Source organism: Paenibacillus sacheonensis (assembly GCF_009909195.1).
Taxonomy (GTDB): Bacteria; Bacillota; Bacilli; order Paenibacillales; family Paenibacillaceae; genus Paenibacillus_Z; species Paenibacillus_Z sacheonensis.
This window is the reverse complement of record NZ_JAAAMU010000008.1, coordinates 173,015-230,685: the sequence shown is the minus strand read 5'-3', so window position 1 is coordinate 230,685 and position 57,671 is coordinate 173,015. Positions and strand designations below refer to the sequence as shown.

At 51.3% G+C, this 57,671-nt stretch carries 51 protein-coding genes and 1 pseudogene (1 of these 52 cut by a window edge); 43 read left to right on the top strand and 9 right to left on the bottom strand.

Annotated elements, in window-relative coordinates; translation table 11 throughout:
• Positions 1 to 135: 135 nt before the first annotated feature.
• The 9 genes from GT003_RS17580 (at position 136) to GT003_RS17540 (ending at position 12,508) form a co-directional block, all read left to right on the top strand.
• Positions 136 to 1,797 (top strand): type I restriction-modification system subunit M, encoded by a 1,662-nt coding sequence (locus tag GT003_RS17580; protein ID WP_239566036.1) that lies wholly within the window; start codon positions 136 to 138, stop codon positions 1,795 to 1,797.
• Complete coding sequence (locus tag GT003_RS17575) at positions 1,794 to 3,290, top strand: type I restriction-modification system subunit M (RefSeq protein ID WP_161700124.1); 1,497 nt, start codon at positions 1,794 to 1,796, stop codon at positions 3,288 to 3,290. The genes GT003_RS17580 and GT003_RS17575 overlap by 4 nt, the downstream gene beginning before the upstream one ends.
• Positions 3,287 to 4,480, top strand: a complete 1,194-nt coding sequence (locus GT003_RS17570) for a restriction endonuclease subunit S (RefSeq protein ID WP_161700123.1) — start codon at positions 3,287 to 3,289, stop codon at positions 4,478 to 4,480. The genes GT003_RS17575 and GT003_RS17570 overlap by 4 nt, the downstream gene beginning before the upstream one ends.
• Positions 4,480 to 7,416 carry a type I restriction endonuclease subunit R gene (locus GT003_RS17565; protein ID WP_161700121.1) on the top strand — a complete coding sequence of 979 codons (2,937 nt, stop codon included), beginning with the start codon at positions 4,480 to 4,482 and terminating at the stop codon, positions 7,414 to 7,416. The genes GT003_RS17570 and GT003_RS17565 overlap by 1 nt, the downstream gene beginning before the upstream one ends.
• A gap of 198 nt (positions 7,417 to 7,614) precedes the next feature.
• A complete protein-coding gene (locus GT003_RS17560) occupies positions 7,615 to 7,833 on the top strand; it encodes a hypothetical protein (RefSeq protein WP_161700119.1) in 219 nt (72 codons plus the stop codon).
• A 171-nt stretch (positions 7,834 to 8,004) separates the two neighbouring features.
• Entirely contained in the window at positions 8,005 to 9,072 is a 1,068-nt protein-coding gene (locus tag GT003_RS17555) for a tyrosine-type recombinase/integrase (RefSeq protein ID WP_338046003.1), read from the top strand.
• The gene (locus GT003_RS17550; RefSeq protein WP_161700115.1) at positions 9,069 to 10,478 is read left to right on the top strand and encodes a tyrosine-type recombinase/integrase; all 1,410 of its coding nucleotides are present in this window, start codon (positions 9,069 to 9,071) and stop codon (positions 10,476 to 10,478) included. Before GT003_RS17555 ends, GT003_RS17550 begins: the two co-directional genes overlap by 4 nt.
• 109 nt (positions 10,479 to 10,587) lie before the next feature.
• A complete protein-coding gene (locus GT003_RS33035; RefSeq protein WP_161700113.1) occupies positions 10,588 to 12,030 on the top strand; it encodes a tyrosine-type recombinase/integrase in 1,443 nt (480 codons plus the stop codon).
• A gap of 19 nt (positions 12,031 to 12,049) precedes the next feature.
• Positions 12,050 to 12,508: an HTH domain-containing protein gene (locus GT003_RS17540; protein ID WP_161700111.1), complete on the top strand. Its 459-nt coding sequence runs from the start codon at positions 12,050 to 12,052 to the stop codon at positions 12,506 to 12,508.
• A gap of 23 nt (positions 12,509 to 12,531) precedes the next feature.
• Here the strand turns inward: GT003_RS17540 and GT003_RS17535 are convergent, their stop codons facing one another.
• Complete coding sequence (locus tag GT003_RS17535) at positions 12,532 to 12,873, bottom strand: helix-turn-helix domain-containing protein (RefSeq protein ID WP_161700109.1); 342 nt, start codon at positions 12,871 to 12,873, stop codon at positions 12,532 to 12,534.
• Between the two features lie 132 nt (positions 12,874 to 13,005).
• On the opposite strand from GT003_RS17535, the gene GT003_RS17530 reads away from it, so the two are divergent.
• The gene (locus GT003_RS17530) at positions 13,006 to 13,995 is read left to right on the top strand and encodes a DGQHR domain-containing protein (RefSeq protein WP_239566035.1); all 990 of its coding nucleotides are present in this window, start codon (positions 13,006 to 13,008) and stop codon (positions 13,993 to 13,995) included.
• 149 nt (positions 13,996 to 14,144) lie between these two features.
• Positions 14,145 to 14,423 (top strand): 30S ribosomal protein S18, encoded by a 279-nt coding sequence (gene rpsR, locus GT003_RS17525; RefSeq protein WP_090574546.1) that lies wholly within the window; start codon positions 14,145 to 14,147, stop codon positions 14,421 to 14,423.
• A gap of 117 nt (positions 14,424 to 14,540) precedes the next feature.
• Here the strand turns inward: rpsR and GT003_RS17520 are convergent, their stop codons facing one another.
• On the bottom strand, positions 14,541 to 14,894 hold the full coding sequence (locus GT003_RS17520) for a DUF4870 domain-containing protein (protein WP_161700107.1): 354 nt from the start codon (positions 14,892 to 14,894) through the stop codon (positions 14,541 to 14,543).
• A 205-nt stretch (positions 14,895 to 15,099) separates the two neighbouring features.
• Between GT003_RS17520 and GT003_RS17515 the strand changes: the two genes are divergently transcribed.
• The 14 genes from GT003_RS17515 to GT003_RS17450 all read left to right on the top strand — a co-directional run bounded on the left by GT003_RS17515 (position 15,100) and on the right by GT003_RS17450 (position 31,863).
• Positions 15,100 to 16,191 carry an LCP family protein gene (locus GT003_RS17515; protein ID WP_161700106.1) on the top strand — a complete coding sequence of 364 codons (1,092 nt, stop codon included), beginning with the start codon at positions 15,100 to 15,102 and terminating at the stop codon, positions 16,189 to 16,191.
• A 66-nt stretch (positions 16,192 to 16,257) separates the two neighbouring features.
• Positions 16,258 to 16,695 carry a CBS domain-containing protein gene (locus tag GT003_RS17510; RefSeq protein ID WP_161700104.1) on the top strand — a complete coding sequence of 146 codons (438 nt, stop codon included), beginning with the start codon at positions 16,258 to 16,260 and terminating at the stop codon, positions 16,693 to 16,695.
• A 292-nt stretch (positions 16,696 to 16,987) separates the two neighbouring features.
• Positions 16,988 to 17,890, top strand: a complete 903-nt coding sequence (locus GT003_RS17505; RefSeq protein WP_170312253.1) for a DUF2232 domain-containing protein — start codon at positions 16,988 to 16,990, stop codon at positions 17,888 to 17,890.
• A 19-nt stretch (positions 17,891 to 17,909) separates the two neighbouring features.
• Positions 17,910 to 19,871: a DHH family phosphoesterase gene (locus tag GT003_RS17500; protein ID WP_161700100.1), complete on the top strand. Its 1,962-nt coding sequence runs from the start codon at positions 17,910 to 17,912 to the stop codon at positions 19,869 to 19,871.
• Entirely contained in the window at positions 19,868 to 20,311 is a 444-nt protein-coding gene (rplI, locus tag GT003_RS17495; protein ID WP_161700098.1) for a 50S ribosomal protein L9, read from the top strand. The genes GT003_RS17500 and rplI overlap by 4 nt, the downstream gene beginning before the upstream one ends.
• A 28-nt stretch (positions 20,312 to 20,339) precedes the next feature.
• Complete coding sequence (gene dnaB, locus GT003_RS17490) at positions 20,340 to 21,704, top strand: replicative DNA helicase (RefSeq protein ID WP_161700096.1); 1,365 nt, start codon at positions 20,340 to 20,342, stop codon at positions 21,702 to 21,704.
• Positions 21,705 to 21,876: 172 nt separating this feature from the next.
• Positions 21,877 to 23,163, top strand: a complete 1,287-nt coding sequence (locus GT003_RS17485) for an adenylosuccinate synthase (protein ID WP_161700094.1) — start codon at positions 21,877 to 21,879, stop codon at positions 23,161 to 23,163.
• A gap of 218 nt (positions 23,164 to 23,381) precedes the next feature.
• The gene (locus GT003_RS17480) at positions 23,382 to 24,185 is read left to right on the top strand and encodes a hypothetical protein (RefSeq protein WP_161700092.1); all 804 of its coding nucleotides are present in this window, start codon (positions 23,382 to 23,384) and stop codon (positions 24,183 to 24,185) included.
• A 311-nt stretch (positions 24,186 to 24,496) separates the two neighbouring features.
• Positions 24,497 to 25,849 carry a peptidoglycan DD-metalloendopeptidase family protein gene (locus tag GT003_RS17475; protein ID WP_338046001.1) on the top strand — a complete coding sequence of 451 codons (1,353 nt, stop codon included), beginning with the start codon at positions 24,497 to 24,499 and terminating at the stop codon, positions 25,847 to 25,849.
• Between the two features lie 204 nt (positions 25,850 to 26,053).
• Entirely contained in the window at positions 26,054 to 26,809 is a 756-nt protein-coding gene (yycF, locus tag GT003_RS17470; protein ID WP_161700088.1) for a response regulator YycF, read from the top strand.
• Positions 26,806 to 28,749 (top strand): ATP-binding protein, encoded by a 1,944-nt coding sequence (locus GT003_RS17465; protein WP_161700086.1) that lies wholly within the window; start codon positions 26,806 to 26,808, stop codon positions 28,747 to 28,749. Before yycF ends, GT003_RS17465 begins: the two co-directional genes overlap by 4 nt.
• Positions 28,746 to 30,188 (top strand): YycH family regulatory protein, encoded by a 1,443-nt coding sequence (locus GT003_RS17460; protein WP_161700084.1) that lies wholly within the window; start codon positions 28,746 to 28,748, stop codon positions 30,186 to 30,188. Before GT003_RS17465 ends, GT003_RS17460 begins: the two co-directional genes overlap by 4 nt.
• Before the next feature lie 71 nt (positions 30,189 to 30,259).
• Positions 30,260 to 30,985, top strand: a complete 726-nt coding sequence (yycI, locus tag GT003_RS17455; protein ID WP_161700082.1) for a two-component system regulatory protein YycI — start codon at positions 30,260 to 30,262, stop codon at positions 30,983 to 30,985.
• Between the two features lie 71 nt (positions 30,986 to 31,056).
• A complete protein-coding gene (locus tag GT003_RS17450; protein WP_161700080.1) occupies positions 31,057 to 31,863 on the top strand; it encodes an MBL fold metallo-hydrolase in 807 nt (268 codons plus the stop codon).
• On the opposite strand, the gene GT003_RS17445 is transcribed toward GT003_RS17450, so the two are convergent.
• Entirely contained in the window at positions 31,832 to 32,053 is a 222-nt protein-coding gene (locus GT003_RS17445) for a hypothetical protein (protein WP_161700078.1), read from the bottom strand. The genes GT003_RS17450 and GT003_RS17445 overlap by 32 nt on opposite strands.
• Before the next feature lie 204 nt (positions 32,054 to 32,257).
• Here GT003_RS17445 and GT003_RS17440 point away from each other — a divergent pair, with 204 nt between their 5' ends.
• From GT003_RS17440 to GT003_RS17425, 4 genes are all read left to right on the top strand, one after another.
• On the top strand, positions 32,258 to 33,697 hold the full coding sequence (locus GT003_RS17440; protein ID WP_161700075.1) for a S1C family serine protease: 1,440 nt from the start codon (positions 32,258 to 32,260) through the stop codon (positions 33,695 to 33,697).
• Positions 33,698 to 33,852: 155 nt separating this feature from the next.
• Positions 33,853 to 34,026, top strand: a complete 174-nt coding sequence (locus GT003_RS17435; RefSeq protein ID WP_161700073.1) for a CxxH/CxxC protein — start codon at positions 33,853 to 33,855, stop codon at positions 34,024 to 34,026.
• A gap of 3 nt (positions 34,027 to 34,029) precedes the next feature.
• The gene (gene rlmH, locus GT003_RS17430) at positions 34,030 to 34,509 is read left to right on the top strand and encodes a 23S rRNA (pseudouridine(1915)-N(3))-methyltransferase RlmH (protein WP_161700071.1); all 480 of its coding nucleotides are present in this window, start codon (positions 34,030 to 34,032) and stop codon (positions 34,507 to 34,509) included.
• Between the two features lie 432 nt (positions 34,510 to 34,941).
• Positions 34,942 to 35,106 carry an AraC family transcriptional regulator gene (locus GT003_RS17425; protein ID WP_161700069.1) on the top strand — a complete coding sequence of 55 codons (165 nt, stop codon included), beginning with the start codon at positions 34,942 to 34,944 and terminating at the stop codon, positions 35,104 to 35,106.
• 106 nt (positions 35,107 to 35,212) lie between these two features.
• Here the strand turns inward: GT003_RS17425 and GT003_RS17420 are convergent, their stop codons facing one another.
• A complete protein-coding gene (locus GT003_RS17420) occupies positions 35,213 to 36,199 on the bottom strand; it encodes an aldo/keto reductase (RefSeq protein ID WP_161700067.1) in 987 nt (328 codons plus the stop codon).
• Positions 36,200 to 36,378: 179 nt separating this feature from the next.
• On the opposite strand from GT003_RS17420, the gene GT003_RS17415 reads away from it, so the two are divergent.
• Positions 36,379 to 37,350 carry an AraC family transcriptional regulator gene (locus tag GT003_RS17415; protein WP_161700065.1) on the top strand — a complete coding sequence of 324 codons (972 nt, stop codon included), beginning with the start codon at positions 36,379 to 36,381 and terminating at the stop codon, positions 37,348 to 37,350.
• 155 nt (positions 37,351 to 37,505) lie between these two features.
• Here GT003_RS17415 and GT003_RS17410 read toward each other — a convergent pair whose 3' ends face one another.
• Entirely contained in the window at positions 37,506 to 38,144 is a 639-nt protein-coding gene (locus tag GT003_RS17410; RefSeq protein ID WP_161700063.1) for a restriction endonuclease subunit S, read from the bottom strand.
• Between the two features lie 105 nt (positions 38,145 to 38,249).
• Between GT003_RS17410 and GT003_RS17405 the strand changes: the two genes are divergently transcribed.
• The 5 genes and pseudogenes from GT003_RS17405 (at position 38,250) to GT003_RS17385 (ending at position 41,903) form a co-directional block, all read left to right on the top strand.
• Positions 38,250 to 39,551, top strand: a complete 1,302-nt coding sequence (locus GT003_RS17405; RefSeq protein ID WP_161700061.1) for an NAD(P)/FAD-dependent oxidoreductase — start codon at positions 38,250 to 38,252, stop codon at positions 39,549 to 39,551.
• Positions 39,529 to 40,392 (top strand): RNA polymerase sigma factor SigJ, encoded by an 864-nt coding sequence (sigJ, locus tag GT003_RS17400; RefSeq protein ID WP_161700215.1) that lies wholly within the window; start codon positions 39,529 to 39,531, stop codon positions 40,390 to 40,392. The genes GT003_RS17405 and sigJ overlap by 23 nt, the downstream gene beginning before the upstream one ends.
• 240 nt (positions 40,393 to 40,632) lie before the next feature.
• Positions 40,633 to 40,911: pseudogene (locus tag GT003_RS17395) on the top strand (helix-turn-helix transcriptional regulator); the annotation flags it as partial.
• Positions 40,912 to 41,123: 212 nt separating this feature from the next.
• Positions 41,124 to 41,426 (top strand): putative quinol monooxygenase, encoded by a 303-nt coding sequence (locus GT003_RS17390; protein WP_161700059.1) that lies wholly within the window; start codon positions 41,124 to 41,126, stop codon positions 41,424 to 41,426.
• A gap of 51 nt (positions 41,427 to 41,477) precedes the next feature.
• Positions 41,478 to 41,903 carry a DUF6157 family protein gene (locus GT003_RS17385; RefSeq protein WP_161700057.1) on the top strand — a complete coding sequence of 142 codons (426 nt, stop codon included), beginning with the start codon at positions 41,478 to 41,480 and terminating at the stop codon, positions 41,901 to 41,903.
• Between the two features lie 207 nt (positions 41,904 to 42,110).
• Here GT003_RS17385 and GT003_RS17380 read toward each other — a convergent pair whose 3' ends face one another.
• Complete coding sequence (locus GT003_RS17380; protein WP_161700055.1) at positions 42,111 to 43,040, bottom strand: ketopantoate reductase family protein; 930 nt, start codon at positions 43,038 to 43,040, stop codon at positions 42,111 to 42,113.
• Between the two features lie 148 nt (positions 43,041 to 43,188).
• On the opposite strand from GT003_RS17380, the gene GT003_RS17375 reads away from it, so the two are divergent.
• Entirely contained in the window at positions 43,189 to 43,779 is a 591-nt protein-coding gene (locus GT003_RS17375) for a TetR/AcrR family transcriptional regulator (RefSeq protein WP_161700052.1), read from the top strand.
• A 331-nt stretch (positions 43,780 to 44,110) separates the two neighbouring features.
• Here the strand turns inward: GT003_RS17375 and GT003_RS17370 are convergent, their stop codons facing one another.
• Positions 44,111 to 44,815, bottom strand: a complete 705-nt coding sequence (locus tag GT003_RS17370) for a DUF421 domain-containing protein (protein WP_170312252.1) — start codon at positions 44,813 to 44,815, stop codon at positions 44,111 to 44,113.
• A gap of 294 nt (positions 44,816 to 45,109) precedes the next feature.
• Here GT003_RS17370 and GT003_RS17365 point away from each other — a divergent pair, with 294 nt between their 5' ends.
• The 4 genes from GT003_RS17365 (at position 45,110) to GT003_RS17350 (ending at position 49,514) form a co-directional block, all read left to right on the top strand.
• A complete protein-coding gene (locus GT003_RS17365; RefSeq protein WP_161700050.1) occupies positions 45,110 to 45,676 on the top strand; it encodes a TetR/AcrR family transcriptional regulator in 567 nt (188 codons plus the stop codon).
• 127 nt (positions 45,677 to 45,803) lie between these two features.
• The gene (locus GT003_RS17360) at positions 45,804 to 46,925 is read left to right on the top strand and encodes an ABC transporter permease (protein ID WP_161700048.1); all 1,122 of its coding nucleotides are present in this window, start codon (positions 45,804 to 45,806) and stop codon (positions 46,923 to 46,925) included.
• Positions 46,925 to 47,635: an ABC transporter ATP-binding protein gene (locus GT003_RS17355; protein ID WP_161700046.1), complete on the top strand. Its 711-nt coding sequence runs from the start codon at positions 46,925 to 46,927 to the stop codon at positions 47,633 to 47,635. Before GT003_RS17360 ends, GT003_RS17355 begins: the two co-directional genes overlap by 1 nt.
• 283 nt (positions 47,636 to 47,918) lie before the next feature.
• Positions 47,919 to 49,514 carry an ATP-binding protein gene (locus GT003_RS17350; RefSeq protein ID WP_338046000.1) on the top strand — a complete coding sequence of 532 codons (1,596 nt, stop codon included), beginning with the start codon at positions 47,919 to 47,921 and terminating at the stop codon, positions 49,512 to 49,514.
• A 108-nt stretch (positions 49,515 to 49,622) separates the two neighbouring features.
• Here the strand turns inward: GT003_RS17350 and GT003_RS17345 are convergent, their stop codons facing one another.
• Together GT003_RS17345 and GT003_RS17340 are read right to left on the bottom strand one after the other, a co-directional pair.
• Entirely contained in the window at positions 49,623 to 50,054 is a 432-nt protein-coding gene (locus tag GT003_RS17345; protein ID WP_161700044.1) for a hypothetical protein, read from the bottom strand.
• Positions 50,051 to 50,257 carry a helix-turn-helix transcriptional regulator gene (locus GT003_RS17340; RefSeq protein ID WP_161700042.1) on the bottom strand — a complete coding sequence of 69 codons (207 nt, stop codon included), beginning with the start codon at positions 50,255 to 50,257 and terminating at the stop codon, positions 50,051 to 50,053. The genes GT003_RS17345 and GT003_RS17340 overlap by 4 nt, the downstream gene beginning before the upstream one ends.
• 281 nt (positions 50,258 to 50,538) lie before the next feature.
• Between GT003_RS17340 and GT003_RS17335 the strand changes: the two genes are divergently transcribed.
• The 3 genes from GT003_RS17335 to GT003_RS17325 all read left to right on the top strand — a co-directional run.
• Positions 50,539 to 53,595 carry an AfsR/SARP family transcriptional regulator gene (locus tag GT003_RS17335; protein ID WP_161700040.1) on the top strand — a complete coding sequence of 1,019 codons (3,057 nt, stop codon included), beginning with the start codon at positions 50,539 to 50,541 and terminating at the stop codon, positions 53,593 to 53,595.
• Between the two features lie 69 nt (positions 53,596 to 53,664).
• Positions 53,665 to 56,010 (top strand): chitobiase/beta-hexosaminidase C-terminal domain-containing protein, encoded by a 2,346-nt coding sequence (locus GT003_RS17330; protein WP_161700038.1) that lies wholly within the window; start codon positions 53,665 to 53,667, stop codon positions 56,008 to 56,010.
• 332 nt (positions 56,011 to 56,342) lie between these two features.
• Positions 56,343 to 57,671 carry the 5' portion of an ABC-F family ATP-binding cassette domain-containing protein gene (locus tag GT003_RS17325; protein ID WP_161700211.1) on the top strand. 411 nt of this gene lie beyond the right edge of the window, so 1,329 of the gene's 1,740 nt are visible here — the first part of the coding sequence; its start codon is at positions 56,343 to 56,345; its stop codon lies beyond the right edge, outside the window.

Genomic DNA, 57,671 nt, shown 5'->3' with positions numbered 1-57,671 from the left:
GGCTGACAGGTTCTTTGTGTTGGCCTTAACGTATTAGGGCAGCAGAAGTGCAATGGCGGCAGGTTAGGCGCCGCGCTTCATTTTGTTCTAGCCCATTAACAAGATTTCTGAAGAAGGGTGTTGAGGGGCGTGCTGATGAATCAGAGCATGCAAAATCAACTTTCAATGACGAAAATGAATAGACAAGTGGATGGTAATGCAGTGGTGACGGACACGCTGATAAGCCGCAGGACTGGGCCCTACCCTCCTGGAGACTCGGAGGGAGAGAGCCAAGTGACCACCGATCGCATGACACTGCCCGAGTTGGAGCAATATCTATCCAAGGCCGCAGACCTTCTCCGCGGTAGCATCGACCAGGCCGACTTCAAGGCATATATATTCCCGCTGATGTTCTTCAAGCGCATCAGCGACGTTTACCTAGAAGAGTTCGCCGCAGCGCTAAAGGAGTCCGGCGGTGACCACGAGTTCGCAGCCTTCGCTGAGAATCACCGATTTACGATCCCCGACGGCCATCTGTGGCCGGACGTGCGCAACCACACCGAAAACATCGGGACGGCTCTGCAGACCGCGTTCCGCGTGATTGAGAAGGCCAACCCTGAGACGCTCTATGGTATCTTCGGGAACGCCAACTGGACGAACAAGGACAAGCTACCAGACCGCAGACTCGCTGACCTGATTGAGCATTTTTCCACGAGAACGCTCTCCAACGCAGCCGTCCCACCAGACGTCTTCGGTAATGCCTACGAGTACCTAATCAAGCGCTTCGCCGACCAGTCTAACAAAAAGGCGGGGGAGTATTACACACCACGTTCGGTGGTCGGCCTCCTGATCAACATTCTTAATCCGGTTGAGGGCGAGACTGTCTATGATCCCGCCTGTGGTACTGGAGGCATGCTGATAGAGGTTATCGAACATGTGAAGTCGGCTGGTGGAAGTGCCAAGACCCTGTGGGGCAAGCTCTATGGCCAGGAGAAGGTGTTGGCCACATCGGCCATCGCCCGCATGAACCTACTACTTCACGGCGTCGAGGATTTCAGTATCGTACGCGAGGACACACTGCGTCACCCAGCTTTCTACTCCGGCAACCGCCTTGCTCAGTTCGACTGCGTCGTCGCAAACCCGCCGTTTTCCTTGAAGAATTGGGGTGAGACAGAATGGGCTTCCGACAAGTGGGCTCGCAACAGACTCGGTGGCGTACCGCCCAAGGGTTATGCGGACTGGGCCTGGGTGCAGCACATGCTGACCTCCGCCCATCCCGAGACCGGCCGGGTTGCTGTCATTCTTCCCCAAGGTGCGCTGTTCCGACAGGGGGCAGAAGGGCGAATCCGTAAGCATATCGTCCAGTCCGGCGTCGTGCACGCCGTGATTGGTCTAGCCCCTAACCTGTTCTATGGGACGGGCCTCGCTGCCTGCGTACTCATACTCCAATTGCAAAAGCAGCCTGAGAAGCAAGGGAAGGTGCTTTTCATTAACGGGGAGCAGATCTACAAGCGTGGCCGTAACCAGAACACCTTGGAGCCCGAGCATGCCCAGGATCTACTCAACGCATACAAGCGCTTCAACGATATTGACGATTTGGCCCGAGTTGTACACCTCGACGAGATTGCTAGAAACGACTTCAATCTCAACATCCGGCTGTATGTAACATCCACCGACACGGGCGAGAAGGTTACGCTGGCCGATTCTTTCGCTGAGCTAGCGGCTGCTCAAACAAGTGCTCGCGAAACCCGCGAGGTGCTTGAAGGGGAATTCGCCAAGTGGGGACTAGCTCGGGCAGCAAGGGAGGTTCAGGTATGAGCACGACACGCATCAGCCAGCGAGAACTGGAGTCCTATTTATGGGGAGCTGCAGTGGTCCTGCGCGGCCTAATCGACGCGGGCGACTACAAGCAGTACATCTTCCCACTCGTCTTTCTCAAGCGGATCTCCGACGTCTACGACGAAGAGCATGAAGCGGCCATGAAGATCTATGATGACGAGGAACTCGCTGATATGCCGGAGAACCACCGCTTTGCCATACCCGACGGCTGCCACTGGAATGACATTCGCAGTGTTTCCGAAAATATAGGCACCAAGATTCTGGGGGTCATGCGCGCTATTGAGGCCGCCAATCCTGATACCCTGCCAGGCGTGTTCGGAGATGGAGACTGGGGCAACAAGAATCTGCTCCCGGACTCTACGATGGCGGATCTCATCGAGCACTTCTCGAGCGAAACGCTGTCGATCGCGAACCTGCCCGAGGATGAGCTCGGCAACGGATACGAGTACCTAATTAAGAAATTTGCCGATGACTCGGGACACACGGCTCAGGAGTTCTACACCAACCGAACCTTAGTGCACCTAATGACGCTCATGTTGGAACCACAGCCAGGTGAGTCAGTGTACGACCCAACGTGCGGTACCGGGGGGATGTTAATTTCTACTGTCGCCGGCTTGAAGCAGCAGGGCAAGGAGTGGCGGAACCTCCGCCTCTATGGCCAGGAGCTCAATTACGGGACTTCCGCGATCGCCCGCATGAATCTGTTCCTCCATGGGATCACCGATGGGCATATCGCTCATGGCGACACGTTGACACGTCCGGCGTTTCTCGACGCATCTGGACACCTCCAGACCTTTGACGTTGTGCTCGCCAATCCGCCGTACTCGATAAAGGCGTGGAACCGTGCAGCCTTCACGACTGACCGCTACGGTCGCAATATGTGGGGAGTACCACCGCAAGGCCGCGCTGACTATGCATTTTTCCAGCACATCGCCAAGAGTCTCAATTCGAATACCGGACGGGCCGCAGTCCTCTTTCCGCACGGCGTGCTGTTTCGCCGCGAGGAGGCAGCACTTCGTGAAGCGCTAGTGAAATCGGATCTGGTCGAGTGTGTCCTCGGCCTTGGCGCAGGACTCTTCTATAACAGCCCTATGGAGGCTGTTGTCATCACGTTGCGTGCCAGCAAGCCTTCTAGGAACCAGGGCAAGGTACTCTTCATCAACGCGGTCAACGAGGTTACTAGGGAGCAGGCACAGTCGTTCCTTAATGATTCCCACCAGGCAAAGATCTTCAACGCGTATCACGACTTCGAGGACAAGGACGGGTTTGCCGCTGTCGCAACACTTGACCAGATCAAGGAGAGAAGTTACAGCCTAGCCATTCCACTTTACGTCGTGGGGGCTAAGGCAGCGGATGTTGAAGGGCAGATCGATGTTCTTGATTCTCTTGCCGATTGGCGCACGGCAACGGCGGCCTCTGATACCGCTGTTGCGGACGTTCTTACTTTGTTGCGAGCGGAGGTGTTGAAATGAGCCTCAACCTTAACAAGTCCTCATGGAAACGCATCAAGTTTGGCGATGTGGTGCGTAACGTCAATGAGACTATCCGTGATGCCACCGCTGTCGGAATCGACCGTGTTATCGCCATGGAACACATGAAACCTGGTGAGTTGCAGATCAAACGGTGGGGTATGCCCGAGGATGGCACTACGTTCACTCGCCGGGTCCGGCCGGGCCAGACTCTGTTCGGCAAGCGGCGTGCCTACCAACGAAAGGTGGCCTATGCGGAATTCGAGGCAGTCTGCTCAAGCGATATCCTGACGTTCGAGGCAGACGAAACTCAGTTGCTTCCCGGGTTCCTCCCTTTCATCGTTCAATCTAATGAGTTTTTTGACTATGCACTTGGTACTTCCGTGGGCTCATTGTCGCCGCGCACAAACTGGCGAGACCTGGCCAACTTCGAGTTCGACCTCCCGCCCATTGATGAGCAAAAGCGGATCGCTGATCTACTTTGGGCCATAGAGCACCATCGCATGAACGTTGCAACTTTGGTGAATACATCATCACGTGTAAAGTCGTCCCTTCTTATAGAACGCCTTGAGCGTGGAGTAAAGCAGCAAAACTGGCCCGCGGAGCCGGTAACTGCTATCGTGAAGTCAGGCCCTACGAACGGCAAGTCGGTTCCACCCAATGACCAGCAACGTGGTGTTCCAACGTTGAGCATTAGTGCGATTCGTGATGGCGGCGTTCGGGGTGGCGATTCAGTCAAGTGGGTCGATGTCGATCCGACTTCGGTTGGGGCTTTCCAGATTCAAAAAAACGACTTCCTCATCGTTCGTGGAAACGGAAACCGATCTCTGACGGGGCAAGGCGGACTAGTATCGGACGATCTACCCAATGGATGTATCTATCCTGACTTGCTCATTCGCCTCCGCTTTGACGAAGAGCGTATGCTCCCTACCTTTGGTGCAGAACAATGGAACAGCGCCAACGTGCACGCAGCGTTACTGAAGAACGCGAAATCTACCAATGGCATCTGGAAGATTAACGGTAAGGACATTAAGTCACACAGGCTGGTCGTACCCCCGATTCCAGACCAACTTGAGATGCTTAAGGAGCTGGCTGCTTTCAACTCCGCTACCGAATCTGCTCACACAGAGTATCAGGCACTTACTACGCTGCGGTCTACACTCTTCATCGATATCTTTGGAGGTAATAATTGATGACTCAGTTCGATGAAGCCAATTCAGTGCGTGACTTCATACGAGACCTCGTCAGGACCACTCACGTCCCGTTCATTCCGGGTAATGGACTCTCGCGGCGACTTGACGAGGTAATGCTCGAGGGGCGCGTGAAGGAAGCCCTAGTTCGCCTTAATCCTGAAATCGCGGCAGCCCCTGATAAGGCCGATGAGGTTCTTTACAACCTGCGGGCGATACTAATTGCTGCCCGAACAAGCTCGCATCCAGTGGTGGCTAACGAGGAATTCATGCAATGGCTAACTGGGAAGAAATCTATGCCTTTCGGGCCGAACGGCGAGCACACCACGGTCAGACTAATTAACTTTGATCATCCGGAAAACGACGCGTCAAATGAGTGGTTAATTTCCACTGAGGTCACATATAAGCAGGGCAGAGTCGAGAAAAGATTTGATCTGGTGCTGTGGTGCAACGGTATTCCACTGGTTGTCGGTGAGGCCAAGACGCCGGTCCGGCCGGCGTACACGTGGGTTGACGGCGCCGCTCAGATACACGATGACTACGAACAGTATGTGCCACAGTTCTTCGTGCCTAACGTGTTCTCCTTTGCCACCGAGGGAAAGGACTTCCGCTACGGCACTGTCGGCATGCCGATTGAGCTTTGGGGGCCTTGGCGAGAAGAGGAAGCTACCCCTGACGAGCCAGCGAGGTTCGGGCTCTCGGCTGTGCAAGAGGCTGTTGAAGGCGTCCTCAAGCCCACAGCAGTGTTGGACTTTCTCCGATTCTTTACGATTTATGCCACTGACAAGAAGCATCGAAAGATTAAGGTCATTGCACGGTTTCAACAGTTCCAAGCAACCAACTTAATCGTCGACCGGGTGATGTTAGGCAAGATCAAACAGGGTTTGATATGGCATTTTCAAGGCTCGGGGAAGTCTTTGCTAATGGTGTTCACCGCGCTCAAACTTCGGGCGATAGCAGGGCTAAGCAACCCGACAATCCTAATTGTGGTTGACCGTATAGACTTGGACACTCAGATCACTGGCACATTCAATGCATCAGATATCCCGGGTCTGGTCTCAACAGATTCACGCGCGGAACTGGTTGAACTGCTCTCCGTCGGCGCACGAAAAATCATTATCACGACAATCCATAAGTTTGGCGAGATGCCGGGTGTTCTCGATGTACGTGATAACATCATCGTCATGGTTGATGAGGCGCATCGCACTCAGGAAGGCGACTACGGCCGCAGGATGCGTGAGGCACTCCCGAACGCCTATCTATTCGGTTTGACTGGCACCCCGATCAACCGACGTGATCGTAATACCTTTAAGTGGTTTGGCTCCGAGAAGGATGAAGGAGGCTACCTTTCGCGTTACTCGATGCAGGATTCTATCCGTGACGGGGCGACGCTTCCGCTTCACTTTGAACCGCGTCTATCGGAGATCCACGTTGACGAGGAGGCTATTAACGCAGCATTCGATGAGCTTGCCGACGTCCATGACCTTGACGAGACAGCGAAGACGACGTTGTCTCAGAAAGCCGCGTCGATTGAGGCCCTCATCAAGGCACCTAACCGAATACGGCAAATCGCAGCTGATATCGTGGGTCACTTTAGGACCAAGGTCGAGCCCCAGGGCTTCAAGGCTCAGGTCGTCGTTTACGACAAGGCTTCCTGCATTGCCTACAAGAGCGAACTCGATAAAATGCTCGATCCAGATGCCTCGACGATCGTGATGTCCAAGAGCCGTACCGATCCCGCCGAATGGGCACGATGGACACCCAATGCAACTGAGTTGGAAGAGGTCGTTGCTCGGTTCAATGACCCCACCCATCCGCTTAAAATTATTATCGTCACCGCAAAGCTGCTAACCGGCTTCGATGCGCCAATCCTATATGCACAGTACCTCGACAAGCCGTTAAAGGAGCACACGCTCCTGCAAGCGATTACGCGGACTAATCGGGTCTACCCCCCGAATAAAACCCATGGCCTCATCGTCGATTACTTAGGCGTTTTCGATGACGTGGCGAAGGCGTTCAAGTTCGATTCTGCGTCCGTTCACAAGATAATTTCGAATATCGAGGAACTTAAGAACCAACTCGGGCCAGCAATCGAAGCGACGCTCTCGTTCTTCCCAGGTGTGGATAGAACCGTCATTGGGTACGAAGGTCTGATTCAAGCTCAAACCGCAATTGCAGATAACGCGAAGAAGGATGCTTTTGGGTTGGCCTATAGTGTCGTAACGCAGTTATGGGAAGCTATCAGCCCCGATCCGATACTGAGCAGATTCGAGCACGATTATCGGTGGCTTACCGATGTTTATGAGTCGGTCCGGCCCTCGGATATCACTGGCCGCCTTGTCTGGCACGCTCTCGGCGCTAAGACGATTGATCTTATCAACCAACACGTCACCGTTGAGCTTCCTGATGCGGGAACCGAGAGGATTATCCTCGACCCCCAGACTATTGAAGACCTCATGCTGGGCAAGAAGAAGGCCGATCTCAAGGAAATAGAAAAGCAGATTTCCGCTCGAATTGCTCGCCACCTCACCAGTCCGACCTTCGTCCAGCTTGGAAAACGACTCAACGTTCTTAGGGAGAAATATGCCGGTATTCAGCAGTCTAGCCTGGATTTTCTGCGCGAGCTGTTAGAACTGGCCCGTGATACAGTCGCTGCCGAGAAAGCAGTTCACGAGGTGCCGCGCGAGGAGCGAGGTAAAGCTGCCCTGACCGAGCTATTTGAGTCTCTTAGGACTAAAGAGACCCCAGTCATCGTCGAGAACGTTGTCAATCGGATTGACGAGGTCGTGAGGGCCGTCCGCTTCGAAGGCTGGCAGTCAACAATCCGTGGTGACCAGGAGGTCCGCAAGGCGCTCCGATCAACCCTGTACCTTCAGTTTAAGATCCGTGACAATGATGTCTTTGAGAAGGCCCTAGAGTATGTCAGGGAATACTATTGATGAACAAATAACTATGTGGCACAGTTGGTTTCCCTGCCGCCTTGAAAGCAGTGGTAAAGAATTACCAAATGGTAATTGTGAATTTAAATTCTATATAATAAGGGTAATCGAAAAGTCATGTGCGGAAGTACCGCCAAAAGCCTGTTAGGGCTATTGGCGGTACTTTTTTTTCGGGAAAATTGAAAGGGGGAGAACAATATGGGTAAACGATTTCCGCAACTTATGACCGGACAGAGAATTGAAGTGTATTTAGAGGGCGGCCAGATTAAGGAAGGTAACTTCGCAAAATGGATGTTTTTGGAGGGACACTCTTATTTGGTTGTAGAAAAAGATGAACACTTTAATGATGGTAGACATATAAGTGGTGTCTGGTATTTAAGTGAAAGCTTGATAAAGCTAATTTATCCGCTGCTGTAGCTTTATTAAGAATCAAATTTTTGAGTAAAAACTAATTTTTTATACAGATAAGAAGCGAAGAGGTAAATGGGGTAATTTGTAGAATATTACAATCTAAATCTAATGGTTTTGGTGATTAATGTGCGAATAGAGAACACTTTATCGGAAGATGGGAAGAAATCGGTTGTATTGGTGGATAGTAACTACAATATAGTGGAGGAGGTCTCTTTATTTATTAGGCACCTTCAGCTAAAAGATTTTTCACTAACAACAATAGAATCCTATTGTAGGGATCTAAAGGAATTCTATAGTTGGTTGAATCAAGAGAACATTCGTTTTTTCGAAGTCAAGCCTAGAATGATGTTTTCCTTTATTGAGTATCTTGACACCAAGGTTGGTAACAATCTCAGGAAATCGCCTGCTACAATAAATAGATACCTAGCTACTTTATCCTCATACTTTCGTTTTTATGAAAATACACTTGGATTCCTTGAGTCGGGTATGGGTAACAGCAAAAATACTTCCCCACCGGTGTTTGAATCAACAGTAAAAATAAACAAAGTATCAACTAAACAAGTTTCCACAAGCTATTTTAGGAGAAAAGAAACGGATAAAAGCAGAGTAAAAAGGTTATTTCCAAACGAAATTGAATGCCTGTATGAAGCAATTACTGCAGTTCGAAAAGACCCTGGTATGCGTTCAAGGGATAAGCTAATGTTCAGAGTTATTTATGAGACTGGAATCAGAATTGGTGAGTGCTTAGGGCTCTATTTGACTGATATAGGTCAACCAGACCCTTTAAAGGAGTTTGGATCAATTAAAGTAGTTAAAAGAAATAACAATGCGTATCACATCGATCACTATGCAAAAACAATAAGCAGAACCATACCTGTGAGTATGGACTTAATTTTTGCAATTGATGATTACATCTGCAATGATCGGCCGCACCTAGAAGAATTTCAAACTCTATTTGTTAATCATCGCTCACCTAAGTCAGGGGTGTATATGACCCGAAGACCAGTCGAGAATTTTTTCGAGAAGTTATCAGAAGGGTCAGGAATAAAATGCACCCCCCATAAACTGAGGCATACTCATGGTACAGAACTAGCGGAAGCCGGCTACAATGAGCTTTACATAGCAAACAGACTGGGACATAAATCCATCCACACTACGAAAAAGTATGTGCATCTCTCCTTAGAATCACAAACAGACGCATATGAACGGTTTATTCTTAGTAGAAAATCGGTGTTGCTACAATGATTACAAGTAACGGAAAAGCGGTCAATATTAAAGAAAATGTTTGGAAAATAGACCATGTTAGTTCCAGGGGGAAATATTTAACGTTTTATTTTGACTATCTGCCGAATTACTGGTTCAAGAATGTCCATAAACAAGCAACAATCGAGTGTTTTACTAAGCAGAATCCTAAAGTAGACACATTACATAGGTATAATTATTCGTTAAAACACTTTTTTAATTTTCTTAGTGAAGCAAATAAATCTATTAAAAACTATAGTGAAGTGAACAACAATACTATTCAAGATTACATAACTTACCTAAAACAAAAAGGTATGAGTAATTCAACTGCTAATGTATGTATGGCATCTCTAAAATGGATTATTTATCACGGACAGCGTTTTGAATATGAGGAATTCCCGAAATCTGAAGTTTTTGATGGAGATGAATTTCAAGCTTTAAGAGTGGATGATTTCCTTAAGACTAAAATTATAAGTGATCAGGTATTAAAACAAATAGAAAGTGCTCTGAGTAGTGAAGAGAATGGATTGCTGAAACCTTACTTGGAAATTGGTATTGATACAGGAATTAGACTTGGTGAAGTTCTTGATTTAAAGGTCGGTTGCATAACTGAATCCTTTAATGGAACTCCTATACTCCATGTCATAAATGAAAAAAATAATTCTGAGCGATGGATACCCGTAAGCAAACGTGTTTCCAAAGCAGTAGATTGGCTCACTCGCTCTTCAGCACAAGGTAGAGAATACCTTAATACAGAGTACTTAAATATTATTAGTAAGTCGGAAGCTAAAAAAATAAGCGACCATTATGCAAGACTGACACAAAACATGTTCAGAGAAAGATTGGAAAAGTTTGTAATAAAGCATAGAATAGTTGATTCGAATGATACCCTTTACAACCTAAATTTCCATGCTTTTCGCCATACAATTGGAACTCATATGATTAACCGTGGCATGACTTCCTTTGAAATCCAAGAGTATTTAGGACATAGTTCATTACATTCCACAGCACTCTATTCCAAAGTACAAAGCCCAAAAATTATTGAAGAGCATAATAATATCGGATTTGTTGGTGTAATTGCCAGAGACGTAAAAGACAAAAGTGGCACAAATATCGAGGGAACGACTTTAAAGCAGGCTGCATTGCCTGATGGCATTTGTAGAAAACCAATTGACGGTGAAGGGTTAAATTGCAAAAGTTTCAATTTATGCCTTCTTTGTCCTAAGTTTATGACAACACCTGATTATTTATTAATCCATAAACAACATTTAGAAAGAATTGAAATGGATTCCGAAAATTATATGCGTGAAGAATACATAGGTTCCTTTGACCACCTTACAAAAGTTGAAAGTTCGTTAAAGGAGATAATAGAAAGGCTGGAGGAGATGAAAAATACAACTACAGTTTGAGAAGGACGACATAAATAGGAATAATACAATATCTAATGGTAATGAAAAGCATCAACTTAAAATAGGGAATAGTCTATTTTCGGATATAATCTGGGATTTTAATGGCCTGGTGGGTAACGAACATCAACAAGGGTCAAAACTACAAATAAAATTCAGCTATTGGGAACATAAACCCTTGATGATTACAGTCGTGAAGCAGTTTATGGTTCATGAGTTAAATACGGGCTCATTTAATACAGCACGAAGAGTGTTTGAGGGGTTGATCAGGTTCATAAAATTCCTCAACGATTACTACCCGGAGATTGAATCCTTTAAAGAAGTTAGAGAAGAACATGTTGGCTCTTACTTTAGGCATCTAATGATAACCACAAGCGAAACTTCTGGTGAGCCTTTGAGTGGGCAATCAATTATTAAGTCTGCTCAGGCACTAAAAGACATTCTACTGAAAGGAAATGTAAAGGGATGGGAAGTAGCTGAGGATGTACGCTATCTAAATAACATCTATCATGAGATTATACTTAGTAATAAGCGAGTGAAAGAGAGAGCCACTAAAAAAAAATTTGCTCCTGACAAAAGCCTAATTAATACTATTATTCGAAAAGCAGAAGAAGACCTTGAAAATGATAATTTAATGTTTGTTCAAGTAGCCGCAAGTATTTTAATTACCTCACAAACAAGTTTGAGAATTAATGAGTTTATCACTCTTAAATATGGTTGCATAGATCTTTTATTAGAGAGGCCTGTCTTAAATCATCTGAACAGGAAGCTGACAAGTGAGGATATCAATGTTGTAAAGCCTGTTAATGAGCTAGTATTGAAAGCAATACAAGCCCTTGAGAATAAAACAAGGGATTTAAGGGACAGCTCCGGATTACCATATTTATTTATAACTAAGAGTAGAAGTAAGAAGGGGTCTCCGGCACAGTTATGTTCTTATTCTAATTGGACAAAAAACTATCTACATCCTTGGCTCAATTATCATCAGCTCAAGGATGATGAAGGAAATAAACTAGATTTGACAAGTCATTCGTTTAGGCATGCATTTGCAACATATGCAATTCAGGCTGGAGCTTCAATTGAATTTGTGGCTCATATGATGGGTCATTCAAATATACGCGGTACCCAACACTACATTGAAACAATACAAGAAGATATCGATAATAAGTTTGCTGATGTTTTCAATGAAAATGCCATAATAGCAGGTAAGCAGGCATTGACTATAAAAGAAAAACTGAAAATAAGTAATCCTTTTCGAGGGAAGACAGTGGAACAAGTAAAAGCAATAAGAAAAGCTATGAAGCTACAAATTTTAAGTAATGGATTTTGTACTCATCATCCCATGACATCAAAGAAGCCTTGTGAAGGTGATGGAATGTGCCTAGGCTGTCGTAATTTTTTGACCACACCAGAATTTCTTTCTGTACACGAAACAAGATTAAATATTGTTAGAGAGCAATTAGCTGAAATAAAAGAAAAAGGACCTTATGAGGAAAAAATGAGGGTAATTGAAACTTATCTGACTGGCATTATTAGTGATTTGACCAGAAGCTGAAGAGAGTGAGTTAAAAATAATGCATCCAGTTAAAGTAATCACTTTTGAAAAAATTAAAAAAGCAATTTCATCACTAAAAAAATCTAAAGAAAGTTTATCTATAAACAAGATTGCTAAAAAAGCTGGTATTGAAAGAAAGACTATTTATAATAACTTAGACATACTGGAATATTGTAGACAAGAGATTTCAATACAGAAAGAACCAAAATCGATAATTGAAAAGATCGGTATTAATATTGAAGAACCAAAAAAACCATCTGGCAGAGAACTTCTTGAAGACAGATATCATAAACTTAAAGATGAGCTTTCTAGAGAGAAAGAAAAAAATGAGTTGTTATTATATAAAATGAATGAGTTAGTATTAGTTAATTCAGATTTACGGGCGCGCATAGATTCACTGGAACAATACATACTGCAAATGAAGGGGGGAGTAATACCACTCCACCTCAAAAAGCAAAAGCCAACAGATCCTGTCTAATTAGGGAGTTGGCTTTTGCTTTTTTAATTATCTTTTAACGCAAATATTTCTTTTAGAATCTTGAACATACTTTGCAGCTCAATAGAGCTCCTTGTCAGTAAAAGAACATTAATTTTCTCAATAATTTTCTTTTTATCTGAATTTGCTTGCTGGTCACCATTATAAAGTAGATCAACTGGATCTATTTTAAGGACTTTTGAAAGTCTTTCCAGGGTATCAAGAGAAATGTTAACCTCACCTTTTTCAATTCTCGCTATATGACTTTGTTCAATTGAAGTTAGACTACTCAATTCATCCTGAGTTAAATTTAAGGATTTCCTATATAAACGGACATTACTACCAAGGACTTTAGAAATTTTGGACACAAAACCCCCCCTTCTTTTAAGGGTAGGGCATCATTAAGCTTACCTGAAGACCATTGTTCTACATAATACCATTTGATTTTATGTATTGTAGAACATAAAATGTGGAGACAATACAGTTAGGGAGGGTTTTAATTGAGAGGTATCCTACCTAGACATTATGTTATCGAAAATGTAACTCAATATAAAATGAGAGGTAAAGTATCATACTTGGGGAATATTATCTCTACAGAAGCTTTGCAATTAACATACGTTAAGCCTTTTGATTTACCTACAGGTAAGGGGTATCAAAGACCGGTTGATTTAAAACGTTGCAAAGATTTTTCATTTTATTTATCCAATGGGGCCGATTCACTATTCACTCCGATACTTCTTAACGCAGAAGGAAATTGGGAATTTGCATCTTATGATAAACAGAGACCTGCATTCGGTCGCTTGTTGTGCAAAGCAAAAGCTTCATTAATGGATGGACAGCATAGATTAGGTGGAATAAAACTCTATGTAGATGAAACTAACACCGAAATTAATGTACCATTTCTTGCTTTTCATTATCTTGATGAAGATGAGGAAATAAAGCTCTTCGATACAATTAATACGAAGGCGAAAGGTATTGGCGTTTCGCTTAGTAAATATCTCAGAAGAACAACGGATGATACAAGTTGGATTGCCACAGAACTAATTACAAGAAGAGAGAGTCCGTTTTATTCGATTGCCTCAATTACCGGAAAAAGAAGCAATGGAAAACACGTAACACTCCAAAACTTATACACTCTTATAGACTTAATGTTTAAAACAAAAAGTGAGGCAACAAAAGAGGAAAAGCTGTACATGATTTTAACTTATTTTAGTGTAGTAAAAGAACAGTTTAGTGATGATTGGTCAAGTTATAAGGATTCCCGACTAACGCATATTGTTTGTCTAAACGCTCTTGGGATTTCAGGAATGCATTTATTAAGCCAATGTTATTCGTCAGAGAACCCAAAGCAATTAGATATTACCAAGTTAATTAAGTTAGTTCGAAAATTAAAGAAGTTTGACTGGTCGTCAAACGGACAACTGAAGTATATAAAAGGGAAGAGCGGTTCGAAGGCTTTAGCGAATGACATCATAAGTGTAAACATTTGAATAATAGGAATAGAATAGCTGCATACTACTAAAAGCTACACAGAAAATGTGTGTAAAGCAGTTAAAATGGCTTAAACAAAAGGTTTTTAATGTATTTACACAATATACAACTCACATAACTACCATTCTAAACGAAAGGACGGATGAACATGAGCTTTAAACAAAGAGATGGTGGCGACGAGCGTCCAGAACGCAAATTCGGCGGCCGTAAAGGCCGTAACAAACGCCGTAAAGTATGTTTCTTCACCGCTAACAAAATTACACACATTGATTATAAAGATACGGACTTGCTTCGTAAATTTATCAGCGAGCGCGGCAAAATCTTGCCACGTCGTGTAACGGGAACTAGCGCGAAGTACCAACGCCTGCTGACGGTCGCTATCAAGCGTTCGCGTCAAGTTGCGCTGTTGCCTTACACTACGGAATAGTATAGATGAAAACACGCAGAATGCTGCATGTCCGACCTATCGGTTGTACACACAGTCCACTCTGCTCCAGGCAGCCAATCGGCTGCCTTTTTCTTTTGCCATGGGATGGGCATGGGCCTAAAATTTTGCTGCCTGCTGTTCCGCGAAATCGCCGATAATCGGAACCTTGAACCATCTTCCCTGCAGAGCGAGGAGCATTAAGGCAATCCAAAGAATAAATGACAGGGGTGCTAGCAATAAGCCAAGAAACCAGCCGATAAACGGAAGGAAGCCGAGTACAATATTAATGACGCAGAAGAAAACCGAAAGCAGGATGGACTGCATGGCGTGAAACTTCACGAACGTGCTTCGCTTCTCCAGAGCAAGAAACAACAAACCTGTTATGAAGAAGCCCAAATAACAGAGCAGCCCGACGATCTTCGAGTCAATGCCGGTCGATGAACGATCCGGTGCAAAACGCGGTGCTTGCATAGGAGAGCCTCCCCTTCCTTATGTTACGTATGTATTCATGTGCCGGCCGATCTATGCGGAATTGCAGGATTCGATCCTGTAAACCATAACCATTGCTGGTCGTATTGTATCGTTAACGAATTGTAACTTTCCCCTGAAAACGATCGTTTAGACTGGTGATAGAGCGTTTAAATAGATGGTTGTAGACAGGAGCATGAATGTCACCATGACGAAACCCAGAAGAGCACGAAGAAATAAATGGCTGGCTGTACTGCTGATCCTCATCGTTGCAGGCGGAGCGGCGGCCTATTACAACCGCAGCGCATTGGCATTATGGGGCTTCGATACGTTTCTGTCCGGCAGCGTAGAGAAGAAGCTGGAGAAGTCGTACAAGCCGATCGAGGGACGCAAACCGGTTGAGGTGGCTTACAAGAAGGAGCAGCCTTTCTCGCTGCTGCTGCTCGGCGTCGATCAGCGGGATAAAGAGATCGGCCGTTCCGACACGATGATCTATACGGTCGTCAGGCCGATCGACGGGGCGATGCTGATGGTATCTATCCCGCGCGACACCTACGTTGATATTGTCGGCAAACGGACGAAGGCAGGCCGTCAATGGAAGGACAAGATCACGCATGCCTATGCGTTCGGCGGCGCGAAAATGTCGGTCGAGACGGTCGAGAAGTTGTTTGGCGAACCGGTTGGCCATTATGCTACAATAAACTTCAAGGGTTTTCGTGATGTCATCGACGCTATGGGCGGCATTCCGCTGCCGATCACGAAAGATCTGGTCAACGACGATGCCGATCACGAGAAGTTCGTCGTGAAGGCAGGCAAAGACGTCTACAACGGCACGGAGGCGCTTAATTACGTTCGTTACCGTGAAGATGCCGGCGGAGATACAAGCCGCGCAGGACGTCATCAGGTGTTCTTGAACGCGATTATGAACAAGGCGTCCAGCGTTGGACAGTGGACGAAAATTCCGCAAATGATGGATATCATGGGCGGCAACTTCAGCACCGACTTAACACCGGAGCATATGATTGACCTTGCGAAAAGTATGCTTCAAAGCGATAACCGCACGATTTATAGTCATACGCTGAAAGGGAACGGGCACCGCAAAGTCGCTCACGGCGCATGGTATTATTTTGCGGACGAGGAGGATTTGGCGACGACCAAAGCGCTGATTACGGCGTGGCTGGATCCATCCAAGACGAAAGCGGAGCTGCCGCTTCCGGAAGAGGCCCAAACCAAGCCTAACGTCCAAAAACCGGTGGAGTCCCTATCGGCGAAGCCGGCGGATACATCCGCGAAGCAATAAGGCAGTACGAACGCCCAGGTTCTTTCCGTACGTGAAAGAAGAAGAAGGAAGGCGGGCAGCAAACGCATGAATATTGCATTTTTCTTATTACCGAAGCAAGAAGTGGTGTGGCTGACGATGGACGCCACGCTGCGGCAGACGCTGGAGCGGATGGAGCATCACCGTTACACGGCCGTTCCGATTCTAGACCATGCCGGCGGTTATGCCGGTACGCTGACCGAGGGCGATTTGCTCTGGCACATGAAGAATAACCCGCAAATCTCATTCGATCAGACGAATAAAGTGAGGCTCTCTGACGTACAGATGCGGCTGACCAATAAAGCCGTACAGATCGACGCCAACATGGAAGACCTTGTATCCCTGGCGAAGATGCAAAATTTCGTTCCGGTGGTCGACGACATGAATCGGTTCATCGGCATCGTGCGCCGAAGCGACATTATCGATTATTGCGAAGCACTTATCGTAAATGGGATTGATGCGAAGAAAGAAATGGCAACAGGGTAAGCCGCGAGCTAAACAGCAGGAACAGCAAGCTGGACAGCACACAGCTGCCCACTGCCCCTTATAGTGACAATAGACGCCGTCCTCGGGAAGAGGGCGGCGTTTTGTATCCCGGTGACCCTGCCGCCTCCTAAACCGTCATCGAGCTGCAGAAAAGAGCGGAGAAAGAGAATCCTTCGGCCGTTGGAAGGTGTTCTGCTGGACATGGTCTCCTGTATTCCCGTGCTTGATTTATGATATAATGGGGAGTAAAGCTTAGGCTGCGCACTAGTAACTAGAGCAAGAGGTGAACGGTTTGAAGACCGGTATAAAATCTATTCTATGGAGCGCCGCGGCTCTGCTGCTGCTGCTCGCTGTCGCCGTACCGCTTGTGAATGCGCTTGTTGCCGCCGTCATGATGGTGCCTGCGGTCATCTTGTATACGACGTTATCCAAACGCTCGTTTGCCGTGCATATGGCTGTCGTATACGCGATCGGCACAGTCGTCCTCGGGCCGGCCGCCTTGATTATCGGCGTGTTTTTCTTGATTCCGTCCGTCGTCATGGGGCATCTGTACCGCAAGGGCGTTCCGGCACGCAAAGTGCTGACGGCCGTCATGCTGACGCTGCTCGGGGAGTCGCTGCTCGAGCTGCTGCTTGCCGATCTGTGGTTTGATTTCTCCTTGATTCACGAAATTCGCAGCATGATTACAGACACCATAGACAACCTGAATAGCGAGGGACTGATGCCGGGCACATGGACGGCGGAAGTTACGGAGTCGTATATTCAGAGTTTGATTCATGCCATTCCGATGGCGCTGATCGTCATATCGTTCGTCTTTACGGTCATCGCGCACGCAATCGCCGGAAAGGCGCTTCGCGCTTCCGGCCTGTCCATTCCCAAGCTGCAGCCGGCGCACAAATGGATGCTGCCGCGTTTCTTCGTCCTTTATTATTTGATCGTTCTTATGATGGATATGGCGGTGCCGACCGAAGGGACCTCCTTCATGACGGTCATGCTCCACAACTTGCTGCCGCTGATGAAGCTGGCGTTCTCCATCCAGGCGATGGGCTTCTGCTTCTACCTGGCGCACGAACGGAAATGGAACAAAGCGATCCCGGTCATTTTGTCCGTGATTGTCGCGATTTTCCCGCCGTTAAGCTTGGTCGGGGTGTTGGATGCGGCGTTCCCGATCCGAAGAGCGTTTAAGAAATCGTGACACAGGGGCGGAATTGAACATGCCGAAGTTCTTGATTAAACGATGGCACGGAATGCACCACTTGTGGGCACTCGTGCTGATGCTGTTAATGGCGATTACGCTGGCGACGTACGAATGGAAGCTGGGCGTCATTGGACTGGTGTTGGCCGGCGCCATCGGAGTCTATTCCGTCATGGCGGAGCGGGCGTTTCGCCGGGATTTGAAGATGTACCTTGGCACGTTGTCCTATCGCGTGAAGAAAGCGGGCCGCGAGGTCATCAGCGATTTGCCGTTCGGAATTATTCTGTACAACGAGGACAAAACGATCGAATGGCATAACGTGTTCATCACCAACATGATGGAACGGGATTCGATCGTCGGCGAGTCGTTGAACGATCTCTTCCCGGCGCTGTCGCAGGCGAAAGTGCGCGAAGGCACGATGGAAGCAACCATTGGCAACGCCATCTACGAGCTTAGCTTCCGCTTCGACGAGCGGCTGTTGTACGTTCGCGACATTACGAAGCAGTGGCAGCTGGCCAAGCGCTACGAAGAAGAGAAGATGGCGATCGGGATCGTCATGATGGATAACCTCGAAGAAGTGACGCAGGGCATGGACGATCAGCAGCGCAGTACGCTGCTCTCGCGGGCCACGGCCGAGATCACGGAATGGGCAAGCAAATTCCATGTGTACTTGAAGCGGCTCACTTCGGACCGGTATTTGGTCATCACGGACCAGCGCACGCTGAAGCAATTGGAGCTGTCGCGGTTCGTGCTGCTTGACGAGGTGCGGGAGATCGTCGCGGAGAACAAGATCCCGATGACGCTCAGCATCGGCTTCGCAGCCGGCGCGGAGAGCATCGTGGAGCTCGGCCATTGGGCGCAGACGAGTCTCGACTTCGCTCTGGGACGCGGCGGGGATCAGGCGGCGGTGAAGGTCGGGCAGCGCCAGTCGTTCTACGGCGGCAAGTCCAATGCGGTCGAGAAGCGCACCCGCGTGCGCGCGCGCGTCGTGGCGCATGCGCTGCGTGATCTCATGCGCGACAGCGAGCGCATCATTATCATGGGGCACAAGATGCCGGATATGGACTCGCTCGGTGCGTCGATCGGCGTGCTCAAGGCAGCGCTGCTCTTTAATAAAGAGGCGTATATCGTGCTCGAGGGCGTTAATCCCGCCATTCAGAAAATGATGGAAATGTTGAAGGAAGACGAGCGGATCATCAAGCGGATCATTACGCCTGACCAGGCGATCGGCATCGTGGACAACAAGACGCTGGCGGTCGTCGTTGATACGCATAAAGCGTCCATGGTCAAAGAGCCGCGCTTGTTGTCGATGACAGATAAGATCGTCGTGGTGGATCATCACCGCCGCGGCGAGGAATTTATTGCGAATGCGATCCTGGTGTATATGGAGCCATACGCTTCCTCCACCTGCGAACTCGTCACGGAGCTGCTTCAATATATTCACGACCGGGTATTGCTGGACGTGCGCGAAGCGACAGCGCTGCTGGCCGGCATTACGGTCGACACGAAGAGCTTCTCGCTCCGCACGGGCTCGCGGACGTTCGAAGCCGCATCGTTCCTGCGCCGCAACGGCGCCGATTCGACGCTTATTCAGCGGATGATGAAGGAAGACCTGGCTGAATACATCAAGAAGGCAGAGATGATTAAGCTCGCGGAAATCGTGTATGAACATATTGCCATTGCCGTGACGGAGCAGGGACGCCAATATTCCCAGCTGCTCATCGCGCAGACGGCGGATACGCTGCTGAATATGACGGACGTTCTGGCATCATTCGTGATCGGCGAACGGCCCGATGGCTTGATCGGCATCAGTGCCCGGTCACTCGGCCATATGAATGTGCAGGTCGTCATGGAGCGTATGGGCGGGGGCGGTCATCTGACCAATGCCGCCGCGCAGCTCGAAGGCACCGTAACGGAAGTCGCGCAGCGCCTCAAGCAGGTGCTGCAAGAAATCGAAAAGGAAGAGGGGCTATTCGAATGAAGGTTATTTTTCTGCAGGACGTAAAGGGGCAAGGCAAGAAGGGCGAGATTAAAGAAGTATCGGAAGGGTACGTGCGCAATTTCCTGTTTCCGAAGAACCTGGCGAAGCCGGCATCGGACGGCAACCTGAAAACGCTGGATGCTCAGAACGCCGCCGAGAAGCGCAAGAAGGAACAAGAAAAGACGGATGCGCAGGCGCTTGCCGGCCGCCTGGAAGCAACGAAGGTCGTCGTGAAGACCAAAGCCGGCGAAGGCGGCCGTCTGTTCGGCGCGATTACGAGCAAACAAATCGCCGAAGCGCTGGAAGCGCAGGGCGTGAAGATCGATAAACGGAAAATCGAGCTGGAAGAGCCGATTCGTACGCTTGGCGTCACGCAAGTATTGGTCAAGCTGCATCCTGAAGTGAAAGCGAAGCTGAGCGTACATGCCTCGGAAGAATAATAACGAAGGACCTAGAGGCGATAGGGATATGAGCGAAGAGCTGACGATGTTTGACCGCGTTCCGCCTCAGAACATGGAAGCGGAGCAGGCGGTACTCGGTGCCGTCCTGCTGCAGACGGAAGCGCTCATTACGGCGATGGAACGGCTGCGGAGCGAAGACTTCTATCTGCCGTCGCATCAATTGATCTATGATGCCATGGTCGAGCTCGGCGAATCCGGTCAGCCCATCGATCTCGTAACGCTGATGTCCTATCTGCAAGACAGGCAGCAGCTGGAGGAGATTGGCGGCGTCAGTTATTTGTCGAAGCTGGCCAATGCAGTGCCAACCGCAGCGAATGTAGACTATTACGCGCAAATCGTCGAAGAGAAATCGATGATGCGTCGCTTGATCCGTACGGCGACGAATATCGTATCGGATGGTTATGCGGCGGCTGACGACGTCGGCCTGATGCTGAGCGATGCGGAAGCGCGTATCATGGAGCTGTCGAACAGACGCTCCAGCAGCGGGTTCATCTCCATTCGCGACGTGCTGATGGAAGTGTTCGAGCGGGTGGAGCATCTCTATTCCAACAAAGGCGGCGCATCGGGCATTCCGTCCGGCTTCAGCGATCTGGATAAGATGACCTCCGGTTTCCAGCGCAACGATCTTATCATCGTGGCGGCGCGTCCTTCCGTAGGGAAGACGGCGTTCGCGCTGAACATTGCCCAGAACGTCGGCGTTCGCGCCCGCGAAACGGTCGCCATCTTTAGTCTCGAGATGTCCGCGGCGCAGCTGGTGCAGCGGATGATCTGCGCCGAGTCGAATGTCGACGCCGGCCGCATGCGGACAGGGGAATTAATAGGCGACGACTGGGAAAAGCTAACGATGGCGATCGGGTCGCTGTCCGAGGCGCAGATCTATATCGACGATACGCCGGGCATCACGGTAGCGGACATTCGGGCCAAGTGCCGTCGGTTGAAGAAGGAACGCGGCCTCGGCATGATTCTGATCGATTACCTGCAGCTGATCCAGGGCCGGGGCAAGGCCGGCGAGAACCGGCAGCAGGAAGTATCCGAAATCTCACGTACGCTGAAGCAAATCGCACGGGAGCTTGAAGTGCCGGTAATCGCGCTCTCTCAGCTGAGCCGGGGCGTCGAGCAGCGTCAGGACAAGCGTCCGATGATGTCCGACCTTCGGGAATCGGGTTCCATCGAGCAAGATGCCGATATCGTAGCCTTCCTATACCGGGACGATTACTACGATAAGGAATCGGAGAAGAAGAACATCATCGAGATCATTATCGCCAAGCAGCGGAACGGGCCGGTAGGCACGGTCGAGCTGGCGTTCTTGAAGAACTTCAATAAATTCGTCGGGCTCGATCGGTCGCATCAGGAACCGGGACATGCCTCCTAAAAAGGGGAACGACCTCATATTTCTATTTCCGAACAATTGTAGGGGCAACCCTGCAATTGTTCGCTTTTCGTTGACTTTACTGGACTAAAACGGTACACTAATAATGCTGCCGAGCACAGGCAGCCATTTGTTGTGTTTGTTTGCGCGCAAAACATGTAATGGGGGTATATCCATGTCAACGGTAGTTGTAGTCGGAACCCAGTGGGGAGACGAAGGCAAAGGTAAAATCACCGACTTCTTGGCGGACGGCGCTGATGTAGTCGCCCGGTATCAAGGGGGCAATAACGCAGGCCACACCATCATGATCGGCAACAAGAAATATAAGCTTACGATGATCCCATCCGGTATTTTTAACGAAAATAAAGTTTGCGTCATTGGCAACGGCATGGTCATCAATCCATCCGCACTCATCGACGAAATCAATTATATACATGATAACGGGTTCTCTACGGAAAACTTGAAAATCAGCGATCGCGCTCATCTGATCATGCCGTACCACCTCGTGCTGGACGGTTTGGAAGAAGAACGCAAAGGCGATAACAAAATCGGTACGACCCGCAAAGGGATCGGTCCTTGCTATATGGATAAAGCGGCGCGTAACGGTATTCGCGTGGCGGATCTTCTGGATGCCGAAGAATTCGAATCCAAGCTTCGCCGTCTCGTGACGGAGAAGAACCAAGTCATCGAACAAGTATATGGCGGAGAGAAGCTGGATGCGGACGAGATTCTAGGCCTGTACCTCGGCTATGCGGAGACGCTTCGTCCTTACGTCACGGATACGTCCGTCGTACTGAACGATGCGATCGACAGCAACCAACGCGTTCTGTTCGAAGGCGCGCAAGGCGTCATGCTGGATATTGACCAAGGCACCTATCCGTATGTCACTTCGTCCAACCCGACCGCGGGCGGCGTATGTATCGGATCCGGCGTGGGCCCTTCCAAGATCCAACAAGTTATCGGCGTTGCGAAAGCCTACACGACGCGTGTCGGCGACGGTCCGTTCCCGACGGAACTGAGCAACGAAACCGGTGACTGGATTCGCGAGAAAGGCCATGAATACGGTACCGTAACGGGCCGTCCGCGCCGCGTCGGCTGGTTCGACACTGTCGTCGTCCGTCACGCGCGCCGTGTCAGCGGCATTACGGGCTTGTCCCTGAACTCGCTGGACGTACTGTCCGGACTGGAAACGGTTAAAATCTGCACGGGCTACAAGCTGCGCGGAGAAGTCATCGAGCATTACCCGGCCAGCCTCAAGCTGATCTCCGAGTGCGAAGCGGTCTATGAAGAGCTTCCGGGCTGGAGCGAGGATATCTCGAACGCGAAGACGCTGGCGGACCTGCCGGAAAACACGCGCCGCTATGTGGAGCGCGTCTCCGAGTTGACGGGTATTCCGATCGCGATCTTCTCCGTCGGCCGCAACCGCGAGCAGACGAACCCGGTAGCGCCGATTTATATCTAAATAACGCATATGCGTGAGGGGGGCGAGCAATCGTCCTCCTCTTTTGATTTTTAACGGGAATCGGTGAATGCTTCGTCCGACGGATGCCCATACTAAGAAGTATGGGCGAAATGCCCTTGCCAATCTAGTCGCCAAAGCCGATTGCTATGCGTTTGCGTTGCGAGACTCGAATGCAGCATTTTGCTTTTGATAGGCGGCAGCAGCAAAGGGTGATAGGAATGTGGAAGATAACAGGGAAAGTAGCGGCCGCCTTCGGGAAGCTCGTCGCGGCAGCGCTGCTCATCAGTTTTCTGTCGATCTGGACGACGGGCTATGTCGTGAACAGTTACGTGGAGACGCTGCTGAAGCAGTTTCATATCCCGCTGGAGGAGCAGCCTTTCGCGCTCAGCGGCTTGTGGGGCGAAATGTGGGGATCCGATCCGGTTGCCAAGCAGGATTCGGACTCGAAAACGAATACGGCGGACGCTTCATCCAGTAACGATGATTCGTCCGGCAAGGACGATTCGTCGGACAACAGCAAGCCGGCCGATTCTTCCGCGGGCAGCGGAAGCGGAAACGACGGCAGCCAAGGATCGGCTTCGGCAGAGAATGGCGCAGGCGGAGGTGGGAACGCGGACGATTCGAAGGACGCGTTCAGCGATTTGACCGACGGGCAATTGAGCGACATCGGCGGCGGAACGGGACCGAAGGGGAACAGCGGCGCGTCTTCCGGACAAGGCAGCAGTGCGGGTACGGAGAGCGGCGGCACCGGCACGGATGCAAGCGGATCCTCGTCGAAGGACGAAGTGGCGATGTCGACGGACGAGATCAATGCGGCCAAGTCGCAGATGAGCGAAGCGGACAAGGAGCAGCTGTTCAACGACATGATGAAAAAGCTTCCCCAGGATGCTTGGCAGCAGATATCGGCGATGATGGAGGAAGGGCTGACCGCAGAGGAAATGACGAAGGTGAACCAGTTGATGGCGCAATATTTGGACCGGGAAGAGTACGATAAAATGTCGTCAATTCTGAGCAAATATTAATGTCGTGTAAAAGGGCGTCCGGTTGAACCCGCCTGTCGCGTTATGTTAAAGTAGGAATCGTGGCCTGATAATGTAGAAATTTCATTGTCGGATCTGATCACTTTAAGGAAGCATAACGCGAAAAGGAGACGATCATGACCTTTTTTACGGACAAGGGTCGATTCCGAAAAGCATGGAATTCATTCCGGCAGACTTTTCGGCGCGTAGGGCCCAATCACATTCATTCGCAGTCTGATATAGAGCACAATTCTCCCACGCATCCGCGTACGCAGCGAAAAAAACCGCTTCTGCTTACAGGAGGCGCAGCCGTCGTGCTTGTCGCCGCCGTCTTGAGCGGAACGCACTACGTGAAGGCACATACAGTAGACTATCTCGAGGTATACCAAAACGGCAATTTGATCGGCGAGGTCAGTTCCAAGGCGCAAGTAACGGAGCTGATTGGCAATGTGCAGAAGAAGCTGGAGAAGGAAAATCCTGATCTACATATGGTGCTGGATACGGGTAAGATCACATATGGGGATAAAAGCGCTTACAATGCACATCCGGAAACAACCGCAACCCTGCAGAAGCTCGAAGGGCTGTTCGTCAGCCATGCGACGGGCGTCGCGCTCGTCGTAGACGGCAAGCAGGTCGGCGTCGTGAAGGATAAAGCGACGGCAACCGCGCTGCTCAATCGGGTACAGGGCAAATACGCGCCCAAGACCAAATCGGCGAAGACGGAAGTAACGGCACTCGCTTATTCGGCCGACGGCAGCATGAAGTCGAGGACGGCGCTCAAGTCGGTGAAATTCGTCGAGAAGATCGCGACGAACGACGCCGACGTGCAACCGACCGACATTGCCGATCCGGAGCAGCTCTACCTGCAGCTCATCAAAGGAACGGTGAAGCCGAAGTCGTACACCGTCCAAGAAGGCGACTGCGTCGGCTGCGTCGCGCAGAAATTCAATATTTCGCCGCAGGTTATCTATGAGCGGAACAAATGGATCAAGGATGATATGATCAAGGTCGGCGACGTGCTCGATTTGACCGTATTGCAGCCGGAGGTAACGGTCCAGACGGTCGAGAACGTGACCGAAACGGAATCCATCGAGCCGAAGACGGTCTTTCAGAAGAACAGCAACATGAAGTCGGGCGAACAGAAGATCATTCGCCAAGGGCAGAGCGGCAAGAAGCAGCTTGTCTACCGGCTGGTGAAGGAGAACGGCTACCTGATGAGCGAAGAGCTGATCAGCGAGGTCGTGCTCGAGCCTTCCGTGCCGGCGATTATCATGAAGGGCACGAAGGTGAACCTCAGCGAGGGCACCGGACAATTCGCGTGGCCGGTCACCGGCCACCGTTTAACGAGCTTCTTCGGAATGCGCTGGGGCGCGCTGCATCGCGGCGTGGATATGGTCGGCAGTCATACGATTATGGCTGCGGACAACGGGGTTGTTACCTTCACGGGAACGCGCCCGGGGCTCGGCAATTGTATCATTATCGACCATAAGAACGGGTATGAGACTTGGTACGGCCACTTGAGCAAGATTTCGGTCAAGAAGGGCCAGACCGTCAGCCAAGGTTCAACCATAGGCATCATGGGCAATACCGGCCATTCCTTCGGCACGCATCTGCATTTCGAAGTCCACAAGAACGGTCAGCTGCAGAACCCGCTTAAATATCTATAATCTGGAAAGCTTATCGTTGAAACACCGCCCGGCTCCTTGGCCGCGGCGGTGTTTTGTTGTGTAAGGGGATATATGGGCCGAAAAGGCGCCAATTCGCCGTTATTCGCCTAAATCTCCCCTGATATGAGGGAACTTTCATTGGGAACGCGCATGGCTACTATGGTAGAATAAAGGGAGATTGCTTAATCGACAGGCGGTGTAGCGATGCACGGAAAAATACTAGTGGTCGACGACGAACAACCGATTGCGGATATTATAAAATTCAACCTCGAAAAGGAAGGCTACCAGGTCATCTGCGCGTTCGACGGCGGAGAAGCGGTGCGGCTGGCATTCGAGGAATTACCCGATTTGATATTGCTGGACCTGATGCTGCCCGTGAAGGACGGCATGGATGTGTGCCGCGAGGTGCGTACCCGGCTGCAGACGCCGATCATCATGCTGACGGCCAAAGACACGGAACTGGATAAGGTGCTGGGTCTCGAGCTCGGCGCCGACGATTACGTGACGAAGCCATTCGGCACGCGCGAGCTGCTGGCCAGGGTGAAAGCGCATTTACGCCGGACGAAGAACGAGTCTGCCGCCGCTGCCGTCGCCGGAAGCGCCTCGAGCGCGGATGCCGCCGGAGCGGACAAGCAGGGTCTCGCGATTTTTAATTTGTTTATCGATACGGATATGTACGTGGTATACAAGGACAATGAACCGCTTGATCTGACCCACCGCGAGTATGAGCTCGTGTACTACTTGGCGCGCAACAACGGCAAGGTGATGACGCGCGAGCATCTGCTGCAGGCTGTCTGGGGATTCGAGTATTTCGGCGACGTGCGTACGGTGGACGTGACGATTCGGCGGCTTCGCGAGAAGATCGAGGATGATCCGAGCCGGCCGGAGTATATTTTGACCCGCCGCGGCCTGGGCTACCTCATGCGCAATCCGAAATCCGGAGGTTTCGGCTTCGGATGAACGGGGGCATACGCTTTTTCCGCACCATTCAAGTCAAGCTGATTATTATCTACGTGCTGCTGATCTTGATTGCGATGCAGCTGATCGGCGTGTATTTCATTAGCACCATGAAGACGTCGCTGACGTCGAATTTCACGAACAATATGAACGAGCAGGCGAACCTGCTGACCGATATCGCGGCGCAGACGCTGTCCAATCAGCCGGAGAAGCCGGGCAATCCCGGCGAACAAACGCGCGAAGAGTACCTCGGCATGCTGGTGAGCAACCTGTTCAGCATTAACGAAGCGGAGATCCAAGTGATGGACGTGAGCGGCAAGGTGCTGGCGACATCTTCGCAATCCCATCAATCGTATATCGGGAAGAAAAATACGTCGCTTGCGGTCAGCCGCGCGCTGCAGGGCATTCCGGACAACGAAGAGGAAATCATCGACGAAGACGGCCAGCGCAAGAAGATAATCGCAAAGCCGGTCGTATATAGCGATAAAATCGTGGGTGCGGTGTATCTGATTGCATCCATGAAGGACTTATACCGCACGGTAGACCGCATTAACCGGATCTTCATGTCGGGGATGCTGTTCGCGCTGGGACTGACGGGCGTGCTTGGCATCCTGCTGGCGCATACGATCACGAATCCGATCAAGGCGCTCACGAGGCAGGCTGCGGGCGTTGCCGAAGGGCGGTTCGACCAGCAGGTGCCGGTGCTTGGCGATGATGAAATCGGGCGCCTCTCCGAGGTGTTCAATAATATGACGATGCGGCTGCGCGACGCATTATCGGCTAACGAGGAAGAGAAGGAGAAGATTGCTTCGATTCTCTCCAACATGAGCGATGGCGTCGTAGCGGCGGACGAGCGGGGTATCGTCATTATCTCGAATCGCCGGGCGCGCGAGATGCTGCGCAGGGACGATTGCGAGGGCATGAGGCTGAACGAGCTGTTCCGGATCGACGAATCGCCGCTTGCGTCGCTTCCTAGAGGAAGCGATCAGCCGGCGGTGATCTATCATCTGCAGTCCGAGGGCGAAGAGGACGAGCTGCTGCGGGTAACGTTGACGCCGATCCATCGCCGGGAGCACGGCATCTCCGGCACGATCGCGGTGCTGCAGGATATTACGGAGCAGGAGCGATTAGAGCAGTCGCGGCGCGAGTTCGTGGCGAACGTCTCGCACGAGCTGCGCACGCCGCTCACGACGATCAAGAGCTATGCGGAAGCGCTGGACGAAGGCGCGATGGACGAGCGCGAGCTCGGACAGCGGTTCGTGGGCGTCATTCGCAACGAGACGGAGCGGATGATCCGGCTCGTGACCGACCTGCTGCATCTGTCGCGGCTTGATTCTAACCAAGGGCTGCTGCGCAGGCAGCAGACGAACGTGCCGGAAATGCTGGAAGAGGTGGCGGACCGCTTCTCTTTCCAAATGCGCAAGAAGGCGATTCGGGCGGCCGTGCATGTCGAGGACGGTATCACGACGGTCTGGCTCGACCGCGACCAAATCGATCAAGTGCTCGATAATCTCGTGTCCAACGCGATCAAGTATACGCTGGACGGGGGACGTATCGAGATCACGGCGCGCAGGGTGCATGCCCGCGCGGCAGGAACGGAGTTTACGACCAGGGGCAGCGGAGCTGACGACCAAGGTAGGTTGAACGCCCGAGCCGACAATGAAGCGGGCGACCAGGGGCGGCAAGGGCCGCCTTCGATCGCGATCAGCGTGAAGGATACCGGTATCGGCATTCCGAAGCGGGATCTGGGCCGGATTTTCGACCGGTTCTACCGGGTGGACAAGGCCCGCTCGCGGAGCATGGGCGGCACGGGTCTCGGGCTTTCCATTGCCCGGGAAATCGTCAAAGCGCACGGCGGAACCATCGCGCTCGATTCCGAGTTGAACGAAGGCACGACGGTCACGGTTGTTCTACCTCTGATTACCGGAGGTGAGACGGCATGATCGACAAGGCGAAGACGCTGCTGCTCACCGCACTGGTCATTCTAAGCCTCGTGCAGAGCTATCTGCTCGCGTACAGCATGCCGGGTCTCGGCGTAACCAAATCGCCGCAGCAGGGCTATCTGCCATCGGAGCCGATCGGAGAAGAGAGCAAGGTCGAGAACGTGATTTTTCCGGAGGATATGGTTCTTCACTTGGGTAAATCAAAGCATACGGTGCTGTATCCGGCATCGAATTTCTATAATCTGATCTTCGGCAAGATCAAAAGCCGGGAGTTCAAGGGCTTCCAGCGCATGACATCCGCTTCGGTCGATTGGGACGAGATCCGCGACCGCGACCAGGGGCTGGAGCTTCGTTTCGCGCGCGGGGTTCCGATGGAGCTGCTCAGCAAGGTGCTGAAGCTGGAAGGCGATACGCCGTTCATGAACGACGTGGTGAACCGCATCTGGATCTATAAGAGCAGCGATCGGGACGAAGTCAGAACGTACTTCTTCAGCGCCGACAAGCTGACGGTCTACGAGTCGGTCAAGGCTGACTTGACCGCGCAGGACGTACAGATGTACGTCGGCTACGGCGAGTATCAAGTGAATTACAAGCGGCTTGGCAACGACATCTATCTGCCGGAGGGACCGGTGGAGTCGAGCGCGACGATCGTCGGGTTCGACAGCTACACGACGGAAACGATGCAGAGCTATACGTTCCTCGATCCGGGCGTGACGCGGGCGATCAGCGACCGTAACGGTTCGCAGATCTATACGGACGGCAAGCGCGGCCTGCAGATCGAACAGAATGGACGCTGGCTCAGCTATACGGATTCCGTGGCGGCCCAAGGGCAGGGCGATAACGAGAGCGAGAACGTGTATTCCGCCATTCAATTCGTCAATCAACACGGCGGCTGGGACGGCTTGCACCGGTTCGTGTACGCCGATCAGTTCGGGGATGCGCAGGTGCTGAAATTCCAGCAATACTACGGCTCGTACCCGCTCGTACCGATGGATCCGTTCTTGTTCGGCAACATGAAGCTGCGCCTGCAGGATGGTACCGTCTCGGAGTTCGAGCGGTCGATGCTGACGCTTAAGAAGAAGCCGGAGCAGCGCAGCGTTCGTTGGCTGCCGGGCGGAGAGATGCTTGCGGACGCGTTCGCGAACTATCCGCGCAAGGCGGATGTCGTGGCGGTCTATCCGGCGCTGCTCGTTACGCCGTCCAGCGACAACTCGCTTGCGCTGGATCCGATCTGGGCGGTGCGCTTCAACGATGATTCGCAGGAGAAGCTCCTGGACGCGATACCGGGCGGGTATAAGCCGCTTCCGGGCGAGCCGGGCGGCGCTGCGCTCGCCGCGAAGGAATCGGGGAGCGGCTCAGGGTTGGGCGCGGGCTCGGGACTGGGCGGCGGCACGGCCATGAATAACCTTTACGGACAAGGCGGGGCCGCGCAGGAATAGCAAGCAGGCGGGCGAATAGTGCCCAATGGTCGCAGCGCAGGTATAGATGCTCAGGTGGAGGCGTTGTCGGAATGGACTGGGGCAGGGCGAAGAGTGTGCTGATCATCGCGTTCTTGCTGCTGAATCTCGTGCTTGGCTACCAGCTCTGGTCCAATATCCGGGAGGGGCTGAACTCGAGCGCGGACGTAAGCGATTTGCGGCCGGAGACGCAGCAGATCATGAAAGAGAAGCGAATCAAGATCGGGACGAGCATCCCGTCGGAGACGCCGGAGCTGAAGGATTTAACTTTCCGGGTCCAGACGAAGCTGGGACAGGGCGTACGTCATGAGCTCGCGAAGCCGGTGGACAGCAAGGTAGTGTACACGGACAAGAAGGAATTTCAGGCGAGTCTAGGGAGCATTATTCCGGACTTGGATCAATATACGTTCGGCGAGGACCGCGACAGCGAGTTCGTCTTCTATCGGATGGTCGACGGTCGCCCGATGTTCGACGTGAAGCTTGAGCTCTTCTACAGCAACTTGAAAATCGTCGCCTATAAGCAGGATCTCATCGAGCTGCTGCCCTCGGGGAAAGCGGCGCCGCAGTCGGTGCTGCCGGCGACGAAGGTGGTCTCGAGCTTGATCGAGAACAAGAACCTCATGCACAATGGCGCGGTGATCAAAGAAATCACGCTCGGCTATCACGGGCAGATTTTCAACTCGGATATCCAGGTTTCCGCGCCTACGTGGCGTGTGCTGCTGGAGGATGGCGGACAGTATTATATGAATGCCATCAGCGGAGAAGTGGTAACGGAATAAGCGGATTTACGGGAGGCTGCTCGCGGGAATGGGCCGGCGGGCGGCAGTGGGAAAGGACAGGTTTGGGGAACATGGGAATGCGATTTACGGTACTGGGAAGCGGTTCGACGGGGAATGCGACGGTCGTGAAGGGGCAGGACGCCACGGTGCTGGTCGATGCGGGCTTGAGTGCCAAACGGCTCGATGAGCTGATGCGGGAGCAGGGCGTGTCCGGTCATGAGATCGACGCGATCGTGGTGACGCACGAGCATTCCGATCACATTAAGGGTTTGGGTGCCTTTGCTCGAAAATTCAACGTTCCGATCTATGCCAACGAGGCCACCTGGGCTGCGCTGGAGCGGCATGTTGGCCAGCTTGGCGACGAGCTGCGGGTCGTCTTCGAGACGGGGGAGAGCTTGGATTTCGGCATGCTGCGGGCGACTTCGTATGCGATCTCGCATGATGCGGCCGAGCCGGTCGGTTATGTGTTCGAGGAAGACGGGCTGAAGCTGAGCCTCGCGACCGATCTCGGTTACGTCAGCGATAAGGTCCGGCTGATGATAGAGGATTCCGACGTACTCGTGCTAGAGTCGAATCATGACGTGAACATGCTGCGCATGGGGCGCTACCCCTGGAACATCAAGCGGCGTATCCTGAGCGATGTCGGGCATTTGTCGAATGAGGCGGCGGGGGAAGCGCTCTGCCAGCTGATGACGGACCGGACGAAGCGGGTCTACCTGGCTCACCTGAGCCTGGACCACAATTTGATTGATTTGGCGAGAATGACGGTGAATGAAGTACTGGAGAGCAATGGGTTCTTCTTCAAACGGGATGAGCATCCGCTGCGAGAAACGTATCATGACCGGCCTACGGCATGGGATGAAGTGAGGCGGAAATAAGCTCGTCCAGCTCGGAGTCGAGCGATTGGATCTTCCGCTCCAGCTCGTCCGGGGCGATGATCCCCTTGTCGATGAGCAGCTCCGCGACGGCACTGATCGTCAGCAACGTGCGGTAATGGTCTTCCTTCAGGTCAGCCAGCTTGGCGGCGAGATTGAGCTGTTCGAGCGCGATGGCGGCTTTGTGGGCCATGGGGTTGTCCTCCTTTGGGAATGGAAGATAAGAGCGGCGGGGTGCGCCGCAAGCGGTTCTGCCTGTTGGATGATCCGAGCGGGAGTTACCTCCGCTAGCGGTTCATCCTATCTATTACCATTGTAGTCCAATCTACCGATATCATTCCTAGATTCGTAAAATAATGTTCTTGATGTCCCCGGGCGTCGAGAGGAGCGATTATAGATGAGCTTATTCGATGATGATTTTTACTCGACGCGGATATCGCGGCGGGCGCGCGTGACGTTCCAGGCACAGAAGGACGCCGCGTTCAAGCGACGCGGCATGCGTTGGACGCCGCTGAAGGTGGCGATGACCTCGTCGGTCATCAGCGCGGCTGCGGTGGTAATCGTGTTCGCGCTCTTCACCGGATTCGATCACAGCGACAGCACGGTTAGCGCGGTGGCCGGCGTGACGAAGGTGGGGCTGAACGACAATAATCCGCTGGAGAAAACGATCTCCGCGGCGGCAAAGGTAAGACCTGCCGTCGTGAGCATTATCAACGAGCAGGCACTACCCGATGGCGCGGCGCAGGGCTCCGGGGATGGTTCCGGGCTGGAGCAGGCCGCGCTGGGGTCCGGGTTTATTTTCGAGAAAGTGAAAGGCAAGGCGCATATTCTGACGAACAATCACGTCATTGCGGACGCGGTGGCCGTGAAAGCCGTGCTCAGCAATGGGGACACGCGCGATGCGAAAATCATCGGCAAGGATGAGATCACCGATCTTGCGGTGCTCGAAATCGATGACCGCGGCATCAATACGGTGGCATCGTTCGGGGAATCCGATGATTTGCGCGCAGGGCAATGGGTCATGGCCATCGGCAATCCGCTCGGGCTCAGCGATTCGCTGTCCATGGGGATCGTCAGCAAGACGAAACGGATCATCCCCGTGTCGCTCAGTCAGGACGGCAACTACGACTGGGAGCAGGAAGTCATCCAGATCGACGCGTCGATTAACCAAGGCAACAGCGGCGGCCCCTTGATCGATCTCGACGGCAATGTCGTCGGCATCAACAGCATGAAGATCGCGGATTACGGCGTAGAAGGCGTCGGCTTCGCGATTCCCTCCCACGAAGCGCTTCCGATCGTGAAGAGTTTGCTGGAATACGGCAAAGTGAAACGACCGTACCTGGGCGTATATACGATGGATTTGGCGCAGTATTTTGCCCAACAGTCCGCAGCGGGGGATGATAGCGTCGGCAGCAGCCCTGATGGGGGCGGCAGCAGCGATGACAACGGCAGCAATGGCAGTGATGCGGAAGGCAAGGATGACGGCGCAGCAACCGAGGGCCCGAGAGCGGAAGCGCCAGGAACCGGCGAGGATGGCTCGCTGCCTGACATGGGAGACGACGATACCATTGTCGTGCCGCGAAGCGACCTGAAGCTTCCTGCCGATGTGCAGGATGGCGTTATCGTCCTCCAGGCGGTTGGACCGGCTCAGGAAGCGGGTCTGGCGTTCAACGACGTCATCGTAAAGCTGGATAGTCAGTCGATTGCCAGCACGATGGATCTGCGCCAGTACCTGTACGGCAAGAAGAAGATCGGCGATGACATCAAAGTCACCTTCTACCGCGACGGGCAGAAGCACACGGCTACGTTTAAGCTGGAGGAGAAGACGGAAGACTAAGCAGTATCATCAGGCAGGCGGATCAGCTCGTGCAGCGCCCGGAATCGGGAACTGCGTTTGACGAGCTGATTTTTTCGCGTAAAATGGGCAGTAGCGGTAGTAGGTTAGACGAACGACGGACGAAAAACAGAGTTGAAGCTGGAGGATATTTATTCATGTATTGTGTATGCAAAGAGCATGTGGAATTGGCAATCGATAAGTTCGTGGACGAGTTCGAGGACGCGCCCGATATCGTGGATCTCGTGAAGACGAAATTTGCGGAGTGGGAAGCGCCGGCGACCTGCGAGATGGGGCAGTGCGACCACATCGCGGAATATTTGGTGGTATAGCGGATGCATATTCAGATCGCTGCCGTCGGGAAGCTGAAGGAGAAGTACCTCGTGCTCGGGATTGCCGAATACGCAAAGCGTCTCGGCCCCTACGTGAAGCTCACGCTCACGGAGGTGGCCGACGAGCGGGCGCCCGAGACGATGAGCGCCGCCGAGGAGGCCCAGGTCCGCGAGCGCGAGGGCGAGCGGCTGCTCGCGCAGATCAAGCCGGACGCGCATGTCGTCGCGCTGGCGCTGGACGGGGAGCTCTGGTCGAGCGAGGACCTCGCCGGCCAGCTCGATTCGTTAGCCACGTACGGGCGGAGCCACGTGGCTTTTGTCATTGGCGGGAGCACCGGCCTCGCGCCCGCCGTGCTTCGGCGCGCCCAGCAGAGGCTCAGCTTCGGGCGCATGACCTTGCCGCACCAGCTGATGCGGCTCGTGCTGCTGGAGCAGGTGTACCGGGCGGTCAAGATTAACCGGGGAGAACCCTACCATAAGTAGGGCAAAATTTGTGGTTGTAACAAGGAACCTCTTCGAAAAAGTCGGAGAGGTTCCTTGTTAAAATGGAAAGCCGGTTGGTTATCTGATATATATTCCGCTAAGTGATGTTGATGTCCGCTCCAGTCTCCCAGGCTTCCCAGGTTGCTAGACGGTCAGCATAGATGCCACGCACCATAGGTAAGACTTCCGAGCCGAGCGCAAATCGTAGTGGGGGTCAATAACGCCGAGTTCGCCAGCCTACTTCAGAAAACTGTTTATATATGATATCCCGTTGCTGTTCTTCATTTCGGTAGTCATAGGAAATTTCCTGCTCCGAATAAAATCCGAGGAGGATATCGGTTTTGTTGTCGTACGCATTTAGCATGACCGTCTTGCCCGGCTCATTGTACATCCGTGACTGGCAAATCCGCCTTGCTTCAAACGTTGCACGCAATGAATTTCAAAGAGCGCTCATTTTCCGGTCTGAACGACCCGTATTATTTCAGCAAGGTATTCAAGAAACACATTGGCGTTTCCCCACTTCAATACCGACCCAGGGAAGCCTTCGCTGATCTATTGCATCTGTTCCGTGGTAGCGATCTCGATTGGTACATATGACTTTGCTTAATCAAACTAGGCTTTCTTGCCCGTTAGCGTGAATAAGGCAGCCGATTTTGGAGGTCGGCTGCCTTTAACGTATCTGGTTATATGGTGAGTTCCATCCTTAAAGGTTGAGGCTGTTCATCGCGGCTTCGGGATAACGCAAGCCAGAGGCTGTTCCTCGGGGAGCCACTTCGTCGATGCGCACCAAGTCTGCTGCTGTCAACTCGACTGCAAGCGAGCCTACGTTCTCCTCCAGGTACTTGATCCTCTTTGTACCAGGAATTGGCACAATATCTTGTCCCTGCGCCAGCAACCATGCAAGCGCCAGCTGTGACGGCTCGCAGCCCTTATCGGCGGCCAGCTCGGAGACCCGCTCGACGAGATCCAGATTGCGCTGGAAGTTTTCTCCTTGGAAGCGTGGGGAGAATCGGCGGTAATCATCCTCCGCCAGATCCTCGAATTTGCGAATCTGTCCTGTCAGAAATCCGCGGCCGAGCGGGCTGTACGGCACGAAGCCGATGCCGAGCTCCCGACATACAGCCAAGATGCCGTCCTCGACGTCGCGGCTCCATAGCGAATACTCCGTCTGAAGCGCGGCAATTGAATGTACGGCTGCCGCACGGCGAATGGTAGCCGGAGCGGCCTCGGACAGGCCAAGGTATCGTACCTTCCCTTCGCGTACCAACTCGGCCATCGCGCCGACCGTCTCTTCGATCGGCGTGTTCGGATCGACTCTGTGCAGATAGTACAGATCGATATAGTCGACGCCGAGACGACGCAGGCTCGCTTCGCAAGCGGCCTTGACGTATTCCGGGCGACCGTTAATACCTAGGTACTTTCCGTCCTCGCTGCGCATGTTGCCGAATTTGGTCGCCAATACTACCTTATCGCGGCGTCCCTTGACTGCTTTGCCGACCAGCTCTTCATTTTTGCCGACGCCATACATATCCGCTGTATCCAATAGATTGATGCCCAGTTCCAATGCACGATCGATCGTGCGCAGTGATTCCTCGTCGTCCCTACCGCTGTAAAAGTCGGACATGCCCATGCAGCCAAGCCCGAGCGCAGATACTACAAGGCCACTCTTACCTAACGTTCTTCTTTTCATAATTGGTTTCGCCTCTCTATACCCGTAATTTGATCTACGCCTTTATTATGCGACGATGGGTGCCTAACCGGGTAGCCGGTTTGTATCAAGTTATTGCCTAATCCTCTCAAGCGAACAGTCGCCTCCCCGATCGGTGCTATAATGAACTTACCAAAGGGGATAAAGAATGGAGGGGGAAAATGTCGCATCCGCAGTTCACGTCGGCGCTGTCAGGCGCCGATCAGGACGGGCACTCGTTCGATGGTGGACATAAGTCAGTTGACCAGCTTGCTGAGTTGGGCAGGTTAATCGAGCGTCATACGGGCAGAGACGGGATGTTCGGAACATCCGTGCCATCGCTGCATCTGATTCGCAGCTCAAAAACCACACTGCCGGTCAATACAGTTTATGAGCCAGCAATCGTCATCGTAGCTCGTGGCACGAAGATTGTTATGCTGGGAGAAGATAGCTTTACCTATGGTCCCTCCTCGCATTTTGTTGTATCGGTCGATCTGCCGGTCACATCGCGGCTTATTCAAGCTTCTCCCGAAGCGCCTTATTTGTGTATGCGGCTTGGACTGGATCCCGCTCAGGTACTGGAAATGACGCAAGGCGCGGATGCGGAGGATGGCAGAGAGGCGAAACGGGGCGCCTTCGTCGACTGGACGAGTCCCGAGCTTCTGGACGCAGCAGTTCGGCTCGTTCGGCTGCTGGATACGCCTGGCGACATTCCTCATCTGGCGCCGCTGGTCGTCCGCGAGATCTATTACCGGATAATGAAGGGAAGCCAAGGTGGAGCCTTTAAGCAGCTTGCCCTAGCTGGCAGCGGTACTAGCCGGATCGCCAGTGTCATCGCCCGCATCAAGCTTGATTATGCCCAGCCGCTTCATATCGACGAACTCGCAAGAATGGTTCATATGGGTCCCTCGTCGCTTCATCGTCACTTCAAGGAAGTGACTGCCCTGAGCCCGCTGCAGTACCTAAAACGGATTCGCCTTCAGGAGGCGCGCCGTCTGCTATTAGCCGAATCCCTCGATGCAGCTGACGCAGCTTATCGTGTCGGCTACGAGAGCGCCACACAATTCAGCCGCGAATACGCTAGGCTGTTTGGTCTCCCGCCGATCAGTGACATCAAAAGGCTGCGGGAAGAGACGGTGCAGGAAATCGATTGAGTTCTTGTCGTCACATTGATCCATGGATATGTATAAGCTGGCGGCGGCAGGGCCGCCATTCTTTTTCGCCGATAGACCCGTTAAGGTGAACCGTACCATAAGTGACGGCGAAAAATTAAAAGGAAGGGCCATTGCTTTGGGCTGTTCTGTATTCGCTACGTAAGTTGCTCTGCCACTGATTCTGCCGTCGCTACCGTGACTTGCCCGTTCATCAGAAGCGGGAGTAGAAAGTTGCGGAGCGCGGTAAGCTCAAAGTTTTCTTGCTCGCTACTTTTCACTTTTTCTATTATTGATATTATCTCGTCCGAGTATCGAAGCGCCAAATTTTCAGGCGGCATTGCAAAGCTATACTTTTCAAGCTCACCCTCCCAGTTTACATAGGGTTGCTGCGACTTTCCTGACTGATTTACGGCATATGCGATCTTCTCGTCCGAGTTAACCACTTGATATACAAAAGGCATCAATTTCGGCTCTTTTGTACGCATTACAATAGTTGTCGAGCGCGTGATTCCGACTTGTGATGAGATACAAAGCCGGTGAAAATGGACACGCATTGCGTCTAAAAGAATATTATTTTTTTGATACAGGATTAAGCTGCTTTTTGCTTCTTCATGCGACTGCCCGCCATAGAAACTCATTCTACGCATTGGGATATCGTCTAATGGAGTGTAATACAATTCTTGCAGACGTTCGCCAGGTCTCGTGCCTGCAGCAATGTTATTTACTACATCAGAAAGCGAGTTTACATTCCAACCCTTCGGAATCTCCCGCTTCAACCGTGCATTGTATTTCATTGGACCACCGGAGGATCGGTATGGATTTTCATTTTTTTTGCGTAACTGTCACACTTCACAACCCTTCCCCGTCATACAGGTAAAATTGCGAAGGGATGATGAACGATGCAAAAGGTTGATGTAGTCGTTGTTGGCGGAGGAATTGCAGGTCTAACCGCGGCCATTTACGCAGCCAAAGCAGGGAAACAAACGGTAGTCATCGAGAAACAGGAACGATTAGGCGGCCGTGCCATTTCCAACAAGAAGAAGCGAGCGTACTTCAATCTGGGCGCGCACTCCTTGTATAAGGGGGATGCGTACGCGACGTTCCGGGAGCTAGGGTTGACCTTGCAAGGCAAGCAGCCTTCGGCTTTCGCTTACGGTGTATGGAAAGGGAAGTTAAGCGCCTTGCCTTCGGATATGAAATCGTTGTTCACGACCCCGCTGTTGTCCTGGAAAGGAAAGATGGAGTTCGCTTCGTGCCTGATGAAGCTCATGAAAGCAGATACTCACCCGTTCGACAGGATCAGTATCCGCGAATGGGTCGAAGGGAATCTGCGGGATCCGATGGTGCGCAATATCTTCTATTCGTTGCTTCGTGCCGCCAGTTACGTGGTCGGGCCGGATTTGCCGGCGGCCGGTCCTGTATTGAAGCAGCTACAGAATGCTCTGAAAGGCGCGCTGTATCTGGATCGCGGTTGGGGCGCATTGGTCGAGGAGTTGCGGACGAAGGCGGCCGACCTCGGCGTGCGGCTATTAACCAATACCAAAGTCTCGTCCGTCGATATCCGCGGCGGGATCGTGCGGCAGGTTCTCTGCGAAGACGGAACGAAGATCAATACGCGCCATGTCATCCTCGCCACGCCGCCTGCCGTCGCGAATGACTTGGTGCCCTTCGCGGAGAATACCGCTCTTCGTACCTGGAAAGAACAAGCGATTGAGGTCAACGCGGCCTGCCTGGACGTAGCCTTGAACCGACTTCCCAAGCCGAAGCAGCAATTTGCTTACGGTATCGATCAGACCGTGCTTTTCAGCAATTATTCGCGCGCGGCTTACCTTAGCGACGATGGCGCGCAAGTCATATCGCTCATTAAGTACCAAGGGAAAGACACGGACGCTGATAAGGATTTGCACGAACTTGAAGGCGTGCTCGATCTGATGCAGCCGGGATGGCGGGACGAATTGATCGTCAAGCAATACCTTCCGAGGATGACGGTTTGCCACGACTTTATGCATCTCAAACGTCTTGAGAATCCCGGACCTGCCGTCCCGGAAATACAAGGATTGTATGTAGCAGGAGAATGGGCGTCGCACGGTGAAGTATTGGTCGATGCTGCGACGGCAAGCGCCAAAAGAGCCGTACAACATATGCTCTCCCTCGAGGATAAGGAGAGGAATGCCCAGTATGAGCACAGAGGAGTTATATAAGCGTTATAAAACAGAGCTGTTCTCGTTAGCCTATCGGATGCTCGGCAGCGTTATGGACGCAGAGGACATCGTACAGGATGCTTTTATAAGCTACGACGGTCTATCCGACACCGGGACGATCCGAAACGAAAGGGCCTTTCTATACAAAATCGTGACGAACCGTTGTCTCGATCTGCTGCGCTCATCCGCCAAAAAACGGGAAATGTACGTCGGTCCTTGGCTTCCGGAGCCCCTGCTTGAAAGGGGGGCTTCGGACAACGATCCATCCAGTAAGTATTTGAGGTCTGAGTCCATTTCCACGGCTTATCTGCTACTGCTGCAGCAACTGAGCGCAACGGAAAGGGCCGTTTTTCTTCTTCGGGAGATTTTTCATTATTCGTTTGAAGAGATCGCCGATATCGTCGGAAAAAGCAGCGCGAACTGCCGGCAAATTTGCCATCGTGCCAAGAAAAGCATCCATTTCGATCCGGACCAGCAACCGTCGGTCTCCATTGCCGAGGAGAAAGTGAAAGAGTTCGTGAAATCGCTGTTGCAAGGAAATACGACGAAGCTTCTTGAACTGGTTAGTGAGAATATAGTATTCTACTCGGACGGCGGAGGCAAAGTAAGCGCGGCGCAAGTGCCGGTCTTCGGGTTTGAGAGAGTACTGAAGCTTCATGAAAATATGATCAATAGGCATGCGGGTAAATTTACGTATTCATTCCTCATGGTGAATGGGCTCCCCGGAATCCGCCTTCAATTGGATCAAGGGATTCAATACGTGTATTCTTTTGCTTATCGAGATCATAAGATCGATGCGATCTATAACGTCGCCAATCCGGAAAAGTTAAGGCATCTGTAGAATCACTACTTAAAGCTCGAAAGGAGTTGACGAGGCACTCCTTTCGTTTTTTTTTGCCGTTTTGACCGTTAAGCTGAACCGTACCATAAGTGACGGCGAAAATTGCTTCTGAATTACTTCAGTCTAATCGCGGCTCAAGATAGATTGGAATAACTGACCGTATTTGTCAGTGATGCATGATTATAATTAATAGGAGTTCGGAGTTAATTCGGCACGCTTCTTGGAAAGAAGGCTTAGTCGATGACGAAATCGGACAATATGTTATCGATTCTCTGGATGCTGCGCTCAGGCAAGCGGATGACCGCGAAGCAGTTGGCGGAAGAGCTCGAGATTCACGTGCGGGCCGTCTATCGCTGTATCGATTCTCTGTGCGCCAGCGAGGTTCCAATCCTTGCGGATTCGGGCCCAAACGGCGGCTATAGCATCCTGAGCCGGTTTACCGATTCCCCGCTCTTCTTCGATATCGAGGAGCAGAAGGCGTTGATCCATGCCTCGATATTTGCTAAGGAGGCTGGCCACGCGCTCGTGGAGCGTAAGCCCGAAGAGGCCGTGTTCCAGTTAGAACATTCGATGTTGCAGACGTATGTACCTTATTTTTTGATGGCGTACAGCACAGCCTTGCAGATTGAGTCGGAGCTGCTTGTCGGGAAGATGGTGGAGGCAAACGCTCGAATGCTTGCGCATTACGAAGCCATGTTGGCAAATTCCACAAGAAGAAAGGAAGATGAACGATGAGCAAGTACGCCATGTTCGGAAAATTAACGGCTCACGAGGGGAAACGGGAAGAGCTCGCGGAGATGATGCTGGCATCCAGCGCGACATTGAACGATATGGAGGGCTGCATCTATTATATCCTGCATGCGGCTGAAGACGATCCTAACGATCTTTGGATTACGGAGCTCTGGGAGAGCCAGGAGTTTCATGCCGCGTCCTTGCGAAACGAGAAAGTGCTCGAGCTGATCGGGCGTTGCCGGCATTTAATCGCAGGGGGCAGTGCCGTAAAGGTTCGGCCTCTCGGAGGAAAAGGATTTTAATTAAATCGACGTGTTTGGAGCGGTGCTAGACCTGATTCAGGAGGAATGAGGATGGACTGGAATTACTATGATACGTTCATTACCGTTGCCGCGGATTGCCCCTCAGAGACCGGAATGAAGCCTTTGGACAAGAAAAACGGAAAAACAAAGCCGGGTATCGAGTTTGAGTTACTCGCGAATAATCCGTATGGCTATACGCAGGAAGAGCTCCTGTACATCGTGCATACCCGGCACAAAAACATTCCGGAGGAGGAGTTAGCCGAGAGAGGCGACCAGATTCGAGACGAGTTTTTTATGAAACCGAAACCATGCTTAAGAGCATCGATGCTCCCGAAAAAATACGGATGGGGCATTCATTTCAATGCGGAGGGGAAAATCGCGATCGTTCCGGTGGAATCCCCAGAATATAGGCGGTTCGTGGAAGGGGACTGTGGAAATGTGAAGCTGCTCGCCGCTATGAGAAACAAGAAGAAGTGAGTGCAATCACATACAGGTTCAGTAGACATTACGCTGTCGAAGAACAAGCGCTCAATAAACAACAAGAGGTGGCAGCCGGTGCGTTAACCGGCAGTTGTATCGTGGATAATGGCTTCATGTTCTTCATCGGATATAATCGGCTCATCACTCTTGCCTCGTCTTCGCTTGTTTCTCCAGTTCTCATAGCGGTTATCATCGAAGGCTTCTTTAAATTTCTTTTGCATATTCAGTATTTTCAAATGCTATCGTATGACGTGTCAAAGGTATGCTTACCTTTTTTGCTTCTCTCACAACTTCAAGAACCGCAAAACCTGCTTTACTATTGTTATATTCCACAAAAAGTCGCGGTAAGCTGCCTTTTGCAAAAATAACCTTGTTAAAAAGTGTGCCGAGAAGTCCAGGTGGAATTTTAGTCAGCAGGAGAGAAATGGCATCAAGCTTTGCACCTCTTGCTTTAAGTACAGGAATCAATTCCCTCATATTCAACCCAACATTGGAAAATGAATCATTATGGTTCATGAGCGCTGAAAAACTTCCCCGTTTTAACACCTCGGCTTCCATCGCTGCATTCATGGCAAAGTGATTCCATAGCCAGTTTTGCATATCCTTTTTCCAACTAATTTTAAAATGGGCACTTTCAAATAGTTCTCTGACCTTGTTGTTAATATGCTCAGTGCCTGCCCGTGGTTTTTCTAGAAATACCATTTTCAAAAAGCCGCCCCTAAGCTTATTGTCCGCTATGCCGCCCCCTGCTCCGGGGAAGCCAAAGACAACATTGTTCATAGACAATGGTGCGATCGATGATTTCAAATCTTGCCAAATGTTATTGAATATGAGGATAGGGGCATTTCCTGCAGCAGTTGATAGGAATTGTGCTGCTCCTGGAAGTTGTTCCGTGTTGACGCTCACAATAATGAGATCATAATTTGGAAGGATCTCCTCATGCAGTTTAATGTTCCAGCTTTCTTTTATTAGCTTTTTCCCTTTTCGAGCGTCCCACATTTCAAGCTTTATACTGCTTCCGAAGGTTTCTTTCCTCCCCTTTCTAACGTAAAAGTCAACTGTATGCCCCGCCTGTTCGAAAGCCCACGCATATTGGGTCGATATTACACCTCTACCGAAGAATAAAATTTTCATGTTAGACTCCCCCAAAGAGTTGATAATCCTTATTGATGATCAAACAACGTGTTGTATGATAATATTGTATGGATTCACTATACGGTCATCAACCATCAGATTTTTAATATCTGTCGGATCATCAATTGAACCGGAAATGGAGGGAATTATGAACAAGCAGCCTGAAATTACAGACAAAACCAGGCAGACCTTTATAAATGCGTTCTGTGATTTATATAGCCAAAAGCCAATTGAAAAAATATCTATTCAAGAGATTGCCAACAAGTCAGGATATAACCGCAGTACATTTTATCAATACTTTACAGATATTTATGAGTTGCTGAACTACGTTGAAGAGAAGGTTTTGAAATCCATTAACGAGGAAATGGCAAGCAGGGAGCTTTCTGCGCATACTTTCCAAGATGCGCTTCAATGCTTGGAAAGTACAGAAGATATTTCTGTCTTAAAAGCCCTCCTAGGTGACTATGGTTCTGTTCATTTTGTTGAACGCCTAAAAAGAGAAATTCCCTTTGAGAGATTGATTGTAAATCTTCCAACAAATGATATCTTAGCGCCATACCTGATTGAGTTTTACATATCAACATTACTATCTTTGTTTCGCCTTTGGATACGCAACGGCAAAGATTTATCGTCCGAAGAATTGGTCAAGCTGATAGATAGCCTATTCGCAAATGGGATAAAGCCGTTTCATATCTTTGGCACCGTTCAGGCGGACGCCTCCCACAACGGGATGTGTTGATGGTGCCAGGTTGCGGCTATAAGTGACATTCGGCTCTCAATTCAATACGTTCAAAGGATGGGCGGCCGCAGGGCCGCACTTTGTTTTCGCCGATAGACCCGTTACGCTGAACCCTACCACAAGTAACGGCGAAAAATTTCGTGACAAATACATAAGTAACGCGGAATAAAATATTGGCAGCGATTTATCACGCTGTCATCTTCGAGTTCCGCATCGACGTAGCCAAGCCGAATACGCGCGCTTGAGGACCGCTGTCTGCGATTGGGTAATAGAACCGGCCACGATGCCGTAGGGTCAACTGATCTTCATGAGGGTCTTGCGGAGGTCGCAGCTAATCGATAGGATTGTCAATGTGATCCTGATAGTAGTCAAAATACAACTTATTTTGCGTACCTCTCACGGCATAGAACACATCGGAGACAGACTTGTTCTTCTGGCGCAGCACCTGCTCCAGCCATAGGACGGTCAGCCCGTTGTGGGCGAGATTGTCTTCCATGATTCTGCCGTCCATAATCAGCTCGACGGGGAACGACTGGACGGCCGCGGCGTGCAGCTTCAGATCTTTGCGCGTCACCCACTCATACTCGCTTTTCTTCTTGACGGACAGCTTCCCGTGATCCTCCAAGCAAGCGTACTCGATCTCCTCGATATCGAAAATATCTTTTTCTCGCAAAGATTGGGTCAGGGAGTCCAGCGTATAGCGGATTTTTCGCATGTTGTCATCGAGAATTTTGCCGTTCTCGATGACGACGGTCGGAGTGCCGGATACTAACCGGTTCCATGTCCGATTTTCAAGCGCGGTCCTGGACACGAGAAAAGAGATACCGAAGAAGGTCAGCAGCGATACAGCGATGGTCCAATGGGTGAGCTTATCGTTAAACGCCAAATTCGCCGCAATGGAGCCCAGCGTGATGCCGCTCACGAAGTCATGGAAAGTCATATTGGATATCGTCTGCTTACCAAGAATTCTCGACGTGATCATCAGGAGGACGAAAGCAGCGATCGTTCGAAAGATAACTTCAACGTATAGTTGCATGGGGCGGACTCCTTGTTCTCATTTAAGGTCATACCATAAGAATGGTCTTAAACTTGCCTTCATAGACAGCGAGGTGAACCGAACCTGAATGGACGGCGAAAAATCTTTGTTGAGTTCTTAGGTGGACGCATGGAAGTGAAATCTTTTCATCTTATAATTTCAAATGCGGGTATGTTAGACTAAAGTTCGAGGAGTCGAAGTTCGCTCGCTCACTTTACTCACTCACTCGCTCCTCCTTTTCTTAATCATAATACTGTTGATTTAATAATTTATTTATGCGAAAGGAAAGCAATCATGGGCAGAAAACAATCCTATACGGAATCGGAACTATTGGATCTTACAAAAAGGTTAGTGCTTGAGCATGGGTATGATGGCTTTCATCTCAAGCTGCTTTCGCAGCATTTACCCGGTGCCAGAAGTACGATTTATCAGTACTATGCCAATAAGGAAGAAATCGTGGCTGCCTGCATGAAGCGAGTGATTACGAGCGTCATCGAGAAGGCTTCGGCAATCGATGAGTCCGACACCATGCAAGCCCTTCAAGTACTGCTTGGCATTTATGTCGAAGAATCCAAGCTCCATCAACTGTTAGGCGATGCTCATAAAATCAATACAACGAATTCTGCTGCCGCCAGCCGGGATCTCGATGTCGTTGAGCAAGCCCATGCAACGCTAAAGGTTCAGCTAACGCGTCTCTTCCAAAGAGCGCAACAAGACAAAAATCTTAGAGAAGACATTCCGCTCCCCGTACTGATCGGCGGCTTTTTCAACCTCATTAACACGCCAAACATGATAAACATCCCTACTCCCGAATGGAGCAAGCTATTGTTTCAAATGTGGATGGGAGGTGCGCAGCAGTAGGGGTTCTTTTATTAATTTGACACATGTGTCGAATATATAGTTTAATTAGGTGGAGACGGAATTAATGCAACGGCTTAGAATAAAAATGACACAAGTGTCATAAACGGCAAAGAAGGAGTGGAAAAGCATGTTTTTAGCTTTAAAGGAATTGAAGCACAGCAAAATGAAATTTTCGATGATCATCATTATTTTTGTCTTGGTTGCTTGGTTGGTATTCATCCTATCGGGACTCGGCAATGGGTTATCGTCGCTTGCGGCGTCCACTTTCCAAAACATGAAAGCCGATTATGTCGTCTTTGAACAAGGGTCGCAATCGAGTATGGGAAAATCTCTGTTATCCGATGAACTGGCGGCGCAAGCGGAGAAATTGCCTCATGTAACGGCCGCGTCCCCAATGGGCAGTACAATGGCCACTGCTTTGAAAGGTAATAGCACGAAGAACGAAGATAAGGTCGATATCGCAATCTTAGGGATTCTTCCCGGCAGTTTCCTAGAGCCGTCTGTAATCGAAGGCGAAGGCTTATCTGCGGAGAATCCAACAGGCGTCCTCGTAAACAAGACGATGAAGGATGACGGCTTTCAGCTTGGGGATACTTTTCAGCTGGACGGCTCGACACAAACCTTGAAGATAATCGGATTCGTCGATAACCAAACTTACAACCACCTCTCGGCTGTATTCGTTCCGATGTCCGAATGGCGAACGATTACGTTTGCCGCGCCCGAATCAGATAAGGGAGTTGCGGGTCCGGTTAATGCAATCATGCTGCAAGGCAAGCATATCGATCCTGCGTTTATTAGCAGCAAGCTCTCCAATACCGATACCGTCACGCGCGGAGCGGCGATTCACGGCATGCCGGGGTACAAGGAAGAGAACGGCTCCATTATGATGATGCTGGGCTTCTTGCTTGTGATATCCGCCTTCGTGCTCGGCGTATTCTTCTATGTCATTACGATACAGAAGACCAGTCAATTCGGCATAATGAAAGCAATCGGAGCCAGAAACGGCTTTCTCGGCAAGGCCATTGTTTCGCAGGTCGTTGTTCTATCGTTGACGAGCATCGTCGCTGCCGTTCTGCTCACTTATGGGACTGCGGCCATCATGCCGAAGGGAATGCCATTCAAGCTGAAGACGAACCTCGTTATCGAGTACTCGGTTATCCTTCTCGTTATAGCCGTGCTCAGCTCACTGGTTTCGGTAAGAAAAATAACTACAATTGATCCGCTGAAGGCGCTGGGGAGGATAGAATAATGACAACATCGGGACTGCACATTAGTAACGTTACGAAGTACTATACCGAGGGAAGCAACAAGATATCAGCGCTTGAGCGCGTATCTATTTCAGTGGAGCCTGGGGAGCTTGTAGCCGTCGTGGGACCTTCCGGATCGGGCAAGAGTACGTTTTTATCGATTGCAGGCGCACTGCTCAAAGCTTCGGAAGGGGAAGTCAACTTGAATGGGCATCTTCTCTCTAAGCTTTCCGATAAAAAACTTTCCAACGTAAGATTGAAGGAAATCGGCTTTATTATGCAATCGTCTAATCTGGTCCCCTATTTGAACGTTCTTGACCAATTGCTTGTAGTCAAGAAGATGTCTGGCAGGGTTAGAGCCGCAGATCGAGCGTTCGCCGTTCAATTGCTCGAAGAATTGGGATTGGGTTCGAAGCTGAAGAGCTTCCCGGCGGAACTGTCAGGCGGCGAGAAACAGCGTACGGCTATCGCGCGAGCTTTAATAAACAATCCCAACGTTATATTGGCGGATGAGCCTACGGCTAGCCTGGATACCAAGCGTGCCCATGAAGTGGTCAGCCTGATCGCGAATGAGGTAAAATCGCGTCGAAAAGCGGCAATCATGGTCACGCACGATGAACGCATGCTGGAATATTGCGATAAAGTATACCGGATGGAAGATGGCAGATTGTCGCTTGCCGAACCGGCAAAATTAGAGGTCACGCATGTTTGAGTTCTTAATGGCGCATGAGAAGTTGCATCGCTGCAAGTAATCCGGCAAGCATTATCCTTTAGCTAAGAGAGGTTCGCCATTCAATGGTTAACCTCTTTTTAATGGGCTAGAATTGAGGGCAGCTACGTCTTTTGCCGAGGGTTAAAGAATTCCGACGCGGCAGAATTGGCTATTGCAGATATTTTGGAGTTTTGCGAATCGCATCTATACAAGCTTTTTGGGAAATGTGTACAATAGGTTAGAACCTGAGATGGATCGGAATATAATTCGGTTGGTGACTATAGTGAAGATAGAATCGAGACATACATATATTCATCAATCACACCAAAACTGTTTGGATGCGAAACTGAATCCTGATGATTTGCCGGCTCCTAAAGAAAAATTGCCGAAGGGCGATTTGGAGCAAAAGAAGAGGATGCTCGATGATACCATTTCTGTAGCAAGGATATTTATGACGAGGTTAATATCCAATCTACAAGGGACGGCTGTAGTAATCTGTATCACGGATCATGAAGGGTACATATTAGAAACGTACGGCGATGAAATGATTAAGTGGCAAATCGAGTCGTTAGGATTATCCCCCGGGATCCTATTCGAGGAAGAGCAAGTAGGAACGAATAGTATTGAAATGGCATTGAAAATGGGACAATCCGCCCATACCATCGGGTCAGACCATTTCTTCCGTTGTCTACATAAAAGCGCTTGTTTCTCAGTGCCCTTGCACGCTTCCGGTAAGATATGCGGGACCATCACGATGATGATGGCCGCTCATCATGTAAGTCCATACCATCCCGCACTGCTTCAGTCCGCCGTGGATTCGATAGAGCGAGAGGTATTGGCGAAGAAGCAGAATAAAAAATTATTAGTCTTGAATCAAGTGCTAATGGAAAACAGTCGAACCGGGGTCATCTTGACCGATGAGGACGGAAGAATAATTGAAATCAATCCTTATGCGGAGAAAGTTTTGTCCAGCTGCAACGGTGAACTATGCAATCGTCAAATTACAGAAGTAGCCGTTATCGGACCATACATGGGAAGTGTTTTGAGCGGTAATAAAAAGGTTGAAGATGTAGAAATATCTCTATCCCATAATACGTTTTTGTTTGACTCTTTTCCAATCTATGACGAGTCCAACCGAATTATCGGCGTGTTCGCCCAGTTTAGGGATATTACAGAAAGACTGGTGTTAGAAAGACAACTCATGTTAAGCGAGAAATTGTCGGCTATCGGCAAAATCGGCGCAGGACTTGCTCATGAGATTAGAAATCCGCTTACGTCGATCATAGGTTTATTAGCGCTTCTTAAAGAAAATTTTAGACCAGCCGACCATAAGCAAAAGGACTATTTTCGAATCATCTTCAGTGAATTGGAACGAATAAAAAATCTGGTTCAGCAATTCGTCATGATGGCTAAGCCCGATCGGAAAGAAGTTGCGAAAACCAGAATAGGCCTGCATGAACTCATTGAAGATATACTGGCTTTAATGGAATATGACTTCCAGGATAAAAACATAAAGATTCATTATCAACCTTTGTATAAAGAGAACCTGGAGATCGATAAGGATAAAATAAAACAAGTCATTCTGAATATCTTACAAAACGCCTTTGATGCAATCGACTTTGACGGAAACATATCCGTTGTTATTCGGCAGAGCCAAGTTGATAAGGGGATTGAAATCGTAATCAGCGATGATGGATTCGGAATGGACCGCGATACGGTGGAAAAGCTGGCCACTCCTTTTCACTCGACGAAAAAATACGGATTGGGTCTAGGGTTATCGATGAGCTATAGCATTATCGAGTTGCATAAAGGAAGGATAACGGTAGAGAGCGAGAACGGAAAAGGGACTGCCTTTACCATATGGCTGCCACGAACGTAAACATTCCCTATGGCTGTCAGCTCCGTGTACACGCATCGTATAGAGAAAGCATAGGGGGATTCTCCGTGATGCCACTCATGCGCGCATTATCTCTTGACGAAGCCCTGTTTACATCTCTTTATGGTACTTGTAACGGTAATAGGAGTTATATACAAGCATAAACAGGTAGGCACACACCAATAGCACGAGCACTGTAAAGTCTATGCCCATTATGGAGAATGCCAAGATTAAGGCTCCAAACACAAAGGATATCATGTCATAGGCTTTCGCTTTCGCCCGATTGGCGAGTGCCGTATTGCGCTCATCGTTCCGTTCGATCTCTAATTGCTTTGCTGCGGCGGGAGCGTGGTTCTTCGCGTATCGAAGCAAGATTCCCTCCATGCCGTGACCGAACGATCCACTGCCGATCCCAACGAAGATATAAGGCAGCGCTCGCAGCAATCCATGCGGATCATCGGTAGTTTTGATGAAGTATACGCCAACTGCTAGCAGCGCAACGCCTGCAAGGGCGAAAAAATAAGGCGAGATGCTTTTATTCAAACCCGTTCATCCTCCTCGTAAATAAAGATCTCCTCGATTCGCAAATCAAAAAAGCGGGCTATCTTGAACGCCAGAAGGATCGAAGGGTTATAACGCCCGTTCTCCAGCGAACCGACCGTTTGCCTGGACACCTCAAGAGCGGCTGCCAATTCTTCCTGCTTAATACCGCGCTTCTTGCGAATTTCTTCTAAACGGTTGTTCATGCGTCACCTCTCCATGGAAAGTTGGCTTTCCATGGGCTTAATATACCGTACGACGCCGGAAATGTAAAGCGTGCTTTACATTTCCGGCAGAGCCAATACAAGGACATGCCGACAAGGCGGTGGCATATCAGCACATGATGACATATCCATCGTGTCGGGCAGGCAGCTTTTTTGTAGACAGCGAAAGGGATATGGGAAAAAAGTAGGATTTTTGTTGTTTCGTGTCGAATGGTAAATTCCAACATCTACATCTCTTGCTCGGATGGAATGGAGGCCCGGACATGATTGCAATAACGAAGACCCACATCCCGCAGGTACGGCACGCCTTGGTCGTTCGCCCCGAGCTGCTTCGGCTATTGGACGAGGGTATGCGTGCGAAGCTGACGCTCGTATCCGCCCCGTCCGGTTACGGGAAGTCGACGGCGCTTAGCCAATGGGCATTGCAGAGAGGAACGCTCGTGGCATGGGTTTCGCTGGACAAGCAGGACGACGATTGGACCTTGTTCTGGAAAGCGGCCGTCGAGTCGCTGCGGAATCGAGCGGACGGCTTCGGCGGCACGGTAATGCCGTTGTTGGCCGAGGGGCCGTCCTCGTCATCCGTCTCGAGGGAGCCGGCGATGACGGCGCTGCTGAACGAGTTGGAACGGTTGCCGGGGGAACTGGCCATTGTCTTCGACGATTTCCATCTGATTACGCTGCCCGCCATCCACCAATCCATGAATTATCTCATCGAACGCCTTCCCGATTCGATTCATCTGTATATCGCAAGCCGTAACGACCTTTCTTTTCCGACGAGCAAATGGTTCACGGAAGGCAAGCTGCGGCGGATTACGACCGAGCAGCTGCGGTTTCGGCAGGAGGAAGCCGCGGAATTCTTCCTGGAGACGACAGAATTGCGATTGACGGCGGAGCAGCTCGACCAGCTGTACGACCAGACCGAGGGTTGGATAACCGGCCTGCGGCTTGCGGCGCTCTCTATGGAGAGAAGCGGCGACGCGGCGAGATCGATCCGCCGATTCAGCGGCCATCAGCAGCATATTGCCGATTATTTGCTCCAAGAAGTCTATCGCGATCTACCGGAAGCGATTCGCGATTTCTTGCTGCAAACCTGCGTTCTAAGCCAGATGAACTATGCCTTGTGCGAGGCGGTAACCGGACAGGCGGGGGCTCAGCGGCAGCTGGAACAATTGGAGCAGTTGCAGCTCTTCATCGTACCGCTGGACGAGCAACGCGAGTGGTATCGCTATCATCATCTGTTAGCCGACTTTCTGCAGACGATGCTCGCGCGCAACGCCCCCGGGTTGTGGGAGCGGGCGAACGTGCGGGCCGCGCAGTGGTTCGAGCATCAGGGCTTCGTCGAGGAGGCGGCCGAGCATTATTTGGCCGGGAGGCAATATGAGGCCGTGGTTCGCCTGATCGAGGCGCACATGAACGAATTGCTGAGCAGGGGCAGGAATGTCGCGATCGCCCGCTGGGCGATGCAAGTACCGGAGCCGTATTTTTCGGACAGGCCGCTAGTCGAACTTTTTTATTTGTACGCGATGGTCGGCATTCGACAGTTCGACGTCGTTCCGGATCGCGCGGAGCGTCTTCGTATTCGGTTCGAAGCGCTGGCGGACGGCATGGACAAGGAATCATGGCGGAACATGATGGGGGAGATTTATTATATTTGCGCGACGGCTGCCTATATCGGTAAAGACCTTGCGGGTGCCGCGGACTACTTCATCCGAGGAGACGCGCATGCACGCGAGAACAGCTTTTTTCTGCAAGGCGGCAATAACAAGCATTTTTCGGTCGGAGAGTTCGACGACCATCTGAGTTACGTGAACGACTACGACGGCGCGGCCCGATTCTTGACCCGGATGATGGACCATTGGCGCGACTATGAGAACCATCCGTTTGCGACGCCCATGTACGCCTCTTATGCCAAGCTCTTGTACGAATGGAATCGGCTTGACGAAGCGGAAGCGTGGATTAACCGTATCATGCAGGCGACAAGGTTCGCGCCGACTGCGAGCAACCGGTATCAACTCGTGTTGGCCGCATCGAGGATTCAACAAGCGAAGGGAAACGGACGGGAAGCCGCGTCCATGCTCGAAAGACTGAAGCTGATGATCGATTCTCCCGATTATGCGATATTCATGCGCAAGATCGAGGCGGAACAGGCTAGCCTGGCGGTTCGGCAAGGCGACCTCGCCTCCGCTCGCGCATGGATGGCGGCATGCGGCCTTTCGCACGAGGACGAAGCGGCTCTCGGGCAAGTATCCGAGCAGCTGGCATTCGTTCGCGTCCTGGCCGCGGATGGACGGCTCGATCCGGCGATGTCCCTTGGGGAGCGGCTGTACCGGCTGCTTACGAAGGAAGACAGGCTGCGGGATTGCGTGCACGTTCTGATCGTGCTTAGCCTGACATTGCATAAGGCAGGCCGGAGGGAGGAGGCGCTGGAGAAGCTGGAGATCGCCTTGCGTCTTGCCGAGCCTCAGGGGTTCATTCGCAGCTTCGCGGACGAAGGCCCTGCGCTGGCGGAGTTGTTGTTGACGATCGGGGAGAGCCCGGCGGCGGAAGCCCGTTATGCCAGGCAGGTATTGCGGACTTTTACGTCCGAACATTCTCCCCGACGCACGAAGATCCATTGTTTCGGGCGGCTGCGTGTGGAAACGGACGGCGGGGAGACGATCAAGTGGCGAACTTCCAAAACCGAGGAGCTGATGGCGCTGCTCCTTCACCACCGAGGCGAAACGGCGAGCCGAGAGCGGATTCTCGATGCGTTATGGCCGGAAGTGGACGTGGAGCGGGCGGGAGCCCAGTTCCATACGACGACGCATTATTTGAGAAAGGCCTTGCAGCGCATCGGACTTGAGGGACTCGTACAGCATGCCAAGGGCGGCTATCGCATCGAGACGAGCCGATTGGATTGCGATCTCGACGAGTGGGAACGCTTGCGGGCTTCCGCGGTACAGGCAGAGGACAACGCGGCGGACCAAGAAGCCGCGGAGCTCATCGCTTTATATGGCGAGGGTTATCTGGCCGGCCACGCGTATGCATGGGCGGAACCGACGCGCAATCGCATCGAAGGCGAATTCGTCGGCGTATTGATCCGCCTCCAGGAGAGGGAAGAAAAGCGGGGACGGTACGATGCCGCAGCCGAGTTCGTGCGTCAAGCGCTCGCGCACGATCCGCTGAACGAGCGTCTTTATGAGCGCCTTATTCGGATGCTGGTGTTGGCGGATGATCGCATATCGGCCGTGAAGCAGTACGAAGCGCTAAGGACGATGCTGCGCTCCGAATTCGGAATGGAACCGAGAGAAGCCGTGGGCAAGCTGCTAGAACGTGTTTAGGAAATGTTGAGTAACGATGTTGTATCGTGTAGAAAAATGATGAATGCTGCATACGAAGGGACGAATCCAATGAAGAAGCAAGTAGTAAGTTTGTCGCTGGCGGTACTGTTGGGCACCGGCGCGGCCGCAGTCTACCCGAATACGGCAATGGCGAAGACATCCGCGGACTTTACCGATCTGAAGGATTTGGACGCGGCGACCAAAGCCAAGTTCGACGCGCTGATCAGCGCGGGGATATTCGACGGCGTCAGCGACACGACGTTCGGACTGAAAGACGAGATGAACCGCGCTCAATTCGCCAAAGTAGCCGCGTTAATAACGGGCATAGAAGTGAACAAGGACCTCAAGACCTCCAGCTTCAGCGACGTCAAATCGGACGATGCCGCCAACGGCTACGCGCTGCCCTACATCGAAGCGCTTAAAAATGCCGGTATCACCGACGGTTATGGCGAGGGGACGTATAATCCGGCCGGTAAAGTGACCAAAGAACAATTGGCTGCTTTCCTGGTACGGGTGTTGGGAGACGACGCGGACGCCAAGAAGAAAACAGGCAGCGATACGACGGTGTCCGATTGGGCGCAAGGCTACGTGGCGTTGGCGATCGAGCTTAAGCTGCTGACGAACGGAGCGGACGGGAAATTCGGGGGCAAAGCCAACGCAACGCGCGATTTGCTCTTGACGGGCGCATACGAAGCCAAGGCGCAATACGTTGCGCCGGGGAAAGTTTCGCTTGTGGGAGCGACCCAAGTCGGCACGAGGAAAATTACCGTGAGTTTCAATACTGCCGTCGATACGGCCGGGATCTCCCTTTCCGCCAAGAAAGGCAGCGGCGGCAGCGCGAACGTGTCGTGGGCGGCGGACTCTAAAAGCGCAACGCTGACGTTTGGCGAAGATTTGAAAGACGAACAAGTCGACATCTCCGTAACCGGCTTTGATCCCGCGAAGTGGACGACGACTTCTACGTCCTTATCCGCGTCGCAAGAGAAAATCGCGAAAATCGAATTTACGTCCGCCGGCGACATGATCGACCGTGCGCTTGCGGCCACAGTGTCGTTCCAAGTGACCAATCAATTCGGCGAGAAGCCCCAAGACGTGACGAAGTTTAAATTCTCGGCAGGCTCCAACGCCACGGTCGTCTCCGGCGGGACGTCCGTCGCAGTGAATACGTTGTCCGCGGCAAAGGGAGAGCGAGTCTCGGTCACCGTGACGGAACAGGCTAGCAGCGTTTCCGCAACCAAAGTATTCACGGTCAGAGACGCCGTTGAGACCCCTCCGGTCGTTAGCGTGCCAAGCGTGGCGGCGACGCCGACGGCGGATGTCGCGAGCGGAGCCGTCGCATCCGGCACGAGCGTGTCGCTGAGCGCGGCTTCAGGAGCGACGATCTACTACACGACGGACGGCAGCGCGCCGAGCGCTTCGAACGGCACGGCATATTCCGAACCGATCTCGATCTCGGAAGCGATGACGATCAAAGCGATCGCGGTGCAGAGCGGGATGACGGACAGCGGCGTATTGACGCTGAGCTACACGCTTCTCGCGCAAGCGGCGACGCCGATAGCGGATGTCGCGAGCGGAGCCGTGGTGTCCGGCACGAGCGTGTCGCTGAGCGCGGCTTCAGGAGCGACGATCTACTACACGACGGACGGCAGCGCGCCGAGCGCTTCGAACGGCACGGCATACGCCGAACCGATCTCGATCTCGGAAGCGATGACGATCAAAGCGATCGCGGTGCAGAGCGGGATGACGGACAGCGGCGTATTGACGCTGAGCTACACGCTTCTCACGCAAGCGGCGACGCCGACGGCGGACGTTGCTAGCGGCGAGGTTAGTTACGGCACGAACATCCACTTGAGCGCGGCACCGGGAGCGACGATTCGGTATACGACAAACGGCGCGACGCCCACCAACGACAATATGGATATGAATAGCTTTACGTATTATGGCGAGATGCCATTTTACGTGGTGAACGATATGACGCTCAAAGTTGTTGCTTTCCAATCGGGCGTGGCAGCTAGCAACGTATTGGAGCGGAACTATACGATTAATCCCGCTACAATACCGCTTGCCGTAACCGGTCTGACGTATATCGGCGAATCAGGGGATAAGAGTCTGCTGAAGGTAACGTTCAACATGCCCGTGGATTCGAGCTCGGCGGAAGCGTACGCCAACTACCTCGTCTGGAATGAAATGATGATGCCGATGCCGATGCTGCTGCCTGTACTCGTACATGCCGCGACCTTGGGCGGCGTTGGCCATGAGAACGAAGTGACGCTGGAAGTCGACAGCTTGGCGAGCTTTGTGGGGACGGGCAAGAACATTCGGGTTGACGTATCGAACGTCGCATCCGCCACCAAGCCGAACGATCCGATATTACCTGGTCGTGGAAATAGCCAATACACGTTCCAGGAAGCTTGATGTCAATCAATCATGGAAGGCGCCCTAACGGGCGTCTTCTTTTTTATGATCGTTGTAGTACAGCAATGGCATGGACCGTGAAACTCGGCCGTACGAGATCGGATAAGCCCCGCACGGATCCTGAAGCAGGACGTCGGTCAAGAAAACGACAGCTTGGGGCTGCCTATTGTGCGGATAGTCGAGAGTATGCCACATCGACCGCCGGCGGATGGGATACAACTCCGATTGAAGTTGGTAGCAAACAGTGTTACTCTAACAACGGTAAACGCTGCATTCATGGTTTGCGATACCTTTACGATTCGACTATTTTAGTTATCAAGAAAGGTCATACGATGATAAAAGTTGTTGGACTATCCTTCTCGTTTCCGCAAAAAGAACTCTATGATGATATTTCATTTACGCTTGAAGAGGGGCAGCATTGCGCATTTATCGGCACAAGCGGCAATGGGAAAAGCACCTTGATCGACATCCTGATGGATCCGGAAAAATATCTGTACGAGGGCAAGGTAGAAATAGACCCGACTTGCAAAATCGGGTATGTAAGCCAATTTTCGCAGCTGGATAAAACGAAAGAAACAACGGTGTTTGACTATATCGGGGAAGCATTCATCCAAATCCAAAATGAAATCGCATCGATTTGTACGGAAATGGAAACGTCATCGGATCTTGAACCGTTATTTGAAAAGTATCAGGCCGCATTGGACGCATTCGATGCCATCGGCGGGGACGATTTTGAAAGCAGCATCAATAAAAAGCTGAATCTTGCCAACCTCATGAAGCTGAGGGACCATAAGGTGTCCGACCTGAGCGGCGGGGAATTCAAGCTTATTCAAGTGATGAAGGAAATGCTCCGCAGCCCGGACGTGATGATCATGGACGAGCCGGATGTATTCTTGGACTTCGATAACCTCAATGCGCTAAAAAAACTCATTAACGCCCACAAGGGAATCCTGTTAGTCGTGACGCACAACCGGTATCTATTGAATCATTGTTTCAACAAAATCCTGCATCTGGAAAACAAGGAGCTCCAAGAGTTCGATGGCCGATATATGGAGTATAACTTCTCGCTGCTTCAGACCAAAATCGAGCTGCAAGAACTCGCCGTCGCCGAACAAGAAGACATCGAGAGAAACGATGCCATCATCAATAATCTAAGAGCGATCGCAACTTATAATTCGGAGGCATCCAGAGGGCGAGCGTTAAAGGCCAGAGTCAGATATCAAGAACGGTTGGAAGCGCGGAGAATTAAAGCGCCGTTCGTGGATATCAAGCAGCCGAAGATCAGTTTTGGGATGGATAATGACTTGGAAGACGCCATCGTTGTAAGGGTCACGAATTATCGGGCTGGCTTCGACGAGCTGCTCTTGGACAATGTGAACTTCGAGATAAAAGCGACGGATAAAGTAGCCATTATCGGTCCCAACGGAACCGGGAAAACGACTTTGCTCCGAGATATCTTTAAACATAATCGGGATTCGATTGAAATCCATGCTGCCGCTAAAGTGGCTTATTTATCCCAGATTCAAGACGAAGTGCTGAAGGATTCGAATACGATCCTAGAAGAATTCATCGAGGCTGGATTTAAAACGTACGATGAAGTTAGATCGTATCTCTCGGATTATGGCTTTGAAGGAGAAATCGTCGATCAAAAGATAGCCTCC

What these genes read in the sequence shown, in the direction of transcription:
- GT003_RS17580 (WP_239566036.1), top strand. Translation starts at nt 136, where the DNA reads ATGAATCAGAGCATGCAAAATCAACTTTCAATGACGAAAATGAATAGA.
- GT003_RS17575 (WP_161700124.1), top strand. Translation starts at nt 1,794, where the DNA reads ATGAGCACGACACGCATCAGCCAGCGAGAACTGGAGTCCTATTTATGG.
- GT003_RS17570 (WP_161700123.1), top strand. Translation starts at nt 3,287, where the DNA reads ATGAGCCTCAACCTTAACAAGTCCTCATGGAAACGCATCAAGTTTGGC.
- GT003_RS17565 (WP_161700121.1), top strand. Translation starts at nt 4,480, where the DNA reads ATGACTCAGTTCGATGAAGCCAATTCAGTGCGTGACTTCATACGAGAC.
- GT003_RS17560 (WP_161700119.1), top strand. Translation starts at nt 7,615, where the DNA reads ATGGGTAAACGATTTCCGCAACTTATGACCGGACAGAGAATTGAAGTG.
- GT003_RS17550 (WP_161700115.1), top strand. Translation starts at nt 9,069, where the DNA reads ATGATTACAAGTAACGGAAAAGCGGTCAATATTAAAGAAAATGTTTGG.
- GT003_RS17540 (WP_161700111.1), top strand. Translation starts at nt 12,050, where the DNA reads ATGCATCCAGTTAAAGTAATCACTTTTGAAAAAATTAAAAAAGCAATT.
- rpsR (WP_090574546.1), top strand. Translation starts at nt 14,145, where the DNA reads ATGAGCTTTAAACAAAGAGATGGTGGCGACGAGCGTCCAGAACGCAAA.
- GT003_RS17520 (WP_161700107.1), bottom strand. Translation starts at nt 14,894, where the DNA reads ATGCAAGCACCGCGTTTTGCACCGGATCGTTCATCGACCGGCATTGAC.
- GT003_RS17515 (WP_161700106.1), top strand. Translation starts at nt 15,100, where the DNA reads ATGACGAAACCCAGAAGAGCACGAAGAAATAAATGGCTGGCTGTACTG.
- GT003_RS17510 (WP_161700104.1), top strand. Translation starts at nt 16,258, where the DNA reads ATGAATATTGCATTTTTCTTATTACCGAAGCAAGAAGTGGTGTGGCTG.
- GT003_RS17500 (WP_161700100.1), top strand. Translation starts at nt 17,910, where the DNA reads ATGCCGAAGTTCTTGATTAAACGATGGCACGGAATGCACCACTTGTGG.
- rplI (WP_161700098.1), top strand. Translation starts at nt 19,868, where the DNA reads ATGAAGGTTATTTTTCTGCAGGACGTAAAGGGGCAAGGCAAGAAGGGC.
- dnaB (WP_161700096.1), top strand. Translation starts at nt 20,340, where the DNA reads ATGAGCGAAGAGCTGACGATGTTTGACCGCGTTCCGCCTCAGAACATG.
- GT003_RS17485 (WP_161700094.1), top strand. Translation starts at nt 21,877, where the DNA reads ATGTCAACGGTAGTTGTAGTCGGAACCCAGTGGGGAGACGAAGGCAAA.
- GT003_RS17480 (WP_161700092.1), top strand. Translation starts at nt 23,382, where the DNA reads ATGTGGAAGATAACAGGGAAAGTAGCGGCCGCCTTCGGGAAGCTCGTC.
- yycF (WP_161700088.1), top strand. Translation starts at nt 26,054, where the DNA reads ATGCACGGAAAAATACTAGTGGTCGACGACGAACAACCGATTGCGGAT.
- GT003_RS17465 (WP_161700086.1), top strand. Translation starts at nt 26,806, where the DNA reads ATGAACGGGGGCATACGCTTTTTCCGCACCATTCAAGTCAAGCTGATT.
- GT003_RS17460 (WP_161700084.1), top strand. Translation starts at nt 28,746, where the DNA reads ATGATCGACAAGGCGAAGACGCTGCTGCTCACCGCACTGGTCATTCTA.
- yycI (WP_161700082.1), top strand. Translation starts at nt 30,260, where the DNA reads ATGGACTGGGGCAGGGCGAAGAGTGTGCTGATCATCGCGTTCTTGCTG.
- GT003_RS17450 (WP_161700080.1), top strand. Translation starts at nt 31,057, where the DNA reads ATGGGAATGCGATTTACGGTACTGGGAAGCGGTTCGACGGGGAATGCG.
- GT003_RS17445 (WP_161700078.1), bottom strand. Translation starts at nt 32,053, where the DNA reads ATGGCCCACAAAGCCGCCATCGCGCTCGAACAGCTCAATCTCGCCGCC.
- GT003_RS17440 (WP_161700075.1), top strand. Translation starts at nt 32,258, where the DNA reads ATGAGCTTATTCGATGATGATTTTTACTCGACGCGGATATCGCGGCGG.
- GT003_RS17435 (WP_161700073.1), top strand. Translation starts at nt 33,853, where the DNA reads ATGTATTGTGTATGCAAAGAGCATGTGGAATTGGCAATCGATAAGTTC.
- rlmH (WP_161700071.1), top strand. Translation starts at nt 34,030, where the DNA reads ATGCATATTCAGATCGCTGCCGTCGGGAAGCTGAAGGAGAAGTACCTC.
- GT003_RS17425 (WP_161700069.1), top strand. Translation starts at nt 34,942, where the DNA reads ATGAATTTCAAAGAGCGCTCATTTTCCGGTCTGAACGACCCGTATTAT.
- GT003_RS17420 (WP_161700067.1), bottom strand. Translation starts at nt 36,199, where the DNA reads ATGAAAAGAAGAACGTTAGGTAAGAGTGGCCTTGTAGTATCTGCGCTC.
- GT003_RS17415 (WP_161700065.1), top strand. Translation starts at nt 36,379, where the DNA reads ATGTCGCATCCGCAGTTCACGTCGGCGCTGTCAGGCGCCGATCAGGAC.
- GT003_RS17410 (WP_161700063.1), bottom strand. Translation starts at nt 38,144, where the DNA reads ATGAAATACAATGCACGGTTGAAGCGGGAGATTCCGAAGGGTTGGAAT.
- GT003_RS17405 (WP_161700061.1), top strand. Translation starts at nt 38,250, where the DNA reads ATGCAAAAGGTTGATGTAGTCGTTGTTGGCGGAGGAATTGCAGGTCTA.
- sigJ (WP_161700215.1), top strand. Translation starts at nt 39,529, where the DNA reads ATGAGCACAGAGGAGTTATATAAGCGTTATAAAACAGAGCTGTTCTCG.
- GT003_RS17390 (WP_161700059.1), top strand. Translation starts at nt 41,124, where the DNA reads ATGAGCAAGTACGCCATGTTCGGAAAATTAACGGCTCACGAGGGGAAA.
- GT003_RS17385 (WP_161700057.1), top strand. Translation starts at nt 41,478, where the DNA reads ATGGACTGGAATTACTATGATACGTTCATTACCGTTGCCGCGGATTGC.
- GT003_RS17380 (WP_161700055.1), bottom strand. Translation starts at nt 43,040, where the DNA reads ATGAAAATTTTATTCTTCGGTAGAGGTGTAATATCGACCCAATATGCG.
- GT003_RS17375 (WP_161700052.1), top strand. Translation starts at nt 43,189, where the DNA reads ATGAACAAGCAGCCTGAAATTACAGACAAAACCAGGCAGACCTTTATA.
- GT003_RS17370 (WP_170312252.1), bottom strand. Translation starts at nt 44,815, where the DNA reads ATGCAACTATACGTTGAAGTTATCTTTCGAACGATCGCTGCTTTCGTC.
- GT003_RS17365 (WP_161700050.1), top strand. Translation starts at nt 45,110, where the DNA reads ATGGGCAGAAAACAATCCTATACGGAATCGGAACTATTGGATCTTACA.
- GT003_RS17360 (WP_161700048.1), top strand. Translation starts at nt 45,804, where the DNA reads ATGTTTTTAGCTTTAAAGGAATTGAAGCACAGCAAAATGAAATTTTCG.
- GT003_RS17355 (WP_161700046.1), top strand. Translation starts at nt 46,925, where the DNA reads ATGACAACATCGGGACTGCACATTAGTAACGTTACGAAGTACTATACC.
- GT003_RS17340 (WP_161700042.1), bottom strand. Translation starts at nt 50,257, where the DNA reads ATGAACAACCGTTTAGAAGAAATTCGCAAGAAGCGCGGTATTAAGCAG.
- GT003_RS17335 (WP_161700040.1), top strand. Translation starts at nt 50,539, where the DNA reads ATGATTGCAATAACGAAGACCCACATCCCGCAGGTACGGCACGCCTTG.
- GT003_RS17330 (WP_161700038.1), top strand. Translation starts at nt 53,665, where the DNA reads ATGAAGAAGCAAGTAGTAAGTTTGTCGCTGGCGGTACTGTTGGGCACC.